The sequence below is a fragment of the Streptomyces sp. NPDC048639 genome (genome assembly GCF_043199075.1).
GTDB lineage: Bacteria > Actinomycetota > Actinomycetes > Streptomycetales > Streptomycetaceae > Streptomyces.
In genome coordinates, this window is the sequence record NZ_JBICVP010000003.1 from 408,675 (window position 1) to 466,345 (window position 57,671).

Below are 57,671 nucleotides of genomic sequence, written 5' to 3' on the forward strand. Positions count from 1 at the left end.
CCGGGGGGGGGGGGTCGCCCCTGGGGGCGCGCGCGCGGCGCCCCGGGGGGCCCCCCCCCCCGGCGGGGGCGGCGGGCGCCCCCCCCCCCCCGCGACGAGGACTTCGGCCAGCCGTCTTCCCAGCGTCTCGGACGCCGGGTGGCCGAGCAGCGTCTCCGCACCCTCGGTCCAGCCGCGCACCACGGAATCGTCGTCGATCAGGAGCACGGCGGTCCGGGCGAACTCGAAGGGCCCGGCACCTTCCAGAGAAGGGGATCGTTCAGGTGTGTCCATAGCGGCCGTCCCGGTCGGCGCCATGCCCGCGAGGACGCCTTTCCGCGACCCGCTTCAACTGGACGCCGTCCTCTTTCCACCGTAACGCCGCCCTCTGTTCGGCGCGGACGGGAGAAAGCGGAGCGCACCGACAGCAGTCCGGGCGAATGCCGGGTACGCCCGCCGCGCCAACCACCCCACCGGTGTTGATACCGGAGCAATACGCGGCGTGAAGTGGACGTCACACGGGGGTACAGGAGAGACTGCACCGTCGCGCCGCCCCCGGAGGGAATCGGCGCGCAGCATGGGATTGAGAAGAAAAAGGCGGTATTGGCAGTGCAGCGGCGGTACTTGGGAATGGTGACGGCCGGTGTCGCGGCCATGCTGGCCTCCACCCTCTCGGCCTGTGGGCAGAGCGAGGCCGCCGGTTCCGGCGGGGTCACCATCAAGCTGGTGGCGGCCGAATACGGGGACCGGTCGGCCAACAGCTCCAAGCGGTACTGGGACCAGCTCGCCGGGGAATTCGAATTCCAGCATCCCGGCATATCCGTGGACGTCGACGTCTACACATGGAGCGAGGTCGACAAGAAGGTCGCCGCGATGGTGAAGGCGGGCCACGCCCCCGACATCGCGCAGATCGGCTCGTATGCCGACTACGCCGCTCAGAACAAGCTGTACCGCGCCGACGAATTGCTCTCGATCCCCACCCAGGCCTCGTTCGTGCCCGCGCTCGCCGACGCCGGGAAGGTGCGGCGCATCCAGTACGGGCTGCCGTTCATCGCGAGCACACGGGTCCTCTTCTACAACAAGGACCTGCTGGCCGAGGCCGGCCTGTCGGGCCCGCCGAAGACCTGGGACGAGCTGGCCTCGGACGCCGAGGCCCTCAAGCGCGCCGGGGTGAAGACCCCGTACGCCCTGCCGCTCGGCCCGGAGGAGCCGCAGGCCGAGACGCTGAACTGGATGCTCAGCGGCGGCGGCGCCTACCACGACGACATCGGCAGCTACACCATCGACTCACCCGAGAACGTCAGGACGTTCACCTGGCTCCGGGACGAATTGGTGGGCAAGGGCCTCACCAATCGCGACCCCGGTTCCCTGAACCGGCAGGAGGCCTTCAGCGCCTTCACACGCGGCGATGTCGCGATGCTCAACGGCCATCCGACACTGATGCAGTTGGCTCAGGAGAACGGCATCGACTTCGGTATGGCACCGCTGCCGGGGCGGAACGGCCAGTCCGAGGCGACCACGGGCGTGGCCGACTGGATGACGGCTTTCCGGCAGAACGGCCACCGCGAGGAGGTCGGCAAGTTCCTCGACTTCGCCTACAGCAACAAGAACGTTCTGAAATTCGCCGACCAGTACGACCTCCTGCCGGTGACCACCGCCGCCTCGGAGGCAATGCGCGCGGACGAGAACAACAAGGCCGTTTGGAAGTTCCTCGACGAGCTGCCCACGGCCAAGAGCTACCCGGTGGGCAAGAAGTCGTGGGGCGGTGTCGTCACCCGGCTGAAATCGGAGATCGGGGACGCGGTGTCGAAGAACGGCGATCCGGCGAGCGTGCTGGGGTCGCTGCAGCGCGAGGCGGAGACGACGGAGAACGCGGCGTCGTCCTCGTAAGGCGCGCGGGGTGGTGGGCGCACCGGGCGGGCGGCGGGCGGTCGGCGCACCAGGCGGGTTTGGACGCACCGGGCGGGCGGCGGGCGGTCGGCGCACCAGGCGGGTTTGGACGCACCGGGCGGGCGGCGGGCGGTCGGCGCACAGGAGGCTGCACCGCAGCGCGTACGACTCCCAACTGCGCCCGCGCTCAAGGCTGTTCGGCAGGCCGCCCCGCAGGGCCGCCCTGCCGGACCTTCCTGCCGGACCGCCCGTGGAGCGGTAGCTCCGGCCCGCTCCGCTACCGCACCCGGTCGGCCAGGCGGAACGCCACTTCGGTCTCCCAGGCGTTCATGTCGGGCTGCACCCGCGGATCCGTACGGTAGATCTCCAGGCGGCAGCCCCACTCCTCGCCCGCGCCCGTCTCCGACATGTCCCACGTCAGCTCGTGCCGAGCCGCCCAGTCCAGCAGGGACGCATGGACGTCCCGGAGCCGGTCGGGGTGGCCGATATGGGTCACGGTCACGTACCGGCCCGCAGGCAGGCTGCCCGCGAAGATCTCGCCCTCGGCCCCGGGGGCGGTGGCGGTGGCGGTGGCGACCGGAAAGCCCGCCTCGATGTCCAGCTTCCGGTCCATGTCGATGACCCGGTAGCGGAAGAAGGGCGGCCCTGCCGGCTCGACGCCCCGGGCGGCGAGCCAGCCGAAGATCTCGGGGAGGCGGTCGGCGATCTCGGCGATCGTGGTCATGGTGACCGTCTTCCGCACCGCCACGTAACTCTGCTCGGGACGTTCTACGATCATGGGCTCCGCCTGCGTGTTCGCGTTCATGCCGTAGGAGACCGGGCGGGCCGCCCTAACTCATCGCCCCCCCGGCGGCGAATACGGACAGTAACGAGTTGCGCGCAATGGGCGACACCCGTAGCGTGATCTGTGCGAGTCGGATAAGGGTTCATTTCACCGCAACTCGCCGCCGGGAAGGCCACGATGCCGCCCCTTCCGGGTGCAGGGCCTGGCCGACGTCGAACCGACGCCCGGCGCCCCGAGTCCCCCATGGGCTCTCCATGGGTTCTCACCTCCCCAGGAGGACAAAGATGCTGCAGTCCAAGTTCAGCAAGCTCGCCGTCTTCGCTGCTTCCGGCATCCTCGCCACCATGACCGCCGCCGGGCCCGCGCTCGCGGCCTCGGACAACGACCGCGACGACCGGGCCCCGTACAAGGGCCGTGTGATCGCCCGGACCGGCCTGCTCCTGCGGGACGCCCCCAACACGAACTCGCGGGTCGTCGGCAGCGTCGCCTACGGCAGCGTCGTCGGCATCCACTGCAAGGTGAACAGCCAGAACGTCGACGGCAACCCGCGCTGGTACCTGCTCGCCAGCGGCCACTGGGCCTGGGCCTCCGCCCGCTACATCGAGAACATCGGCGCCGCGCCGCACTGGTGCTGACGCCCGTACCGAACACCGGCTGACCGTGCTCCCCGTGCGCGCCGCGCGTACGGGGAGCACGCCTGTGCCGTCACCGATCACGCCTCACCGCGCGGATCTGCTCCCTACGTACCGGCTCCGGGCCCGGAGCCGCCCTCCGTGGCACCGGCGCCCGCGCCCGCCGCGATGGCCTCGGACACCTCCGCCGTACGGGCCGACTCCTCCTCCGCGAACCGTTCCGCGTCCAGCTTCTCCGCCAGCTCCTCGTCCTGGGCCATGAGCAGGTCGAGGCTGGAGTCGCCGAGTTCGAAGACACCCATGTCGACGTACGCGCGCTGCAGGCGTTCGCCCCACAGGCCGATGTCCTTGACACACGGGACGATCCGGCTGAACAGCAACTTCCGGAAGAGGTGCAGGAATTCGGACTGCTCGGTGTACTCGGCGGCCTCCGCGGCCGGGATGCCGAAGTTCTCCAGGACCTCGGTGCCGCGCAGCCGGTCGCGCATCAGATAGCAGCCCTCGATCACGAACTCCTCGCGCTCGCGGAGTTCTGCGTCGCCGAGCTGCTGGTAGTAGTCGCGCAGCGCCATGCGCCCGAAGGCCACGTGCCGGGCCTCGTCCTGCATCACGTAGGCGAGGATCTGCTTCGGCAGCGGCTTGGTGGTGGTGTCGCGGATCATGCCGAACGCGGCGAGCGCGAGGCCCTCGATGAGCACCTGCATGCCCAGGTACGGCATGTCCCAGCGGGAGTCGCGGAGGGTGTCGCCCAGCAGGGCCTGGAGGTTGTCGTTGATCGGGTAGAGCATCCCGACCTTCTCGTGGAGGAAGCGGCCGTAGATCTCGGCATGCCGGGCCTCGTCCATGGTCTGGGTCGCGGAGTAGAACTTCGCGTCGAGATCGGGGACGGACTCCACGATCCGCGCGGCGCACACCATCGCGCCCTGCTCACCGTGCAGGAACTGGCTGAACTGCCAGGCGGTGTAGTGCCGTCGCAGCTCGGCCTTGTCCTTCTCGGTCATCTTCGCCCAGTACGGGGTCCCGTGGAGGGCGAGGGACTCGTCGGGTGTGCCGAGCGGGTCGTACGGGTCGACCTCCAGGTCCCAGTCGATCCGCTTCGCGCCGTCCCACTGCTTGTCCTTGCCCTTCTGGTAGAGGGCGAGGAGGCGGTCGCGGCCGTCGTCGTAGTCCCAGTTGAAGCGGGCCGAGCCGGACGCCGGCACCTGCCACAACCCTTCCCCAGGATCTTGCGCGTAGAGCTCGTGCGTCGACACTGACGCCTCCTTCGCTTCGCGGACCAGACCGGAAACTCCCATGGGGGGCGGATAGTTGGCAGGCTCACACGTCTGTTACCGCCCAGTCAACAAGTCGTGCGAGAACTCGTGCACAGGGGATTGACGAGCTTGCTGACAAGTAGTCTCATAAGACGTGACCGGTGGTAACTCGTGGGCACCGGTGGCACTCAGCAGCGAGGAGCGCTCAGCCATGACGTCGTCCGTGACCGGAACCCGCCCGCCGCTTCGCGACGCGCTCGGGCTGCTCAAGGACCGCGAACAGGTCGCCCAGCGGCTGCTCGAGTCCTCCGCGAAGCACTCGTTCGACCCGGACACCGAGCTCGACTGGGACGCACCGCTCGAAGAGGGCAAATGGTTCTGGCCGCCGGAGCTGGTGTCGCTCTACGACACCCCGCTGTGGCGCCGGATGTCCGAGGAGCAGCGCATGGAGCTGTCCCGGCACGAGGCCGCCGCGCTCCTCTCCCTCGGCATCTGGTTCGAGGTCATCCTGATGCAGCTGCTGGTGCGGCACATCTACGACAAGAGCCTGGTCAGTTCGCATGTGCGGTATGCCCTCACCGAGATCGCCGACGAGTGCCGCCACTCCAAGATGTTCGCCCGGCTGATCGACAAGGCCGGCACCCCGGAGTACCGGGTCAAGCCCGCTCACCACACCCTCGGCCGCGTCCTGAAGACCGTCTCCACGACGCCCAGTTCCTTCGCCTGCACACTGCTCGGCGAGGAGATCCTGGACTGGATGCAGCGGCTGACCTTCCCGGACGAGCGGGTCCAGACCCTGGCGCGCGGCGCGAGCCGCATCCACGTGGTGGAGGAGGCGCGGCACGTCCGGTACGCCCGCGAGGAACTGCGCCGGCAGATGGCGACCTGCCCGCGCTGGGAGCGCGAGGTCACCCGCATCACGTGCGGCGAGGCCGCCCGGGCCTTCTCGGTCGCCTTCGTCAATCCGCAGGTCTACACGAACGTCGGACTCGACCGACGCGAGGCCGTCGCTCAGGTGCGGGCGAGCGGACACCGGCGCGAGGTGATGCAGACCGGGGCCAAGCGGCTGACCGACTTCTTCGACGACATCGGCATGCTGCGGGGGGTGGGCCGCCGCATGTGGCGCAGCTCCGGCCTCCTCGCGTAACACGGCCCCCGACCCCTGACACGGCACGCGCTTCGCGGCTTCGCCGATACGGCACGCCTCTTGGCCTGCTCCGGCACGGTGCGGCGGAAGCGACCGCGCCGCCCGGCCGGTCACCGGAACTGTCGCACCTGACGTGGACCGATACGCTTTTGGATATGAGAGGCAGTGATGTCGCGTACCGCAGAATGTCCGTCGAGCAGCGGCGGGCGCAGCTGATCAGCGCCGCCCTGGAGCTGTTCGCGCACTCCGCCCCCGAGGACATCTCGCTGGACGACGTCGCACACGCCGCAGAGGTCTCCCGTCCGCTCGTCTACCGCTACTTCCCCGGCGGCAAGCAGCAGCTCTACGAAGCCGCGCTGCGCACCGCCGCCGACGAACTCGAGCAGTGCTTCGCCGAACCGCAGTCCGGCCCGCTCACCCTGCGCCTCTCCCGCGCCCTGGACCGCTACCTCGCCTTCGTCGACGAGCACGCCCCCGGATTCACCGCCCTGCTGCAGGGCGGCAGCGTCGCCGAGACGTCCCGGACGAGCGCCATCGTCGACGAGGTCCGGCGCACGGGCGCCGAGCAGATCCTGCTGCACATGGAGGTGCCCGAGCCCGGCCCCCGGCTGCGGATGATGGTGCGCATGTGGATCACGACGGTCGAGGCGGCTTCGCTCATCTGGCTCGACGAGGACAAGCAGCCGCCCGTCGAGGAATTGCGCGACTGGCTCGTCGACCACTTCATCGCCCTCTTCACCGTGACCGCCTCGAGCGATCCGCAGACGGCGGAGGTCGCACGAGCCGCCCTGGCGATCGAGACCTCGGAGGGCGCGGCCGGTTCACTGGCCCGCCGCGTCCTGCCCGTGGTCAGCGACGCCGCGCACCTGCTGTGAGGCGACTGGCGTGAGAAGCGAAGAGACGCCCTTCGTGGGCGGCCCCCTGGACGGCCGGGTGCTCCCGGTCCTGGTGGGCGCGACCGGTCACCCGCCGAAGGTCTACGAGATCCCGGTGCCGGACCCGGACGGCGGCGAAGCTACGGTCCACATCTACCGCCGTGCACCGGCCGGGTATTCGAAGCGGCTGGGGCTGCAGCAGGGCTGGAAGTACGAGTACGACCCGGAGGGGAGGCCGAAGGGCGGCCTCAAGTGGCCCTGGTCCAAACCGGACTGAGCGGGACCGGCCGAGGGGTAGCGAGGCGGCGGGGCTGACTGCGGGACCGCGGAGCCGGCGGACGACCGGACGGCCGGACCGCCGGACCGCGTATGAGCGAGGCCGCGGACCCTAGGAGCGGGGGAGCATTTGGGCGCGCAGTCGGGACAGCGTACGAGCGAGCAGCCGCGACACCTGCATCTGGGAGATGCCCAGTTCAGCCCCGATCTGCGCCTGGCTGAGCTCTTCGCCGAAGCGCAGCCGCAGAATCAGCCGCTCGCGCTCACCCAGCCGGGCGACGAGCGGGCGGAGCGCCTCCATGTCCTCCACGGTCTCCAGTGCTTGATCCACATCGCCGATGCGGTCGGCGACCCCCTCCCCCGCCTCGCCCGGTGAGTCGTCGGAGGGCGCGTCGAGCGAGGTCGCGGTGAAGCCGTTGGCCGCCACGATTCCCTCCTCGATCTCCTCTCTGCTCATCCCGAGGTGCTCGGCGAGTTCGGCCGTCGTGGGCGCGCGGTCGAGTCGCTGCGAGAGTTCGTCGGTGGACTTGGCGATGTCGACGCGCAGTTCCTGAAGCCGGCGCGGGACGTGCACGGCCCAGCCGGTGTTGCGGAAGTGGCGTTTGATCTCGCCGGTGATGTGGGGGACGGCGAAGGTGGCGAACCCCACCTGCCGCGCGAGGTCGAACCGGTCGATGGCCTTGATCAGTCCGATGGTGCCGACCTGGACGATGTCGTCCATCTGGTCGGCCCGCCTGCGGAAGCGCGCGGCGATGTACCTGACCAGGGACAGGTTCATCTCGATGAGGGTGTTGCGCACGTACTGGTGCTCGGCGGTGCCTTCCTGGACCACGGCGAGGCGGTCGAGGAACACCTTCGAGAGTTCCCGGGCGTCTCTGGGGGCGACATGGAGCGGATCCTCGATGTACGGCAGTTCCGGGGCAGCATCGGAATTCGCCCGCACCGGCCCGTGCTCCGGCGAAGTGACGGGAACCACGGTTTCCGTTCTGCTCATGTCGCTCTCCTCTGGGCCTTGTTGACGCCTACGGCTCCTTCAGGAATTTTCGCGGCCTCTGCTCGGAACCCACGAAAACGCCGAACCTCTGGACGAGATGAGGACCGAATGTCCGCCGGGGGGGGGCGGGAAGAAGCCATTGCACGACTTCTTCCCGCCCAGTCCCCGAGATGGCGTTCTCCCCGGCTTTCATGGTCTCATCGCTGACATTCCCCCTTTCTTTTTCTCCGCGACCAGGAGGACGTGACCTGGCCTGTTGCGAGTGGCACCAACTCGTTGGGTGTCTCCGGCCGGTCATGGCCGGCGGTGTGCAGCAATCTCGGCTATCGCCTCTTCCGTTGCTGTTTCCGGGCTTCCTTCATGGCCACGCCACGGAACTCCCTTCATGATCGGAGCCTGATAGTGAGTCGAATGCCCGGGGCCTCCAGCCATAAACGTGCGCCATTCGAGGGACATATGGCGCCGCGCACCGCGTTCGCACGCACCGAGAAAAGCGGAAGTTCCGGGCAGGGCGGCGCCGGAGAGGAGGCGTGGGAGAACCATCCGGGCACTGCTGGGAAAAGCGTGGCGGCGCTCGGACGCACCGGCCGGAGGAAGGGGCTCGGCGACTCAGCGGGCCATGAGCACGCGGATGGTCTTGCCCCGCGTGCCGGCGTCCACCGAGACCGAGTGGGCGAGACGGCAGACCATGCGCCACCCGAACCCTCCGTTGGCGCCCGAGAAGTCGGGAACGCGCTCGCTGGGCGGGACGGGGCTGTCGTCGGTGACGGCGACCTCAATGCCCTCGGGCCGCACGGACAGCGTTATCGAACACGACGTACCGCCGGCGTGACGGACGGCGTTGGTGATCAGTTCGGAGATGACCAGTTCGACCGCGGCCGCGGTCTCGCGAGCCGGCGGCGGAATGAGGCCGCGCATGAAGCGATCGGCAATTCGGCGGGCTCGCGCGGGCGTTTCGGAGCTGATGTCCAGGACGGCAAGGGTGGACGGCACGGTGGTGCGCACCCCGATGTCATCCATGCAGTCACCCTCCGTCCCTATGTCGACGCACGCCATCGAAGGAGAAGCGTGCCCAGAAAGGCGGACCCCATTACACAAACAAGACCCCAATTGGAAGCGTTCGGCAAGTGGGACTGTTCGGGCTCGAGTTGAGCGGGAAGTTCCGGGCCGCCTCCGACCGGCCCGGGGCCGTCCGTGGGTGCGGCGTCACGCAGAGTCCGGATCGCGCCCCGCGCCGCCGGGCACACATGGGCCCCATACGGTTGAATTGGTGTGGACCACTGGTATACCGGCCGAGTTCTGACATCCGGCCGCGCACCGCGGCGCCATGGCCGGCACAGGACCGCCACGCCTCACCGCCACCCGGAAGCGCGCCGCCGGTCGGGTGGCCATAGCACGTCCGGACCCGGGCGCGCGGGAGCATCGCCGCAGCCCCACCGGTCCGGCACCCTGCGAGTGACTTCCTTGGTCGGTTCCGCGCAGTCCGGTTTGCCGACAATACGACCAACTCCGAAGATCGTCACGCGCGTGAAGGCGAGTGCTCACGCGCACCCCCATCAACGGAGGTAAGTCGGTGTCAAGACGGTTCGTAGTGTCGGTCCGCACGGCGGCGGTGGCCGCGGGTACGGCGCTCGCGGTGGCCGTACCCCCCTCGCCCGCCGTTCTCGCGGACCCCGCCGACCGGTCGGTGCAAAATCTGCTGACGCAGCTTCAGACGTTGTACCAGCGCGCGGAGGAGGCGGGCGAAGCCTACAAAACGGCCGATGAGGACCTCAGACGCCAGCACCAGCAGGTCCGGCGGCTCGGCACAGAGCTCGCGCAGGCGCGGGTGCAGCTCACCGCGGGCCGCAACGACGCCGGCCGGCTGGCCCGGGAGCAGTACCAGAATTCCGCCGGTGCGGTCTCCGCGTATCTGCAGCTCCTGATGAGCCGAAGCCTGCGGGGCGCCCTCGACCAGAGCCATGTGCTCCAGCGCGCCGCGAACAAGCGGAACCACACCGTGATCCGGCTGGCCGGGAACGAACGCCGCCTCGACGGCGTGACCACCCGGGCCCGTACCGCCCTCGACAAGCAGCAGACACTCGCCGAGAAGCGGCTGACCCTGCGCACGACCGCGGAGCGGCGCCTCGGTGAGGTGGAGAGCGCGCTCGCGTCGCTGTCCCCGCAGGAGCTCTCGCAGGTGGGCCGGCTCGAGCGGTCCCTCGTCGCCACCGCCCAGCGCTCCTTCATGGGATCGACCGGACTCAGCGCCGTACGGCAGACGCGCAAGCCCTCACGCGCGGGCGCGCAGGCGATCGAGTACGCCTTCGCGCAACTCGGCAAGCCCTACGAGTGGGGCGCGGAGGGGCCCGCCTCCTTCGACTGCTCGGGACTCACCTCCCAGGCGTGGGCACACGCCGGGAAGAGAATCCCGCGGACGAGCCAGCTCCAGTGGCGGAACCTGCCGCGGGTGCCGGTGAAGGAGCTGCGCCCCGGCGACCTGGTCATCTACTACCGCGGTGCCACCCATGTCGCGCTCTACGTCGGCAACGGCATGGTGGTGCAGGCACCGCGCCCCGGAGCCGTGGTCAAGGTCTCGCCGATCGCGGCGAACCCGCTCCTGGGGGCCGTACGCCCCGACGAGGGTGCGAGACCCCTGCAGCGGTACGCGCGTCCGGGACTCCCGAAGGGTTCCAAGCCCGGCGGCGACACCGGCTATGCCTCCCCCACCGCACCGGCGTAGCCACTCGACTCCGGAGAGGCGACCGGCGACACACGGACCCCCAACGCGCCGCCGCCCGCCCCCGCGCACGACGCGGCGGGCGGGCGGAGGGTCCCGGAGGTGATCAGGCGCCGGAGCTCTGCGCGGCGGTGACCTCGCCGAGGTACGCCTCGGCCTTGTCCGGCTCGAAGAAGAAGTTCTCGAAGTCCGCCGGGTCGTTGAAGCCGTTGGCGAAGCGGTCGGCGACCGGCTGCAACTGCCCCGCGGCACCGATGAGGTTCAGTACGTGCTCCGGCGGGGGCGCCAGCATCGCGTTCGTCCACTTGGTGACGTGCTGCGCGGTCTCCCAGTAGCGGTCGAACGCGGACTGCATCCACTCCTCGTCGAACGGCTGGTCGCCCTGCTCGACGATCGACGCGAGGTACGAGGCGGCGCACTTGGACGCGGAGTTCGAGCCCTGGCCGGTGATCGGGTCGTTGGCCACCACCACGTCGGCGACGCCCAGCACCAGCCCGCCGCCCGGCAGCTTCCCGATCGGGTTGCGGACGGTCGGCGCGTAGCGCCCGGCCAGCGTGCCGCCTGCGTCGGTGAGTTCGACCTTGGTGGCGCGCGCGTACTCCCAGGGCGTGAAGCGCTCCATCAGCTCCAGGGTCAGCGCGAGGTGCTCGTTGGGGTCCTTGACGCCCTGGAAGGCGTCCAGCGGACCGCCGGGGATGCCTTCCCAGAAGAGGATGTCCGCGCGCCCGGAGTTGGTAAGCGTCGGCATGATGAACAACTCGCCCACGCCCGGGACGAGGTTGCAGCGGACCGCGTCGAAGTCGGGGTGCTCGGGGCGCGGGCCGAGGCCGTGCACATAGGCGACGGCGAGTGCGCGCTGCGGAGTGTCGTACGGCGAACGGGAGGCGTCCCGGCCGAACATCGACACCAGCTCGCCCTTGCCCGCGGAGACCAGCACCAGGTCGTACCGCCGGGCGAAGAAGTCCAGGTCGGAGACTGCCGCGCCGTGGATGACGACCTGACCGCCGCGCTGCGCGAACGTCTCCATCCAGCCGGCCATCTTCAGGCGCTGGTCGACGGACTGCGCGTATCCGTCGAGCTTGCCGACCCAATCGATCGCCCTCCCCCCGGATTCCGGCGGTCCGGCGACGGAGACGCCGAGGCCCTCGATGTTCGGCGCCTGGCTCTCCCAGAAGTTGATCTGCAGATCGCGCTCGTGCTGGAGCGCGGTGTGGAACATGCACTGGGTGGACATGACCCGTCCCGCACGGATCTCGTCGGCCGTCCGGTTCGACATCAGGGTGACCTCGTAGCCGTGGGACTGCAGGCCGAGGGCGAGCTGGAGACCGGACTGGCCGGCCCCCACGACGAGTATCTTCCGCATGACAGGGGTCTTCTCTCTCGGTTGGTGCAGGGCGGTCGGGGGCGGCAGCGGCTGAGGCTACGTCACTCGGGCGACACGTCAAGGGCGTGGCCCACCAGGGCCAGCAGCGACTCGACGACGCTGATCCGCTTGCGCGCGTCCATGACGACGACGGGGACCTGCGCGGGGACCGAGAGGGCGTCCCGTACGTCCTCGGCCGCGTACTCCGGGGTCCCCTCGAAGTGGTTGACCGCCACGACGTACGGCAGTCCGCAGCTCTCGAAGTAGTCCAGGGCGGGGAAGCAGTCGGGCAGCCGGCGCGTGTCGGCCATGACGACCGCGCCTATCGCGCCGCGCACCAGGTCGTCCCACATGAACCAGAAGCGCTGCTGGCCGGGCGTACCGAAGAGATAGAGGACCAGGTCGGAGTCGAGCGTGATCCGGCCGAAGTCCATGGCGACGGTGGTCGTGGTCTTGTCCGGGGTCGCCTCGATGTCGTCGACGTCCTCGGAGGCCTGGGTCATCAGTGCCTCGGTCTTCAAAGGCACGATCTCCGAAACGGAGCCCACGAACGTCGTCTTGCCGACGCCGAAGCCGCCCGCGACGACGATCTTCGTGGCTATCGGTGCGCGGCTGCGGTCGGTCTGCCAGCCCTGCAGACCGTCCTCGGCCGCGACGGCGCCGTCCTCCTCGCCCCGGCCGACCGTACGTCCGGTGGCCGTGGATGTACGTGCGGTGGCCGCAGCCGTACGTCCGGTGGCCGTGCCGGAGTCTGCGACGTCAGAGCCTGCGAAGTCCACTCAGCACCCTCTCCAGCAGCGCGCGTTCGGGGCGGCCGGTGCCGTGCCCGGTGCCGTAGACGCGGATCATTCCCTGGTCGGCCAAGTCGCTGAGCAGGACGCGGACCACGCCCAGCGGCATGCTCAGCAGCGCCGAGATCTCCGCCACCGTCCGCATCCTGCGGCAGAGTTCGACGATGGCGAGCATCTCGGGCATGACCCGCTCGGCCCATGCGCCGGCGGTCAGTTCGCGCCGCTCCTCGGGGCCGTCGAGTGCGGCGACGAAGGTCTCGACGAGCAGGACATGGCCGAAACGGGTGCGGCCGCCGGTGAGCGAGTACGGGCGGACGCGCGCCGGCCGTGTGCCGGACGCCGGATCCGCCCCGCGCCGCGGCAGCTTGGGCGAGGAGGTCACTGGTGCCTCTCCATGGACGTGCGCAGTTCACTGCGGAGCTCGGGGGTGAGAACGTGGCCGGCCCGTCCGACGAACAGGGCCATGTGGTACGCCACGACGTTCATGTCGCAGTCCGGGGTGGCGTGCACACCGAGCAGCGAGCCGTCGCTGATGGACATGACGAAGACGCTGCCCTCGTTCATGGTCACCATCGTCTGCTTGACGGACCCGCCGTCCATCAGTTTGGCGGCGCCGATGGTGAGGGCGGCGAGCCCGGAGACGATGGTGGCGAGATCGGCGGACGATCCCCTGGGCCCGCGGGCGGCTCCCGGGGCGGCGCCGGACTGCTCGCGGCTCCCGTCCCCGCCCGCGCTCTGCCCGGCGTTCCGCCCCGGGACCGTGGGGGTCTCCGAGTCCGAGGAGAGCAGGAGCAGACCGTCAGAGGAGACGACGGCGACCGAACGGACGCCGGGCACCTCGTCGACCAGGTTGCTCAGCAGCCAGGCCAGATTACTGGCCTGGCTGCTCACTCCGAACGGCGGTGCGGTCCTGCTGCCCGGGTCCGTGCTCGGCTTGGTATACGCGTTCAACCGCGTGCCTCCTCGACTGTGCCACCCTCGTTCGCCGCCCCCGTCCGTCGCTCTCCGGCGCCCTCTCCTGGTGTTTCCTGTGCCCCGGTCGCGTGGGGGGTGGCGCCCTGGGCGGGTGTGCCGTGCGCGGGCGTGCCGTGCTCAGGCGGGCCGGGCTCCGGCGGGCCGGGCTCCGGCGTCGTGCCGACCGGTGGGTCCTGTGCGGCGATTTCCTGCGCGGCGACCCGCTGGCCGTCACGCGCCCCACGCTGGAAGCCGCCGAGCCTGCGCCGCAGTTCCTCGGCGTTGACGGGCCCCGTCCGCTTCTGCGCCGCAGGAGCGGTGGGTGCCACGGTCTTCGGTGTCCGCTTGGGCAGGCCCTTGTCGGTGACGCGCTCCCACTGCGGCGCGTCGCCGCGCCCCGCCGACTCGTCGGTCCCGTCCGGCAGTCCGGGGGTGGTGAACGCGCCGGTGCCGTGGGCCGTCGGGCCGTGCGGGTGGCCGGACGACGGGGGCTGACGCAGATCTCGCGTCTCCTGGTCGGCGACGGCGGCACCGCCTTCGTCCTCGGCGTGCGCGTGCTGGTCGGGCCCGATGGCGTACGGTCCCGCATCGGCCGCTGCGGCGGCCGGCGCTGCCGATGCTGCGAGCGATGCGGACGGAGTGGCAGGCAGTGCGGGGGGCGTGGCAGACGGGGACACCCCGTCGGCGAAGGGCTCCCCTGCCGGCGCGGCCGGCCCGTCGGCCGACAGCTCGGCCGGGGGCGTGGGCAGCGGGAACGTCCCCGTCACCTCCGACGGCGGTGTGACGGGCGGCTGTGGGGAGACATGGGGCTGCGGGGCGGTGGGGTCGGCGTTCGCAGGCGGAGCGCCCGTTGCCGTCGTCGCCGACTCGTCCGCCGCGATGGCCCGTTCGGCGGCAGCCACCACCGGGTCCTCGGCAGGAGCGGCGTCCGGCTGCGGGCTCCGCGGAGCCGGTGTACGCACCGGCAGGGTGTTGGAGTTGGCCTCGGCGACCGAGCCGGGCAGGCTCACCGCCGGCCGCTCCGGCGCACCCGCCCCGCCCGAGCCCGCCGGGGCCGGGCGCGTCGGCAGGATCGACTTGGGCAGGACGGCCACGGCCGCGGTGCCGCCGGACTTCTGCGCGCGGAGTTGCACACGTACGCCGTGCCGGGACGCCAGCCGGGCCACGACGTAGAGACCCAGTCCGAGCGTGCCGTCGTCCTCCTCGCCGGAGGCCGGATCCGGCTCCGCCAGGCGGGCGTTGACCGCCTCGATCCGCTCCTCGGGGAGACCGATGCCCTCGTCCTGGACGGAGAGCATGATCTCGCCGTTCTGCATCAGCCACCCGGACAGCTCCACCTGGGCGTCCGGTGGGGAGAACGCGGCGGCGTTCTCCAGCAGTTCGGCGACCAGATGGCTGATCGCGTCCGCCGCGAACCCTGCGACCTGTGCGTGCGGCGGCAGGGAGTGGATGGCCACACGGTCGTAGCGCTCGATCTCGCTGACCGCGGCGCGCAGCACGTCCAGCAGGGGGACGGGGGCGCCGACCTGCCCGCCGCTGTGGTCGGCGCCGGCGAGGACGAGGAGGTTCTCGCTGTTGCGCCGCATACGGGTGGCGAGATGGTCGAGTTTGAAGAGCGTGTCGAGGCGCTCGGGGTCCGCCTCGCGGTCCTCCAGGCCCTCGATGATGCCGAGTTGCCGCTCGACGAGAGCGAGCGTGCGCAGCCCCAGGCTGACGTAGCTGGCATGGGCGTGTTCGTGGATACCGTCGAGGCGTTCGGTCAACTCCCCGTGCAGGCACCGCAGTTCGTCACGCTGCTCGGCCAGGCGCTGCCTCTCGCCGACGAGCCGGGTCCGGTCCTCGCCGAGCTGCCCCACGCGGGCGTGCGCCCGTACGGCGTTCTGGTGCAGTTCGTTGACCGCCGCGACGACGTCGGCGAACTCGTCGTTGCGACCGTTCCAGCGGACCGGCTCCTGTTCGGCCGGGTCGTCCGCGACACGACGCGCGCCACGCCGCAGCACGGCCAGCGGGTGGGTCATGGACCGGGCGGCCGAGATGCTGATGCCGACGGCCAGCAGCAGGCAGACCACGGCGAGCCCGATCTCCAGCTCCAGCACGGTGACATCGTCGTCACGAAGGGCGGCGAAGCGCTCGGCCTCGGCCCGGGTGAGCGCGGATTCGGCGGCACGCATGCGGTCGATGCGGCCCGACAGCGCGGCGTCCACGCGCCCCCGGTCGAGCCGGAGGTCGGAGGCGGAGAGCTGCGGCTGGTCGGTGAGCCGGGCGAGGTAACGGTCGGCGCTGCTGACCTCGGTGCCGTTGACCGTGTTCGCGTAGCGGTCGACCGCTGTCTCGGGTGCCGTCTGGCCGAAGTCGGCGAGCGCCGCCTCGGACTGGACATGCGTACGCTGCGCGGCGGCGGTGAGCTGCGCCTGGCCGCGGCCGCCGGAGAGCGCGGCGAGCAGAAGACCGCGGGTGCCGGAGGCATGGTCGACGGCGCGGCCGAGCACGGGCAGTGCTTCGGCGGGCCCCGAGGCGCGCGGCGGGACGCGCCGGGCGAGGTCGGCGACGAGCGTACGGACCGCGTCGACGGCTTCGGTGTACGCCTCGAAGGTGTCCGAGGCACTGCCCCGTCCGGACTTCGCCTCCTGACGGATCTTCGGCAACCCGGCGAGGACGCGGCGCAGTTCGGCGGACGCGTCGGGGCGGATCTCGGAGACCTGGCGGTCGACGCGGGCGCGGCGGCTCTCGGAGGCGCCGTCGGCACCGGATGCGGTGGTGCGCCCCCCGGCAACGAACTCGGTCATGGAGTCGCGTTCATCGGCCAGCGAGTGAACGAGAACGACGGCCTGGGAGTTCACATCCGAAAGGGACACCAGCCGCTGCGACTCGGTCAGATCACCGGAAGCGGCGGCGATGCCCGGGGCTCCCGCGGCCAGTACGGCGACGCCCACCACGGCCACGGCGCCGACGAGCCGGTTGCGGACCAGGGCCTTGCGTCGCTGTGGCGCCGACGCGCCGTCCGAGGCGCCGCCCGTGGGCTTCGCCGAACCACGCTTGATGCCCCGAGGCAACATTTTCTGCACCGGTGCTCGCAATCTGTTTCTCGTCTGCCATGGCCGAGGTGTCAACAGTTCACTCGTGCCGGCCGCGCGTCGCGGAGCGCCGACGAGCCCCCGCCCTCACCCTTTGGTACGAAACTGACCATTCCAGTACCGCTTTGGGCGAGGCGGCCCTCACCCGCTTGGCCACCTGAACGAGTGAACATCACTCCGGAGTTGGCAAACAACTCTTGCCTTCGGGGTGCCACTGTGTTCCCCACCAAGACGGTTGGAAAACCTCACAGGGACTGGCAGGATGCTCCCCCACAGCGGACCGGAGTCGGCAATTCCGGGTAATTCCGGCATGGTTGACGCCCCCTCATTTTCACTCGACCGCAGGTCAGGGACGTTCCGGTGGGTCACCCGGAGGCCATCCGCCGGACACCCGGCAACCGCCCCTCCGTCCGGCAGACTGACGGCATGCGCGTCGACCTCAGCACCGAACCCGGTGACCCCCAACGCCCCAACGAGGACTACGTATCCATTGCCCTACCAGCGTCGGGGCAGGGCGGGACGCTTGTCCTCCTCGACGGCGTGACGCCGCCGGAGGGCGGCGGAGGATGCGTCCACGGGGTGCCGTGGTTCACGGCGCGGCTGGGCGGCACGATGCTCGAACTGTCCGGATCTCGACGGGATATGACCCTGGCACGCTGCCTCGCCGAGTCGATCCGGCTCACCGCGGAGGTTCACCAGGCCTCCTGTGAGCTTTCTCACCTACTGACACCGCAGTCAACAGTGGTCGCCGCACGGTGGGACGCGGACCGCGTCGAGCACCTCGTCCTCTCCGACTCCACCCTGCTCATCGAGGGCACGGACGGCAATGTCACAGCCGTCCTCGACGATCGCATCGACCGCCTGCGCGCCACGGGCCGGCGCGTCGCGCCCCTGCGGAACACCGAGGGCGGCTTCTTCACCGCCGCGGCCGACCCGGACGTGGTGCGGCGTGCCGTCACGGGGACATCGCCCCGCGCGAACGTACGGGCGCTGGCCGCGCTGACCGACGGCGCCGCGCGGTGGGTGGAGGTCTTCCACGAGGGCGACTGGACGGACTGCCTCGCGCTGCTGCGCGCGGAAGGCGCCCGGTCGCTCCTGGGTCGCGTACGGGCGGCGGAAGCGGCCGACCCCGACGGCACGGCCGCACCTCGCGGCAAGCCCCGCGACGACAAGGCGGCGGTCTTCGTCGAGCTCTGACCCAGGGCGGGTCCCGGGCCGGCCGGTGCCCTTGGGGCGTCGGAAACCCAGGGGACCGACGGGCGTCATCACCCGCCTCACCGGACGCGGACGTTCCGAAAACCGTCCGGCACCGGATACAACGTGGACCACGAGCCGTGCGTCCTGGAAGGTGCACCAGTAGCGGGAACCCGGCACACGGGCTCCGAGGAGGCGAACTCCTCGCGGCCCAGGCCGCCGTACGGAGCAACGGGGGACGTCATCACATCCCTGGATGGACCCACACCCTCGCGCGTCGCGCCGGCCCAGGGCCGGGGCATGACGCCCGGCTCCCCGGCTCCCGACCGACGGGCGCAGGGACGGCGGACGCACGTCGCCGTTCTGCCCGTGTTCGCGGCGCTGACGCTGGGGCTGTGGGGCATCCGGCGCGACGGCACGATGTGGCGGGACGAGTCCGTCACCTACCAGGTGGCCCACCGCAGCCTGCCCGAGCTGTGGGCGACGCTGGGGAACGTCGACGCCGTGCACGGCCTGTACTACCTGCTCATGCACGCCTGGTTCGCCGTGTGGGAAGGCGGGCTGCTCGCGCTCCGGCTGCCCTCCGTCCTGGCAGTGGCCGCGTCGGCCGGCGCGGTGGCGTGGCTGGGCAAGCGCCTGGTGGGCCCGCGAGCGGGACTGATCGCCGGGCTCGTCCTCGCCGTGCTGCCCCCGGTGCAGATGTACGCCCAGGAGGGCCGGTCCTACGCACTCGTCTGTGCCGCCGTCACAGCCTCGACGTGCCTGCTCGTACGGGCGGCCGCCGGGCGCGGCGGCGGATGGCGCGGCATCGCCGGGTGGACCGCCTACTCCGCGGTGACATGGGTGGCGTGCCTGCTGCACGAGTTCGCGATCCTGGCGCTGCTCGCGCACGGCACCACGCTGTACCTCTCCCGTCGGCGCGTGGCGAAGAAGACCCGGAGGGGATGGATCGTCTCGGCGAGCGCGGTGACCGCGGGCGTCCTCCCGGTCGTGGTGCTCAGCATGCGGCAGCGGGAGCAGCTCTCGTGGCTGGGGCGGCCGGGATGGGAGGAGTGGGCCGGATTCGTGGCGCTGGTCCTCGTCGGGGCGGCGCTGTCCCGGGTGCCCGTGAGCCACCGTGGCCCCGTCCGCCCGGCGGCGCTGGCGCTGCCCCTGCTGGCCCTCCCCGGTGCCGCGCTCATGACGGTCTCGCTGGCCGAGCCGCTCTTCATCGACCGGTACGTGCTGTACTCGGCGGCCGGTATCGCACTGCTCGTGGGTGCGGCGCTGGACTGGGTGCTGCAGCCCGGGAGGCTTGTGAGCCTCGTACCGGCCGCGGGTCCGCGGTACGCACAGGTCGCCGTGGTCGCCGTGGCGGCCGCGGCCGTGCTGGTGCCCTCGCACCTCGAACTGCGCAGCCCCGAAAGCCGCAAGGACGATGTCGCGGGCATCGCCCTTGCCGTCGAGAAGGCGGCCCGACCCGGGGACGCGATCCTGTTCATGCCGTCCCGGCGACGCGAGTGGCGCATGTCCTACGCGCCGCAGTACCGGGAGGTCCGGGACATCGCGCTGAAGCGGGACCCGGTCGCGTCGGACACCCTCCAGGGCTCGGAGCTGCCGGCGCGGGAGATCCGGGCGCGCATGCTGAGCGAGGACCGGATCATCACGACGAGTGACCCTGCGGGGCAGCTCCTGGACACGGTGGAGGCGGAAGTCGTCAAACGGGCCGTCCTCCGGGAGCACTTCGAGATGTGCTCCCGGACCGAGGTGAAGGGCGGCAGCATCACTCTCTGGGCACGGGAGGGCCGGTGCGGGGACGGCGGTGCCCGCTGAGGGACGGACGTCGGCGGGTCCGGCCGTTCCGGCGCACACCGGTCAGTCCTCCGCCGCGCCTCAGTCCTCCGCGCCTCAGTCCTCCGCGCCGGTCATCCTTCGCGCCGGTCAGTCCTCCGCGCCGCCCTGGAGGCTGTTCAACCGGTGCAGCAGGCGCGCCAGTTCGGCGATCTCCGCGCTGTCCCAGCCCTCCAGCTTCTTCACATAGCTCTCGCGACGGGCGTTGCGCACCGCCGAGAAACGGGTCCGTCCCTCGTCGGTGAGGGCGACGAGGGAGGCGCGGCCGTCGTCCGGGTCGGGGCGGCGGGCGATGAGGCCGAGGGTTTCGAGTGCCCTGAGCTGGCGGCTCATCGTCGCCTTGCCGACGCCGAAGTACGCGGCGAGGGCGGTGGCGCGCTGTTCGTCGGTCTCCTCCATGCGGACGAGGAGTCCGTACGCGGCGGGTTCGAGGTCCGGGTGGATCTCGCGGGCCATCTCGCCGGAGGACGCGCGGGCGCGGCGCAGGAAGACGGCCAATTCCCGTTCGAGTGCCAGAAACTCCCGGTCCACGCCTGTCACGGTCTTTGCACCTTTCCCCGTGGCCGATTTCTTTCAGCAGCTGCCGTTGCCGCAGCTCGTCCAGTATTTCGCAGGAGTAGACCAACGGCAGCACGCCGGGCCCCTTTGGCCGCGGCGGAGGCCGGGTACTTCATTTCTGGCATGGCCACACCAACCCTCCCCCGCATCGAGGCCACCGGAGGCACGCATGTCCGTGCACCCTTCCCTACGCCGCCTGTTCGCCGCTCTGCTCGCCGTTCTCCCCGTCCTGCTGATCGCCCTGTCCGCCACGGCGCCCACCGCAAGCGCCGCGGACCGCCCGGGCCGGCCCGACCGTCACCCGGAACGCAACTGGATGGGCTCGACCGTCCGGATACACGAGCCGGGTATCCCCGACCCCGTCCCCGCGCCGTGGCTCACCGCCGCGAGCGTCGAGGGCGTGGACGTCAGCGGCCACCAGGGCGCCGTCGACTGGGCGGCACTGTGGGACAGCGGAGTCCGCTTCGCCTACGTCAAGGCGACCGAGGGCAATTACTACCAGAACCCCTCCTTCGGTCAGCAGTACAACGGCTCGTACGGGATCGGGATGATCCGCGGCGCCTACCACTTCGCGACGCCGAACGACTCCGGCGGAGCCGAACAGGCCCACTACTTCGCCGATCGCGGCGGCGGCTGGTCCGCCGACGGCAGGACCCTGCCGGGGGTGCTCGACATCGAGTACAACCCGTACGGCGACACCTGCTACGGGCTGAGCCAGGCCGCGATGGTGAGCTGGATCCGCGACTTCACCGATACCTACCGCGCGCGGACCGGGCGCGACGCGGTCATCTACACGACCACCGACTGGTGGACGCAGTGCACGGGCAACAACGGCTCCTTCGGCGCCACCGACCCGCTGTGGATCGCCCGCTACAACACGACGCCGGGCACGCTGCCGAACGGCTGGGCCTACCAGACCTTCTGGCAGTACACCTCGACCGGGCCGATCGTCGGTGACCACAACCGGTTCAACGGCACATTTGAGCAGTTGCAGACTCTGGCCAACGGTTAGCGGCGCCCCTACCGTCGGACCGTTCGAACGAACCACGCGTGCAATGTCCCCTCCTGCGAGGGCACTTCGCTTCGCCGGAGGGGAGCCCCCCACCCACCGGGCCTCCCCACGGGCCCCGACACCCGGAGGCATCCCCCACATGCCCGTGTCCCGGCTTCGCCGACCCCCGTGCACCCTGCGCGCCGCCCTCCTCACCGCCGCCACCGCGCTGGTGTGCATCCTCACCCCGATCGCCGTACCCGCCTCGGCCACGGCCACCACCCCCGCCCCTGGCGGCGCGAGCGCCGACCAGGTGCCCGGCATGGACGTGAGCCGCCATCAGGGCACCGTCGACTGGCAGGGCGCCTGGGACAACGGCGCCCGCTGGGCCTACGTCAAGGCCACGGAGGGCACGGACTTCCAGAGCCCCACGTTCGCCGAGCAGTTCCAGGGCGCGTACGACGTGGGCATGATTCGCGGCGCGTACCACTTCGCCCGCCCCGACACCTCCGGCGGTGCCGAGCAGGCGCAGAACCTGGTCGACCACGGAGGCAAGTGGACCGACGACGGGCGGACGCTGCCGCCCGCCCTGGACATCGAGTACAACCCGAACGGCGACGACGTCTGTTACGGGCGGAGCCAGAGCGACATGGTCGCGTGGATACGGGAGTTCAGCGACACCGTCAACGAACTCACCGGCCGCCACCCGGCGATCTACACCACCGCCGACTGGTGGACGCAGTGCACGGGCAACGACGCGAGCTTCGGGTCCACCAACCCCCTGTGGATCGCGCGCTACGCGGCCTCGCCCGGCACGCTGCCGGCGGGCTGGTCCGACCACACCTTCTGGCAGTACGCCGACTCGGGCACCTTCCCCGGCGACCAGAACTGGTTCAACGGAACGCAGGAGGAGCTGGAGGCCCTCGCCAAGGGCTGATCCGGCCGGCCGGCTCCCCGCGGGGACCGGGCGCCGCGCGCCGTGCCCCGGCGCACGGGCCGCGCCCCGCGGGGAGGCTCCCCCTCAGCCGCCGAGACGTTCCTCGATCCGGTCCTTGATCTCCTGCGGAACGCCGTCGGGGTACCTCTGCCGGAGGAGCTTGAGGGCCTGGTCCGGGAGTCCTTCGGGCAGGCCCTGCTCCTTGGCCCAGTCGCGCAGGCCGCCGTCGTCCGTGCCGGGCGCCGACGGGCCCGAACCCGACGCCCCCGGAGAGGAGCCCCCGGGCAGGCCGCCTCCCCCGGCCAGGACGGACTGCATCGTCGACTTCATCTGGCCGACGAGCACGATGCCCGCGGTGCCGACGCCGGCCAGAAAGATCACGACAGCGGCCAGCACACCGGCGAGTACGCGCAGCAGCCTGCGATGACGCCGGGCGAAACCGGGAGAACCGGGCTCCGTACGGGGGCGGTCGGAGCGGACCGCGGTCCGGGTGGCGGGGGACGAAACCATGGAAGACCTTCCGTCGAGTGGTTGCGGTGGTTGGCGTACGAGCCGGGGCGGGCGGGTTACGAGCGGCCGCCCGCCCCGGCTCCCGAAGGCATCAGTGCACGGCGACCGGCTCCTCACCGGCCTCCGCCCGGCCGGGCGCATCGGACCCGCCGGGCTCGGCGGGCTCGCCGGACGCCGGGCGGCGGCGCGAGCGGTTCCGTACGGCGTCGGCCAGGGAGTACAGGACCGGGACGAGGATCAGCGTCAGCAGCGTGGAGCTGACCAGGCCGCCTATGACGACGATCGCCAGGGGCTGGGAGATGAACGCCCCGCCGCCGGTGAGCCCGAAGGCCATCGGCAGCAGCGCGCAGATGGTGGCCAGGGCCGTCATGAGGATCGGCCGCAGGCGCAGCCCCGCCCCTTCGACGATGGCGCTGTGGGCGGACAGGCCGGCCCTGCGCCTCTGGTTGACCAGGTCGATGAGGACGATCGCGTTGGTGACGACGATGCCGACGAGCATCAACAGGCCGATCAGCGCGGGCAGTCCGAGCGGAGTGCCGGTCGCCACCAGCAGCCCGAGCGCACCGGTGGCCGCGAACGGGACGGACACCATGAGGATCAGCGGCTGGAGGAGGCTGCGGAACGTGGCCACCATGATCACGAAAACCAGGAGGACGGCGACTCCCAGCGCCAGGCCCATGTCGCCGAACGCCTCGTCCTGCTGGCTGGTGGTGCCCCCGAGCGCGTAGCTCGCGCCGTCCGGGAGCCGGAGCTTGTCGAGGCTCTGCTTGAGATCCTTGCTGACGGCTCCGGTGTCCTCGGTCGTCGCCCGGGCGGTGACAGTGGCGGCGCGGGCGCCGTCGATGCGCTTGACGCTCGCGGGGGCGTGCGTCACCTCCACGTCCGCGACCTTGTCGAGGCGCACTCGGCCCTGCGGGGTGAACACGGTCGTGTCCTCCAGCGCATCGACGGCCTCGGTGGGATCGCCGGTGCGCACGACGAGTTCGGAGCTCTCGCCGCCGAGGCTGACCTCCCCGAGGCGTGTGCCGTCGAGGGCCTGGGTGACGGCCTGGTTGATCCGGTCCTCGCCGATCTCCTTCTCGGCGGCGGCTCGCTTGTCCGGCACCACCGTCACCTGCGGCATGTCCTCCGTCAGGTCCGTGGTGACGTCCTCGGTGCGCGGGGTGTCCCGCACCGTACGGCGTACCTGCTCGGTGGCCTTCTCCAAGGTGGCGTCGTCGGGGGCCTGGACGAGAACCTCCAGGCTCGAACCGCCCAGACCGCCCGCCTCCGTGGCCTCGACGGCGATCTCGCCCGCGCCCTTCACCGACGCGACGGCGTCGCGCAACTCGCGCTCGACGGCGGCCTGGTCGGCGTCGGGGCTCGCGGTGATGCTGTACGTGGCTGTGCCGGAGTCGGACGCCGTTCCTCCGCCCCGGAGCTGAACGCCCGCCTGGCCGCCGACGGTGAGCTGATAGGTGTCGATGTCGTCCACGTCGGCCAGCGCCGCCTCGACCTTCTTCGCGGCGTCGCCGGTGTGCCGCAGGCTGCTGCCCGGGGGCATCGTCTGGCGGATCGTGAAGGTGTTCTGGCCGGAGTTCCCGAGGAAGTTGGTGCTCAGCAGCGGCACCAGGGCGACCGTGGCGCCGAGGATCGCGAGGGCGGCGAGGAGGGTGAGGCCGCGGAAGCGCAGGGCGGTGGTCAGGAAGGGGAGATAGGCGCGCTGGAGCAGCGTACGGCCGGTGCCTTCGCCGGCGTCCTTCTTCTTCCGCTCGGCGGCGTCACCCTTCTTCTCGCCGGCTGCCCCCTTCTTCTCCTCCTCGCTCGTCCCGTTCTCCGTGTGGGCCTTCTCCTTCCGGCTCGTCTCCTCGTCCCTCTCCCCCGCGGGTGCCGCCTTGAGGAACCAGTACGCGAGGACGGGCACCACCGTCAGCGACACGAGCAGCGAGGCGAGCAGAGCGACCGTCACCGTGATCGCGAACGGCCCGAAGAGCTGGCCGACGATGCCACCGACGAACGCGATGGGCAGGAACACCGCGACCGTCGTCACGGTGGACGAGGTGACGGCGCCCGCCACTTCGCGTACGGCGTCGGTGACGGCCCTGCCCTTGTCCCGGGTGAGGCCGAGGTGCCGCTTGATGTTCTCCAGGACGACGATCGAGTCGTCGACCACCCGGCCGACGGCGACCGTCAGGGCGCCCAGGGTGAGGAGGTTGAGGGTGTAGTCCCACGCCCACAGCGCGATCAGGGCGATCAGCACGGACAGCGGTATGGACACCGCCGTGACGAGCGTGGACCGCACGGACACCAGGAAGAGCAGGATCACCACGACGGCGAAGGCCAGGCCGAGCCCGCCCTCGGTGGTCAGGTCGTCGATGGACTTCTCCACCGCCGGGGCCTGGTCGAAGACCACGGTCAGATCGGCGCCGTCACCGAGCTTCTTCTCCAGTCCGGGCAGGGCGTCGCGTACGGCGTGGGAGATGCCGACGGTGTCGGCGTCCGGCTGTGGGGTCACGGCGACGCCGAGGGTGGGTTCGCCGTTGGTGCGGGTGAGGGTGGTGGAGGGCGCGAGAGCCTGCCGGACGGTGGCGACGTCCTCCAGGCGCACCGGTTCGGCGGACTTGCCCGCTCCGGCCGCCGGCGCGTCGCCGCTCTGCGCGCCGGACGGTGCGCCGGACTGCCCGCCGTTCGGTCCGCCGGACTGCGCGCCCGACCGGGGCGCATCGCCCGTACGACCCGTGGCACCGGCCCCGGCACCGGTCGCCGCTCCGCTGCCGGACGGGGTCACATACAGCTCGCGCAGGTCCTTGACCGAGCCCAGTTCGCCGTCGACGGAGACCGCGTAGCTCGTGTCGTCCTCGGTGAGAGCGCCTGAGGGCAGGACGGCGCCGGCGTTCTGCAGGGACTGGGTGACGTCGGCCGGGGTGAGCCCGGCGTCCGCGAGGGCGTCGCTGTCGAGCGTCACCGTCACACGCTCGTCCCGGACACCGGTGACCTTCACCTCGCGTACGCCGTCGATGGCTTCGAGCTCGGGTACGACCGCGGAGTCGAGGCGGTCGGCGAACGCCTTCTCGCCGTCCGCGTCCTCCGCCTCGTCCCTGCCGCCCTCGCCGTCCTCGCTGTCCTTTCCGGCCTTGCCGTCGGCTTCCCCGGCCCCGTCCTGGGCGTCGTCGTCCGCGGTGTCCTCGCCCTCGGCACCCCGGTCCTCCGCGCCCCCGTCCCCGGCGTCCGTGTCCTTCCCGCCGTCCCCCGTGCCCCGGGCGGCCGCGAGCTGGACCGCGGGCAGATCCTCCGTGGACCCGGCCACGACCTCGGTCTCCACCCCGTCGGGGAGCCGCGGCTCCACCTCGTTGACCGCGTCCCGCAGTGTCGCGGTGCTGTCGTCCGCCGAGACCCCGAAGTCGAACTCGGCGACGACGGAAGCGGATCCGGACCGCGAGGTGGTGGTGACGGACAGCACGCCGTCCGCGTCCCGTACGGCCTGTTCCAGCGCCACGGCGACCTGGTCCTCGACGACCTGCGGCGAAGCTCCCGGATAGGAGGCCGTGACCGAGACCTTGGGGAAGGAGACGTCCGGCATCATCTGCTGCCGCAATGAGGGGAGGGCCAGCAGCCCCACCCCGGTGATCGCCAGCATGACGAACGCGACCAGGGCGCGGTTTCGCATGCTGAACGAGGTCAGCTTGATCATCGATGAGTTCTCTTCCTGTGCGTCACGCGATGGCGTCCGACGCGAGGGATCCCAGCAAGCCGATGCGCAGGCAGGGTGCAAGCAACCTGAAAGAACCCTGAAAATCCGGGCTCCCCCTTTGCCCGACCGGTGCCGCACCGCGTAGGAAGAAGCCCTCCCCCGAACGAGGAAGACCGCGTGCCCGCATCGACCGCCCACTCCCAGGAGAGCCCGACCCGGTTGCTCGTCGTCGACGACGAGGCGACCATCGCCGGGCTGCTCGCCGCGAGCCTGCGCCATGTGGGCTTCGACGTCACCACGGCCGGCACCGGGAAGGAGGCACTGGAGGAGGCGCAGCGGCGGCGGCCGCATCTGATCGTGCTGGATGTGATGCTGCCCGACCTCAACGGCTTCGAGCTCACCCGCACGCTGCGCGCCCGCGGGCTCCACATGCCCGTCGTCTTCCTGACCGCGCGCGACACGACGCACGACAAGATCGTCGGCCTGGGTGCGGGCGGGGACGACTACGTGACCAAGCCGTTCAGTCTGGACGAGGTCGTCGCCCGTATCCGCGCGGTCCTGCGGCGCACCCGCGGCCCGCAGCCGCAGGAAGCGGCCGACCCGGTGCTGCGCTTCGCCGATCTCGCACTCGACGAGGAGACCTGTGACGTACGGCGGTCGGGACGGCCCGTACGGCTGTCGCCCACCGAGTACAAGCTGCTGCGGTATCTGCTGCTCAACGCCGGGCGCGTGGTCAGCAAGGCGCAGATCCTGGACGAGGTGTGGGCGTACGACTTCGCGGGTGACACCCGGATCGTGGAGTCGTACATCAGCCTGCTGCGACGCAAGATCGACACCGTGGAGCCGCAGTTGATCCACACGCTGCGGGGCTTCGGCTACAGCCTGCGGCTTCCGGCATGACGTCCGCCGTGGACGGAACGACGGAGCCGGGGGCCCGCGGGTCGCGCCTCGCGCGGGGAGTGCGCCGCGTCCGCGCGTGGCTCGCCGCCCGTTCCATCCGTGCCCGGCTGCTCGTCGGGGCGCTGCTGCTGTGCGCCGTCGGGCTGGTCTCGGCCGAAGTCGTGTGCACCCAGCTCTTCCGCGGCTATCTGATGGACCGCACGGACGACCAGGCGCGCGTCCTGCAGAACCGGCTGGGGCTGCTGGAGGTCCTCGCGCCCCAGGTGAACCGGATCCCGAACAATCTGCGCAGCGTGCTGGTGCGGACCGGGGCCGTCGGCACCCACGCGGTCGTGGAGTTCCGCGACCCGTCGGGGAAGACCGAGCTCCGCTTCAGTACGGCGGAGGACTCCGCGCCCCGGCTCGCGCTGCCCCCCGTCGAATCCACGCCTGTGGGCGAGCCGTTCACCACCGGCACGGCGGACGACGACGGCCGGCGCTACCGGGTGCTCGTACGGGAGCGGCCCGGCGGCGGAACCGTGGCCGCCGCCATCGATCTGACGCCGCTCAACGACACCACCCGGCGTCTGATCCGCATCGAACTCATCGTCACCGCCGTCGTCCTGACCGGACTCGCGCTGCTCGGCTCCGCGGTGGTGCGGATCGGGCTGAAGCCGCTGGCGGATGTGGAGGCGACCGCCGAATCGATCATCGACGGCGACGATCTGTCCCGCAGAGTCCCCGAGCGCGCACCGCCCTCCACCGAGATCGGGCGCCTCTCGACGACGCTCAACACCATGCTGGCCCGCATCGACCAGTCGTTCGCGGAGAGTTCGGCCGCCCAGGAAAGGCTGCGCCGCTTCGTGGCCGACGCGGGCCACGAGCTGCGGACGCCGCTGGCCGCCGTGCTCGGTCTCGTCGAACTGCAGCGCAGCGGAGCGGCCGGATCGCGGCAGGACATCACCGGACTCCTCGACGGGATCGAGACCGAGGGGCGGCGGATGCGGCTGCTGGTGGAGGATCTGCTGCTGCTCGCCCGGCTCGACCAGGAACGCCCGCAGGCGAGCGAACCGGTCGACCTCGTACCGCTGGCCGTCGACGCGCTCGCCACCGCCCGCGCCACCGAACCCGACCGCCCCCTGCGGCTCGACCTGCCGCCCGACGGCAACAGCGACAGCGACAGCGAGGGCGAGAACGGCGAGGGCAGCGAAGGTGAGGACGGGCCACAGCCCACGGTCGTCGGGGACGACGTACGCCTCGCCCGCGTCCTGACCAATCTGGTGTCCAACGCCCTGCGGCACACCCCCGTGGGCACACCGGTGACCGTCCGCATCGGGACGGACGAGGAGGCGGGGCAGGCCGTCGTCGAGGTCGCCGACAGCGGCCCCGGCGTTCCGGAGGAGGAGGCCGGGCGCATCTTCGACCGTTTCCACCGCGTCGGCGACGGGCGGGACCGCGCCAGCGGCGGCAGCGGTCTGGGCCTGTCGATCGTCGCCGCGATCGTCACGGCACACGGGGGGACGGTCCGCTGTCTGCCCACGCCGGGCGGGGGCGCGACGTTCGAAGTCCGGCTGCCCCTGCGGGAGTCGGCGGGGCGGGAGGGCTAGGGGCCGGGAGCCGACGGGGACGGAAGGCTGGGGGCCGGACACGGATGCGGCCCCTCCCCCCGAAGGGAAGGGGCCGCATCGCCCCGGCCGGCGTCCGTCACGCCGCGACCGGAACCTCCGACTCCGGCTCGCTGTGCGCGGGCTCCAGAGCCAGCTTCAGCACCTGCCGGACGTCGCTCACGGTGTGCACGTCGAGCCGCTCCAGCACCTCGGCTGGCACGTCGTCCAGATCCGCCTCGTTCCGCTTGGGGATCACCACGGTCGTGATCCCGGCGCGGTGCGCGGCGAGCAGCTTCTGCTTCACCCCGCCGATCGGCAGCACCCGCCCGGTCAGCGACACCTCGCCCGTCATCGCCACATCGGTACGGGCCTTGCGCCCGGACAGCAGCGACGCCAGAGCGGTGGTCATCGTGATGCCCGCGCTCGGCCCGTCCTTCGGGACCGCTCCGGCCGGCACGTGCAGGTGCACGCCCCGCTCCTTCAGGTCACCGACGGGGAGTTCGAACTCCGCCCCGCGCGAGCGCAGGAAGGAGAGCGCGATCTGCGCGGACTCCTTCATGACCTCGCCGAGCTGGCCGGTCAGCTGCAGTCCGCTGCCGCCGGTCTCCGGGTCGGCCAGCGACGCCTCGATGTAGAGGACGTCGCCGCCCGCGCCCGTCACCGCGAGGCCGGTCGCCACACCCGGTACGGCGGTGCGCCGCTCCTCCGGGTCCTGCGCCGCCTCCGGTACGTGGTGCGGACGCCCGATCCACTGCCGCAGGTCCTCCGGGCCCACGGTCACCGGCAGCTCCTGCTCGCCGAGTTCGTGCCGGGCCGCGACCTTGCGGAGCAGCCGGGCAACGGCCCGCTCCAGATTCCGTACGCCCGCCTCACGGGTGTACTCCCCCGCGAGCCGGCGCAGCGCGCCGTCCTCCAGGACGACCTCGCCGGGCTCCAGGCCCGCCCGATCGAGCTGGCGCGCGAGCAGGTGGTCGCGGGCGATGACGACCTTCTCGTCCTCGGTGTAGCCATCGAGCCTGACCAGCTCCATACGGTCGAGCAGCGCCTCCGGGATGGCCTCCAGGACGTTCGCCGTGGCGAGGAACACCACGTCGGACAGGTCCAGTTCGACCTCCAGGTAGTGGTCCCGGAAGGTGTGGTTCTGCGCCGGGTCGAGGACTTCGAGGAGGGCCGCGGCCGGGTCGCCGCGGAAGTCGGAGCCCACCTTGTCGATCTCGTCGAGCAGCACGACCGGGTTCATGGACCCGGCCTCCTTGATGGCGCGGACGATCCGGCCGGGCAGCGCGCCGACGTACGTACGCCGGTGACCGCGGATCTCCGCCTCGTCCCGGACACCGCCGAGCGCGACGCGGACGAACTTCCGCCCCATGGCGCGGGCGACACTCTCGCCGAGCGAGGTCTTGCCGACGCCCGGAGGGCCGACGAGGGCCAGCACCGCACCGCCGCGGCGGCCGCCGACGATGCCCAGACCGCGGTCCGTACGCCGCTTGCGCACGGCCAGGTACTCGGTGATCCGCTCCTTCACGTCCTCCAGGCCCGCGTGGTCCGCGTCGAGCACGGACTTGGCGCCGGGGATGTCGTACGCGTCCTCGGTGCGCTCGCTCCAGGGCATCTCCAGGACGGTGTCGAGCCAGGTGCGGATCCAGCCGCCCTCGGGGCTCTGGTCGGAGGCACGCTCCAGCTTGTCGACCTCCTTGAGGGCGGCCTCGCGCACGTGATCGGGGAGATCGGCGGCCTCGACACGGGTCCGGTAGTCGTCGGACTCGTCCTCGGGGTCGCCGTTCAGCTCTGCCAGCTCCTTGCGGACGGCTTCGAGCTGGCGGCGGAGCAGGAACTCGCGCTGCTGCTTGTCCACCCCCTCCTGGACGTCCTTGGCGATGGACTCGGCCACGTCCTGCTCGGCCATGTGCTCGCCGAGCCAGGAGGTGGCGAGCTTCAGCCGGGCGACGGGGTCGGTGGTCTCCAGGAGCTGGACGCGCTGCTCGGGGGTGAGGAACGGCGAGTAGCCGGAGTTGTCGGCGAGCTGGCCCGGGTCGTCGATCTGCTGGACGCGGTCCACGACCTGCCAGGCGCCTCGCTTGCGCAGCCAGCTCGTGGCCAGGGCCTTGTACTCCTTCATCAGCTCGGTGACCGAGCCGGGCAGCGGATCGGGGACGACCTCCTCGATCCGGGTGCCCTCGATCCAGAGGGCCGCCCCGGGTCCGGTGGTCCCGGCCCCGACCCGGACCCGGCTCACGCCGCGGATCAGCGCGCCGGGGTCGCCGTCGGACAGCCGGCCGACCTGTTCGATCGTGCCGAGCGTGCCGACCGCCGCGTACGTGCCGTCGGTCCGTGGGACCAGCAGCACCCGTGGCTTGCCGCCGGATGAACGAGCCGCGGCCTGTGCGGCCTCGACGGCGGCCCGGACCTCGGCGTCGGACAGGTCGAGGGGCACCACCATGCCGGGCAGGACGACCTCGTCATCGAGCGGCAGCACGGGCAGGGTGAGCGGTGTGGACGTCGAAGCCATGATCTCCCTTTCGGCATTCAAGTTGAGCGTTATTGACTCAATGCACGGAGGTCTTCGACTGTTCCCCGGCGGTGTTCGCTGTGAGCGATCATCTCCCTACGCGGGATCGCACGCGGGGCGCGGAGGAAAGGGGAGGCCGTCGGTGCAGGTCGGAGCCGGTGCAGCCGGACGGGCCACGACCGATCGCCGCGATCGCGCCGACCGCTCCCGCGGCCGCACGGCCGCCCTGGACGCCGGACCGCTGCCCTGCCGCGACCGGCCGACCCCGTCCCGGCGATCGGCCGACCCCTGGACCCCTCAGCGCAGAGCGGCACCGACCCACCGGAGCGTGATGCCGCACTCACCGCAGCGTGATGCCGCACCCACCGCAGCGTGACGCGGGAGGCTCCCCGCCCCCGGCACCCCCTGCGAACCCCCTCAACGCGGACAGGATTCCCCTATGACTTCCGTCACGTCGGTCGTCCCGGGCACCGCAACCCCCGCCGCCCCTTCCCCCGCCCCCACCGCTCCGGTCAACAGCCGCGCCCCGCAGCCCCGTTGAGCCCGCGGAGGCTCGGACACGGACCGCTGCGGGACCGTCTCGTTACCCTGGGTGGCACCGGCGCCCGAACGCCCCCCGCCCCGATCCCAGGAAGACGGCGCACCATGCCCCTGCCCCCCGTCCCCGCCGCACCGGTCACCGTCGACCGCCGGGAGGGCCCGTACGGCGAGGTGGTGCTGCGTCAGCGCGGCGAGCACTTCGAAATCATCGCCAACGGCTGCTTCCTGATGGACACCTCCGACGGGCGCTCGGAGCGGCTGCTGATCGACGCGGCACTCGCCGCCCTCCCCGCCGACCGCACACAGCCGTCCCTGCTCATCGGCGGTCTGGGCGTCGGCTTCTCCCTCGCACACGCCGCCGCGGAGCCCCGCTGGGGCCGCATCGCCGTCGCCGAACGCGAGCCGGCCGTCATCGACTGGCACCGCTCGGGACCGCTGGCACGGATCACCGCGGACGCCCTCTCCGACAAGCGGAGCGCGATCCTCCACACCGATCTGGTCGCCCACCTGCGCGGCGGGACCGGTGGCGGCACCTCCCCCGCCCTTGAGGCTGCGGAGAACTACGACGCCCTGTGCCTGGACATCGACAACGGACCCGACTGGACCGTGACCGAGGACAACGACAGCCTCTACGGGCCTTCGGGACTTGCCAGTTGCCGGGAGCGCCTCTCGCCGGGCGGCGTCCTCGCGGTGTGGTCCGCGAGACCGTCCGCCGCATTCGAGGAAGCGCTGCGAAATGCCGGTTTCGTAGGTGTGCGTACGGAAGAGATCCCAGTTGCCCGGGGTGTCCCGGATGCCGTCCACCTCGCCGTACGGCCCCGGCCGCCTGCGTAGCCGAGGTGCGCACCGTGCCCGTACCCTGCTCCGTGCAGTGACGGAAAGCAGGCAAGGCTCGGCAGGTACACGGGGAAAATGCAGGGGCGGGCGATGGAGCAGACTCACAACGGCGTGGCGGGCAACACGGCCACTCCCGGCGCCCAGCGCCGCGTCCTGGTCGTCGAGGACGACCAGACGATCGTCGACGCCATTGCGGTGCGGCTGCGCGCCGAGGGCTTCCAGGTGCAGACCGCACAGGACGGCCCCGCCGCCGTGGACACCGCCGAGGCATGGCAGCCCGATCTGCTGGTCCTCGATGTGATGCTGCCGGGCTTCGACGGGCTCGAGGTGTGCCGGCGCGTCCAGGCCTCGCGGCCGGTTCCGGTCCTCATGCTCACCGCCCGGGACGACGAGACGGACATGCTGGTCGGCCTCGGCGTCGGCGCCGACGACTACATGACCAAGCCGTTCTCCATGCGCGAGCTCGCCGCCCGCGTGCACGTACTGCTGCGCCGCGTCGAGCGGGCCACCCAGGCCGCCAGCACCCCGCGCACCGGGATACTCCGCCTGGGCGAGCTGGAGATCGACCACGCCCAGCGCCGCGTACGGGTGCGCAGCGAAGACGTGCACCTGACCCCCACCGAGTTCGACCTGCTGGTCTGCCTGGCCAACACCCCGCGCGCCGTCCTCTCCCGCGAGCAGCTCCTCGCCGAGGTCTGGGACTGGGCCGATGCCTCCGGCACCCGGACCGTCGACAGCCACATCAAGGCGCTGCGCCGCAAGATCGGCGCCGAGCGGATCCGTACGGTCCACGGGGTCGGCTACGCGCTGGAGACCCCGGCGACCCCGACGTCCTGACCGGCGACCCGCGTATGAACAACCGGCCGCCCGAGCCCGTGTACCCCGGCCTGCTCTCCCGGATCTGGGCGCGGATCTGGGACGCCCTGCGGCCTTTCGACCCGTACCGGTCGGTCAAGGCCGCCCTCGGCGCCCTGGTCATCGTCTCGGTGACCATCACCACGCTGCTGGTCTTCGTCGCCATCCGCACCTCCACGGAGCTGCGGATCGTCACCATCTTCTCGATCATCGCCACGATGCTGATCACGCAGTTCGTCGCGCACGGGCTGACCTCGCCGCTGGACGAGATGAAGACCGTCGCCCGTGCGATGGCGAACGGTGACTACAGCCGGCGGGTCCAGGCCGTACGGCGGGACGAACTCGGCGATCTGGCGGAGACCTTCAACCACATGGCCGCCGATCTCGAGGCCGTCGACCGGCACCGCAAGGAGCTGGTGGCGAACGTCTCGCACGAGCTGCGCACCCCCATCGCGGGGCTGCGGGCGGTGCTGGAGAACGTCGTCGACGGCGTCTCCGAGGCCGATCCGGAGACCATGCGGACGGCGCTGCGGCAGACCGAGCGGCTGGGACGGCTGGTGGAGACCCTGCTCGACCTCTCCCGGCTCGACAACGGGGTCGTACCGCTGCGGTCCCGGCGCTTCGAGGTGTGGCCGTATCTGTCCGGGGTGCTGAAGGAGGCCAACATGGCCGCCGCCGCCCGGGCCCACATCGGCGGGCCCGGTGCCCGCGCCGACGTCCATCTGCACCTCGATGTCTCGCCGCCGGAGCTGACCGCGCACGCCGACGCCGAGCGGCTCCACCAGGTCGTGGCCAACCTGATCGACAACGCGGTCAAGCACAGCCCGCCGCACGGCCGCGTCACCCTGCGCGCCCGGCGGGGCACCGGCGGGCCCGACAGCCTGAACCTGGAGGTCCTCGACGAGGGCCCCGGCATCCCGGAGTCCGAGCGGCACCGCATCTTCGAGCGCTTCAACCGCGGCGGCGTCTCCACCCCGCACGGCCCGGGAAGCGACGGCGGTACGGGGCTCGGCCTGGCCATCGCCCGCTGGGCGGTGGATCTCCACGGCGGCAGCATCGGGGTGGCCGAATCGCCTCGCGGCTGCCGGATCCGCGTCACACTCCCGGGCACCCCCAAGGCGCACGGTTGACGTAGGGTCGAACACAAGGTTCCAAAACGGTTGCGGCGCAGTGTGCCGCACCCGCGAGCGGATCATCCCCCGGTCGGGCGCAACCTGACGTGTTTCCCGCCACATCACGCGCCGAAACCAGTCGATCAATGTGACTTGCACGACGACTGGCCCGCCCGGCCTGCAACCAGTGCGGTAGGAGGCGTAGCCTTTATTTCCGCTGTCCACCATCTAAGGAAGCGGAAGAGGGCGGTTGCCGCCGTGTCGCCACAGTCCCCCAATACCTCGAGCCTCTCGACCGACGCAGACGGACAGGGGAAGTCCTCCCCTGCGGAAGCGTTCGGCCCCAATGAGTGGCTCGTCGACGAGATCTACCAGCAGTACCTCCAGGACCCGAACTCGGTAGACCGAGCCTGGTGGGACTTCTTCGCCGACTACAAGCCGGGGCATGACACCGGTTCCGCGGTCGCCTCGCCGCCACAGGCGTCGGCCGGGACGGAGGCCCCCGCGGGCGAGCAGGCCGCGCCCGCCCCGAAGGCGGCGGCCGAGCCCGCCGCCCCGAGCGCCCCCGCCGGTGCGAACGGCGCTGCCGCCCAGGCCGCGCCCGCAGCCCCCGCGCCCGCCCCGGCGAAGCCGTCCGGGCCGAAGCACGCCGCCCCGGCCAAGACGGAGGCCGCGCCCGCGAAGCCGGCCGCCAAGGCCGCCGCGCCCGCCGCGCCGGCCGACACCGAGTTCGTCACGCTGCGCGGCCCCTCCGCCGCCGTCGCGAAGAACATGAACGCCAGCCTCGAGCTGCCGACCGCGACGAGCGTCCGGGCCGTGCCCGTGAAGCTGCTGTTCGACAACCGCATCGTCATCAACAACCACCTCAAGCGCGCCCGCGGCGGCAAGGTGTCCTTCACGCACCTGATCGGCTACGCCATGGTGCAGGCGCTGAAGGCGATGCCGTCGATGAACCACGCCTTCACGGAGAAGGACGGCAAGCCCACCCTGGTCAAGCCCGAGCACGTCAACCTGGGCCTGGCCATCGACCTGGTGAAGTCCAACGGTGACCGCCAGCTCGTCGTCGCGGCCATCAAGAAGGCCGAGACGCTCAACTTCTTCGAGTTCTGGCAGGCGTACGAGGACATCGTCCGCCGCGCCCGCGCGAACAAGCTGACCATGGAGGACTTCACCGGCGTCACCGCCTCCCTGACCAACCCCGGCGGCATCGGCACCGTGCACTCCGTGCCGCGCCTCATGCCGGGCCAGGGCGTCATCATCGGCGTCGGCGCGATGGACTACCCGGCAGAGTTCCAGGGCACCTCGCAGGACACCCTGAACCGTCTGGGCGTCTCCAAGGTCATGACGCTGACCAGCACGTACGACCACCGCGTGATCCAGGGCGCCGCCTCCGGCGAGTTCCTGCGGATCATGCACCAACTGCTGCTCGGCGAGAGCGACTTCTACGACGAGATCTTCCAGGCCCTGCGCATCCCGTACGAGCCGGTCCGCTGGCTCCGGGACATCGACGCCTCGCACGACGACGACGTCACCAAGGCCGCCCGCGTCTTCGAGCTGATCCACTCCTACCGGGTCCGCGGCCACGTCATGGCCGACACCGACCCGCTGGAGTACAAGCAGCGCAAGCACCCCGACCTCGACATCACCGAGCACGGGCTGACGCTGTGGGACCTCGAGCGCGAGTTCGCGGTCGGCGGCTTCGCCGGCAAGTCGATGATGAAGCTGCGCGACATCCTGGGCGTGCTGCGCGACTCGTACTGCCGCACCACCGGCATCGAGTTCATGCACATCCAGGACCCCAAGCAGCGCAAGTGGATCCAGGACCGCGTCGAGCGCCCGCACACCAAGCCGGAGCGCGAGGAGCAGCTGCGGATCCTGCGCCGGCTGAACGCGGCGGAGGCCTTCGAGACCTTCCTGCAGACCAAGTACGTGGGCCAGAAGCGGTTCTCGCTGGAGGGCGGCGAGTCCGTCATCCCGATGCTCGACGCCGTGCTCGACTCGGCCGCCGAGTCGCGCCTGGACGAGGTGGTCGTCGGCATGGCCCACCGCGGCCGTCTCAACGTCCTGGCGAACATCGTCGGCAAGTCGTACGCCCAGATCTTCCGCGAGTTCGAGGGCAACCTCGACCCGAAGTCGATGCACGGCTCCGGCGACGTGAAGTACCACCTGGGCGCCGAGGGCACCTTCACCGGTCTGGACGGCGAGCAGATCAAGGTCTCGCTCACCGCCAACCCCTCCCACCTGGAGGCCGTCGACCCGGTCGTCGAGGGTGTCGCCCGCGCCAAGCAGGACATCATCGGCAAGGCCGGCACGGACTTCACGGTCCTGCCGATCCAGCTCCACGGCGACGCGGCCTTCGCGGGCCAGGGCGTGGTGGCCGAGACGCTCAACATGTCGCAGCTGCGCGGCTACCGCACCGGCGGCACCGTGCACATCGTGATCAACAACCAGGTCGGCTTCACCGCCGCCCCGGCCGCGTCCCGTTCGTCGATGTACTGCACCGACGTGGCGCGGATGATCGAGGCCCCGATCTTCCACGTCAACGGCGACGACCCGGAGGCCGTCGTCCGCGTGGCGCGGCTGGCGTTCGAGTTCCGCCAGGCGTTCAACAAGGACGTGGTCATCGACCTCATCTGCTACCGCCGCCGCGGTCACAACGAGACCGACAACCCCGGCTTCACCCAGCCGCTGATGTACGACCTGATCGACAAGAAGCGCTCGGTGCGCAAGCTCTACACCGAGTCCCTGATCGGTCGCGGCGACATCACGCTGGAGGAGGCCGAGCAGGCGCTGCAGGACTTCCAGGGTCAGTTGGAGAAGGTCTTCACCGAGGTCCGCGACGCCGTCTCGAACCCGGGCCCGGCCCATGTGCCGGAGCCGCAGGCCGAGTTCCCGGTCTCCGTGGAGACCGGTATCTCCCGCGAGGTCGTCAAGCGGATCGCCGAGTCGCAGGTCAACATCCCCGACCGGATCACCGTCCACCCCCGCCTGCTGCCGCAGCTCCAGCGCCGCGTGAGCATGGTGGAGGACGGCACGATCGACTGGGGCATGGGCGAGACCCTGGCCATCGGCTCGCTGCTGGTGGAGGGCACCCCGGTCCGGCTCGCCGGCCAGGACTCCCGCCGCGGCACCTTCGGCCAGCGCCACGCGGTGCTGGTGGACCGCGAGACCGGCCAGGACTACACGCCGCTGCTCTACCTCTCCGAGGACCAGGCCCGGTACAACATCTACGACTCGCTCCTCAGCGAGTACGCGGCGATGGGCTTCGAGTACGGCTACTCCCTGGCCCGCCCGAACGCACTGGTGATGTGGGAGGCGCAGTTCGGTGACTTCGTCAACGGCGCTCAGACCGTCGTCGACGAGTTCATCTCCTCCGCCGAGCAGAAGTGGGGCCAGACCTCCGGCGTCACGCTGCTCCTGCCGCACGGCTACGAGGGCCAGGGCCCGGACCACTCCTCGGCCCGCATCGAGCGCTTCCTCCAGGTCTGCGCGCAGAACAACATGACGGTCGCCGCGCCCACCCTGCCGTCGAACTACTTCCACCTGCTGCGCTGGCAGGTCCACAACCCGCACCACAAGCCGCTGGTCGTCTTCACCCCGAAGTCGATGCTCCGGCTCAAGGCCGCGGCGTCGAAGGCGGAAGAGTTCATCGAGGGCGGCTTCCGCCCGGTCATCGGCGACGACTCGGTCGAGGCGAGCGCGGTCCGCAAGGTCGTCTTCTGCTCCGGCAAGGTCTACTACGACCTCCTGGCGGAGCAGCAGAAGCGCGGCACGAACGACACCGCGGTCGTCCGCGTCGAGCGGCTGTACCCGCTGCCGGGCAAGGAGCTCCAGGCCGAGCTGGCCAAGTTCCCGAACGCGGAGAAGTTCGTCTGGGCCCAGGAGGAGCCGGCGAACCAGGGTGCGTGGCCGTTCATCGCCATCAACCTGATCGACTACCTGGACCTGGCGGTCGGTGCCGACGTCCCGCACAAGGAGCGGCTGCGCCGGGTCTCCCGGCCGCACTCCTCCTCGCCGGCGGTCGGCTCGGCCAAGCGTCACCAGGCCGAACAGCAGGCTCTGGTCAGCGAGGTCTTCGACATCTGACCGGCACCCGCCGTCTCGTCACCCGAGGCCCGGTCCCGCATCCCGCGGGGCCGGGCCTCCGGCGTGTCTGCGTCCGGTGCTCCGCACCCGGCCGGTGCCGGACCCGCCGACCCGCCGGACCCGCCGACCGGAGGACCGGGCGACAGGGCGACCGGTCCTCCGGTCCTTGCGCTGCCGGCCGTCCTGCCGCCCGGCGTCCGGCCCGTGCCGTGCCGTGCCGTGCGCTAGATGGGCTGGGGCTCGAAGTCCCAGTACGGACGTACGCCCTCACGCATCGCCCGGGTGTGGGCGTGGTCCTCCCCCAGCAGTGTGGTGAGCGTGTCCATCGCCTCGGACCGGAGCGCGTCCGCCTCCTCGGTCTCGCCGGCGGCACGCAGGTCCTGGGCGAGGCTCATCCTGCAGTTGATGGTCAGGGGGTGCTGGTCGCCGACCGCCCTCGGCGCCCGTTCCAGGGCCTCGCGCCCCATCCGGACGGCGCCCGGGGTGTCCCCGGCCCGGTGACGTGCGGCGGCGGCGTTGAGCGCGCAGCCGACCGTCCAGGGGTGGTCGGCCCCCACGGCGCCGCCCATGCCGTCCAGCGCCTGCTCCGCCGTGCGGAGCGCGGCCCTGTGCTCGCCGGCCTCGCCCTGGACGAACGCGAGATTGGCGTGGGAACCGATGGCGTACGGATGATCCCTGCCGAGCTGGGCGCCGTACAACCTCGCGGTGGACTCGGCCAGTTCACGGGCGGCGTCGAGCTCGCCCGCCTGCCGCAGCAGCATGGCGAAGTCGGCCGAGGCGATCAGCGTTTCGGGGTGCTGCTGTCCGCGGCGGCTCACCAGACGGTCGCGCACCTTGCGCATCAGCGCCTGCGCGAACTGCAGGTTCCCGTTGCGCCGGGAGCAGAGGGCGAGGTTGTGCTCGGCGAGCAGGGTCTGGGTGTGGTTCTTGTCCAGGATCTGGCGGTGCAGACGGCAGTTGTGATCCTGAATGGCGAGCGCCTCGTCGTAGCGGCCGAGCAGGCGCAGCATCCAGGCCGTGTGCAGCGCGGAGTTGAGGGTGAGCGGGTCGTGCACGCCGAGGAGGACGGACCGGGAGTCCAGCAGTGAACGATGGAGGGCGAGGGAGTCCTCGTACCGGCCCTGGAGACCCAGCGAGACGGCGAGATTGCTGCGGATGGCCAGGGTGCGGGGGACGCCTTCGCCGAGCGCCTCGGTGGCGTCCCGGGCCGCCTCCTCGAAGAGGGCGGTCGCCTCACCGTGCTTCGCGAGCGCCATCAGCGTCCCGGCGAGGCCGTCCTTGGCGCGCAGCACCTCGATGGTGCGGGCGGAGGCGTCCGCCACCAGGGTGCGCAGCACCTCCCGGCCCACGGTCTCCGCCTCCGCGTAACGTCCCAGCCGGCGGAGCATGTTGGCCTGCTGGTGGACGGCGACGAGCACCCGGCGGTCGGTGAGGGCGGATGCCGCCCGCCAGCGCTCCACGGCCAGCCGGCTGAGCCACCACCCGTCGTGGTATTCGCCGCGCATGCGCAGGTACTCGACGCAGTTGAGCACCAGGTCGCGGACGTCGTCCTCGGCCGAGTCCAGGGCGCCCGACGGCTCCAGGTGCGGGATCAGCTCCGCGTAGCGCGCCCAGTTCCGCGGCGATGCCGGGGACCGGGGGTCTGCGGCGACCAGGACGCGGCAGGCGATGGCGGAGGCCCTCAGGCGCTCCTTGTGCGCCATGCTGCCGCGCACGAAGCGGTGGAAGAGCCGGTGCATACGCAGCGTGCCCACGGTCAGGATGTCCAGGCGCGGCCCCGTCTCGTACTCCAGACGCATCGAGGTCGCCTCGGAGAGCGTGCGCAGCGCGGTGTTCCAGCTGCTGGGTTCGGCAACCAACTCGGCCAGGTGGGGCGGCAGATCGGCCGCGCGCGCCGACTGCAGCAGGCGTACGGGGACCACGTCCGGGGAGAAGAAGGCGAGGAGCCCGAGGAGTTCGTCGACCTCGGGGGACCGTTCGCGGAGGGTGTTGAGCGTGATGGCCCAGGCGACCTGGAACCCGCGGGGGTACTCCTGGGACGGCAGGACGCCGAAGTCGTGCGGATCGCCGGAGCGGATGTCCGCGACGTAGCCGCTCACCGAGGCGGTGGGGTTGGTGTCGAGCCAGGCCGCCATCTGATCGAGCAGCAGCGGAAGATCCTCGAGAGCGTCGGCCAGCGTGTCCGCCTCGTCCTCCGACAGCCGGGAGGCCCGCCTGCACACGAACGCGACGCTCTCGGCCCGCCGGAACGGCTCCAGCGCGACCAGCTCCGCGCCCTGCTGGCCCCAGGTGGCCCGGCGCGTGGTGATCAGGACATGGCCGCGGCCGTCCGGTACGAGAGCCTCCAGCTCCTCGGGCTCCTCGGCGCCGTCCAGAACGATCAGCCAGCGGCGCGTGGTGGAGCTCAGCCGCTCCCTGACGGCCTCGATGAGCCGCCCCACCTCGTCGCCCGGCTTGAGGTCCAGCTTCTCCGCCAGCGCCGCGTAGCTCTCGCGGGCCGTGGCCCGGACGGCGGCGCTGATGTACCAGACGATGTCGTACTCGCCGGCGAAGCGGTGCACGAACTCGGTGGCCACCTGCGTCTTGCCGACGCCGCTCGGACCGTGCAGGGCCACGCACGTCGTCGCGTCGCCGCCCGCGGCGAACGCGTCGTGGAGCTTCTCGAGAACCTTCTCGCGGCCGGTGAACCGGCGGTTGCGCCGCGGGGCGTTCCAGACCTCCGGGAGGTCGTCGGGGAAGCGCCGGCTGCGCGCCAGTTCCACCGGCGCCGCTGTCGTCGCCGGGAGGTCCACGGCGGTCAGCAGGCGCCGCCGGGCCTGGTCCGGGCCGAGGCCGCGCAGATCCACCGGGGCCACGATCGCCGCCGCCGCCGGGAGCGGCTGCGGGGTGACACTGACGGCCGCGATCCGGCCCTGTCCCAGCTGAACGGCCCGGCGCAGCGCGGTGCTCCACTCCTCGTTGCGCCACGAGTCGAACCGGAGGTACCAGTCGTCGAGGACCAGCAGCACCCGCCCGCGATCCGCGAGCAGGTCCGTGATGGCGGCGGAGGCCGGAGCCCGTCGCACGGGATCCCAGCGGACCATGGCGGTGGTGCAGCCGGCCGAGGCGAGCGTCGCCGCGATCCACTCGGCCCAGGCATGGCTGAGGCCGGCGAAGACGACCGTGACGTGCTCGGGCTTGTCGGTCATGCAACCCCCGTATCCCTCGGATCCGGCCGGTTCGGCCGCGCCGGGGCGGGCCTCCCCACGGCAGGGAATGGCTCTTCGATTGTCCGTCAAAACCCTGTCACTCCGGGCGACTTGGCGCCACCGGAACGCGGTGCGGCGAGGACGGCCTCCAGGCGGCCCGCGATGTGCCGGATGAGCCGCTCCAGGTCCGCGCAGTACACGCTGGGGTGCAGGAACCCGCTGACCGGCACATAGCGATGGGCGTAGTTGCCGCCGCCGCAGACCCGCAGCACGGGGCAGGCGGCGCAGTCGGCGGCCAGACCTTCCGTGCCGAGCTGCCGCGCCGCGATGCCGGGGTGCTCCAGGGCCTCGTCGAAGCTGTGGGCGAACACGTCCAGGCCGGTGGCGGGGGCGCCCGCGTAGGCGGTCTTCAGCGAGTCGACCTGCTCGACGGCCCCGTCCGTATCGACGACGACGGCGGCCATCGGGGACAGTCCGACGGACTCGGCGGTGCTGGGCGCCCCGAGGAGCAGCGCCACGACGGCGCTGAAGAGCCGTACGCCGGTCCGCATCCGGTCGGCGTTCCACCACAGGTCGAAGGCCCGGGCCAGCCAGTCGCCGTACGGGGTCGGGCGGGGGTGGCGGCCGGGTTCCGGGAGGGCCGCGAGTCCGGGCGGCGGCGCGGCCCAATGGGCGTGCGGGAGAAGGAAGTCGATGTGGGGAGGGCCGAGCGCGGTGAGCGAGTGGTAGACCTCGTCGGGGTCCGTGGTCAGGTCCAGCGTGCACAGGATCCCGGCGTACTGGTCGGGGCGTGCCGCCAGCAGCCGGGCGGCACGCGAGGCCGCGGGCCAGGAGGGGCGCCCGGCATGGTCGAGGCGGCGGTGGGCCAGGCGGGCGCTGCCTCCGTCGAGACTCAGGCCCACGCGGATGCCGGCGGCGGCCAGCCGGTCGAGCGTGCGCTCGGTGAGGAGCGTGCCGTTGGTCTGCACGGAGGCGGTGACCTCGCAGTGTGCGGGTACCGCGGCGCGCACGGCACGCGCGTAGGCGACCACGGGTCCGGGACCGGCCAGAAGCGGTTCGCCACCGTGGAGTTCGATACGGATCCGGCGCAGCCGGTGCGTGGCGACGTGCTCGGCGATTCTGCGGGCCGTGTGGCGCACGGTGCGGGCGGGGACGCGGACGGGACGGTCGCGCCAGCTCTCGTCGGGGCCGGTGTAGATGTAGCAGTAGCTGCAGGCGAGGTTGCAGCGGCTGTGAACCTTGAGGACGAACTGCCGGAAGGGGACGGGACGTACGCCCCTGCGGCGCAGCGCGGCCAGGTCGAGGCTCCGGTGCGGCCAGAGCGGTTCCGCGGGGTCGGCGGGGTCGGCGGGGTTCGCGGGCGCCGGCCTCATGGCGCGTCTTCGTAGTAGGCGACGACATCGTCGTCGGGGCCCCGGTCCCCGAGCCCCGCGAGGATCGCGGAGAGGACCGGATGCGCGGGAGGGCGGGCCAGGTCGAGGTCGGTGAATTCGGGCAGCGGTGTGCCGCGTTCGTCGGCGGGGTACGTCACGCGTCGCCCGCCTCGAGCGCCGCGATACGGGTGCGGACGCTGTCCGCGGACGGCGTTGCGGGGTGCCCGCCGGATTCTCCGCGACCCGCTCTGTCGAGCAGGTCCAGCGCCCTGCGGTACTCCTGGAGGGCGTGGGACGCACCGGCCGTCGACTCCAGGATCAACGCGCGCTGCGCCCGTGCGTCGGCCGCGACGGCGAACCGGCCCAGCTCCTCGGCCGCTTCGGCGGCGCGGCGGAAGTCGTCGGCCGCCCGCTGCCGGCGCTCGCGCGAGCCCGTGTGCCGGGCGAGATCGAGCCCCACCTGTCCCCGCACCAGCGACGCGCGGGCTTCGACGGCGAGGTCGTCCGACTCGCGGGCAGCGGCTCCGAGTATCCAGTCGGCCTCGTGCAGATCGGCGAGGGAACCCCCGTAGCGATGGCGTACACGCAGGGCCTCCCCGAAGAGCAGCCGCCGCCGGGCGAGTTCGGGGTGCCGGCCGGGGGTCTCGGTGAGCGCCTCGCGGAGGGACCGTACGGCTTCGTCCGCATCGACCGCCGCGTCAGGGCGGTCCGTCGCGCAAGCGGTGAGCACCTCGCCGCGGAAGGCGAGGAGTTCGCCGCGCCGGGGGTGGTCGCGTCCGGCGAGCCCGACGGCGGTCTCCAACGTCACGGCCACGAAGCCGAGTTCACTTCTGTCGCCGGTGCGCTGGTGGTGGTCCCAGGTGACATCCGCCGTGCGGCTGAGACAGGTGATCCACAGCTCCGGCTCGGGGACGCGGGCGGCCGGCACCAGGGCCCGGCCCAGCGCCTCGCGCACCGCGAGGTACGCCTCGTGGTCCGACAGCCCGCCTGCGGCCGTCTCCACCGCTTCGGCCAGATCCAGCCACCCCTGGGCGAGGTCGTCGTCGGGCCACTGCACCTCGGACAGGACCGCGAGTCCGTCCCGGAGCGTCCGGACGGCGTGACCGGCGATCTCCCTCAGCCGCTCGGGATCGCCGGGGAGGGGGTGTCGTGTCGCAGGGCCGCGACCCGCGTAGTGGCGTGCGAGGTCCAGGCCGAGCCGGCCGGCGGTGACGGCGAGGGCTCCCCACACGCTGTCGACCGTGCCGCCGGGTTCCAGCGTCGCGTCGGCGAGGCCGACCGCCTGGAGCATCAGCGTGACGAACCAGCTCTCGTCCACGCTCGTACCGTCGGCCTCGGGCCACGAATCCAGCTCGTGCCGCACCAGGGCGAGTTTGCGCAGGACGCCGATGCGCTGATCGACCGCGCGGAACAGCGCGCCGCGGTCCCCCGGGGCCCCGGGCCCGCGGATGAACCGGTCGAGACGTTCGTCCGCATCCACCAGCAACTCGCGGACGACCCATACCCCTTGCAGCTCCTCGGGGATCCCCCGCGCTTCCGCCTCCCGGCCCAGCGCGTACGGCGCGACGCGTGAGGTGATCCCGCCGGCCAGCACCTCGTCGGCCATGATCTCCAGGACCCGCGCCAGCATCGGCGCCGCCGACGGTCTGCGACCTGCCGCATGGAGGGCGGCCTGACGGGCGATCTCCAGATCCTCGGCCAGATGCCGGGTCCGCCAGCGGAGCAACAACGCGTCGGCCAGGGCCTCATGTGCCGCCGCCCGGTCGTGGTCCCGCTCCGCCGCCGCGGCGCCCTGGAGAAGCCGGATCGCCTCGTCGAGGTCGCGCGCCGTCCCGTCCGCCCTGAAGCGGTTCAGCAGACTGCGGGCCCGCGCGCTCAGGGTGCCGGGGTGGGCGGGTCCGGGCGCCGGCACGGGCATCGTGCTCTGTGGGAGGAACCTGCGCAGGACGTGCTCGGAGACCCGGGCGAACGTCCGCAGACCCGGAAGGTCCCCGTCGCCGGGCTCCGGATCGGCTCGCCCCACCGAGCCGGACAGATAGGCCGCCGCCATGGCGGGGAAGTTCCGGGCACGGCGCCCGAAGTGCCGTTCCACGTACTGGGAACAGTGCTTGAGGACCAGCTGCGCGTCGCCGAGCGGAAGCTGCCGGAGCAGTTCGTCGCGTACGCCGTCGAGGAAGTCGTACTCCAGCCCGCCCCTGCCGTCGGCGGGCGCGCCCTCGGCCTCGGGGTTCCGCCGCAGCAGTCCGCTGAGCAGGACCTCCGCCAGCACCGAGGGGCCGGTCCCGGCGAGCATCGCCCGCTGGACGAGCTGCATCACCGGCAGGACCAGGGGCACGGCCGACAGATGCACGATGAGCTGCGCGGCCTCCGGGGAGGCGGCGCGCCGGAAGGCACGGACGCGGGCGGGGGCGTCGACCGGCTCGGACGCGGGCGGCGCGGCCGGGGACGGACCGTGGTCGGCGCCGACCAGTCCGGCGGCCGCGTAGAGGGAGATGCCCGCCGAGCCCGAGACGAGGCGCGCCCAGGCGCCCAGTGCGGCCGCTGCGGGCGCGAGTACGGGTACGGGCGTCAGCCCGGGGCCGCCTCCCGGTCCGCGGGCCGGGTCGAACATCAGCCGTCCCACGGGCCCCTCCGCCCGGTGGAGCACCCCGGGCACGGCGGGTAAGTGGGTGCGCCGCCACATGCGTTGGGGCAGCGGCTGGACGACGGCGACCGGGGACGTGGCGGCCCAGCGGTGCACCAGCCGCTGCATCCGCCCGCTGCGCCACATCGGCCCGGCGCAGTCGCTCAGCACCAGGGTGAGCTGCCGGCCCGTGGGGTCGGCGAGCTGCGCGGGGGCGCGCAGGACGGATCCGGGGGTCAGGGTCGTGCCGATCCCGGGGCTTCCGTCCGCGGCCGGGTGCACGTAGTGCACGCGCACTTCCCTGAACGCTCCCGCCCGTTCGCAGACCTGGCGCAGCTCGTCGAGGGTCTGCTCCCACACGGCCATGGAGGTGGAGACGTCCATCAGCAGCCTGATGCGGGCCTCGCGCCGCCGGATGCCCGTGAACACGGGCACGACGAGGCCGGTGTCCGCGGCCCGGTCGGCCGTCGCCTCCTCGTCGACACGGGTGCGCGAGGGGCAGACGGGGGCGCGGAAGCGTTGCAGCGGGCGCAGGGACCGCTGCAGGGCTTCCGCATCGGGCAGCGCCGAGGCCACCGGCACCCGTACGGGCAGGGTGCCGTTGGCGGCGCGGTCTCCGCGGGGTGCGGCGGCGAACAGATCGGCGCGACCGTCCGTCGCCGCGTACGGCACTCCCTCCGGCTCCCGGCGCGAGGACGCGGCGTGATCGCCGGCGGGGCGCACCCGCTCCGGGGACGGCTCGGCCCGCTCGCCGGGGAGAGAACCCACCGGGACGGGAAAGCCGCCGGGACGCGTACGGGGCACGCCCGGTCCCGCCCAGCGGGCCAGCCACAGGGTGTCCGCCAGCTCCTCGGCCGTGGGCTCGATCCCCGCCTCCCGCAGCCGCGCCACCAGCGCCATGAGCACGTCGCTCACGGCGTCGGCGGAGCCGGTGCCGGCGGCGGTGGCCACGGCTACCTCTGCCGCTGGTCGAGCGGTCGCATGAGCAGGTCCGCGATGTCCTCACGGCTGTCGCGCTCCTCGCGCGCCGCGTACTGGGTCAGGAAGATGGCGTTGAGGAGCTGGTCGGTGGGGCGCAGCTCGCCGCTTCCGGCCCCTTGGGTGAAGAGCGAGATGAGGTCGAGGTTCCGCTCGTCCGAGCCGGCCCCGAAATGCGCCTGCACCATGGCGGCCAGGCGTTCGTCGCGGGGTGGGTCGAGTTCGAGATGGATGCAGCGGCGGAGCAGCGGTGCGGGGAAGTCCCGTTCACCGTTGCTGGTCATGACGACGAACGGAAAGGCGCGGCACCGGACCCGGCCGCCGTGCACCGGCACCCGCCGGCCGTCGTCGTCGAGGACCTCCACCGCGCCCTTCCCGGGGCGGTCGGCGATGCGCTCCAGCTCCGGGAGGCCGAACTCGCCCTCCTCCAGGGCGTTCAGCAGGTCGTTCGGCAGATCGAGATCGCTCTTGTCGAGCTCGTCGATGAGCAGGACGCGGGGCAGCTCACTGGGCAGCAGGGCCGTACCGAGGGGGCCGAGCCGGATGTAGCGGCCGATGTCGTCCTCGGGACCTTCGCTCCGGGAGCCGTCGTTCTCGCGGGAGAGCTGGACGTCCTGGAGGCGTCCGACGGCGTCGTAGGTGTACAGCCCGTCCTTCAGCTCGGTGCGGCTGACGACGGGCCATTGCAGGACGCGCCCGAGTCCCAGCTCATGGGCCACCGCGTGGGCGAGCGTGCTCTTGCCGGAGCCGGGCTCGCCGGTCACCAGGAGAGGGCGCCGCAGATACAGCGCGGCGTTGATGAGGTGGAGCGCCTCTTCGTCCTGCGTGGGCAGCGGGGCGTGCGTCTGACCGAGCCGCCGCTTGGAGACCGCGTCGATGGGCGGAGCGGCGGGGACGACGGGGCCGCCCTCGAAGGTCCGCCAGGGCGGGGGCGGCGGGAGCGTGCGGATACGGTCGTGATCGGCGTCGCCTGTGCCGCGGTAGATCAGCCAGTCGCTCAACTCTCGCTCCTCGTCGGCGGTCGGTGGGGCGCCGCGTCCGGGCCGACGGGGGCAGGCTGTGCCCACAACGGGCCCCTGAGAATGTACCCGCGCAGCGCGGCGGTATCGGCGTTTTCCGGACAGCCACCAGGACACCACGTGCCCGTGGCTCGGCCCACGGGGCCGGTGGTCCTCACGGCGAGTCCAGCGTTCCGGGCGCGCCGGCGGCCACCGGCCTCCTCGGGTCGTCGTACAGCACGGCCACGGCCTCCGCCCAGTGGCCGGCGTCCCGCTCCCGGTGGATCTCCTCCCTGATACGGCGCAACCGGTCGGGCAGTTCGGCGGCGGACCCCAGCCTCCCCAGCACCTCGGCCGCGCCCGCATGGAAGGTGTCGCAGTCGTCCAGGCATCTGCTCGCGGTGTGCCCGTCGGTGTGCCAGAGCGCGATGCCGTGCCCGGCCTCCAGCGCCAGGTCGATGGCCTTGCGCCCCAGGCCCGTGCTCGCGGGGCGGCACAGGACCGGGATGGCCGCGGGGGGCATGTCCTGGAACTGGCGGGACCGCGGCGGGCGGCCCGGCGGCGGGGTGCGCGAGGCGGCGAACTCCACTGACTCGGCGGTGAGTTCCCAGCGGGCGAGCCACACATTGGCCGGTTCTCCACGGCGCGCGATGTCGCGCAGCACCACGCGGCGGTGCGCGCCGAGCGGCAGATGCGCCGTGTCGTACAGCTTGGCCATCTCGCTGAGCTGCCAGCGGTGGACCGCGGTGTCGAAGTGGTCGACGGGCAGGACCACTTCGAGCGGGGCGGGGCAACCTGCCGTGTCGACGCCCTCGAAGACCTCGGCGAGCGGCTGCCGCAGACGCCGGATCAGATCCTCGGGAAGGACCCCCCGCCCCGTCTCCTCGGCCTCGAAGGGCTCTTCGCTGTCGTCACCGTCGTCGACCCGGATACGCCAGTAGAAGCGCTCGGGCTCCTCGTAGTGCACCGGCTCCAACTCGACGACGACGGTGGGGCCTTCGCCCGGACCCGGGTACGGGATGACGTCCCGGCCCGATTCCGGTTCCGCGGGCGCGGTCAGCGCCTCCGGAAGTCGCGTGAGGGTGACGATCGCGCGGACCGGAGGCCGTACGTTCCTCAGACGGCGGTCGACCCAGTCCGCCAGCGCCTTGGCGTCGCCGTCCCGGTGCTCGACGAGCAGTGCCACCAGGCGCAGGTAGTGCAGGAAGGCGATGGCCTCCAGCGGGCCGTCGTTGCCGTAGAGCCTGCCGTGGCCGTCGCGCCAGGTGTGCAGCAGCGGGGGGCGGCCGGGCGGCGGCGGCTCGCCCCGCGCCTGGCGCACCAGCGCGGCCAGGTCGGACGAACCGGCCGGGGCGGCCAGTTCGGCGAGCAGCCCGAGCGCCTCGACGCGGTCGAGCGGGGTCCAGCGGTCGCCGTCGGCGGTCGGGCTGCTGCCCGGCAGCTTCGCCTGCTCGGCGGCCCAGTGGTACGGCGTGAGCGCGGAACGGACTCCGTGCCAGCGGTCGTGGGCCGCCAGCACCTCCCCGTACAGGCCGCCGAACTGCCGCAGCGCGGAGGCCGCGATGGCCATGCCGCCGTCCCGGTCCGCCCTGCGCGACTTGATGATCCCGACGACGGCACCGGTGGACGGGTCGAGAACGGGCCCGCCCGACGTGCCCTTGGGGAACTCGGCCTGCGGCGCGAACCGCATCCCATACGGCCCGTCGCGCTGGTTGATCTCGACATCCGCGCTCCAGGGGACGGCGGGGTCGTCACCGGGGCCGCCCGGCCGGTACCCGTAGGCCGTCTTGCGGTCGCCGCCCGGCTGGTCCGCGCGGTCGGTGAACCAGACGCATTCGTGCTCGACGTCCTCGTCCAGCAGCCGGACCAGCGCCAGGTCCTCGGCCACCGGCACCCTGTCCTTGGCGGCGTCCGTCACGAGCCAGTGCGCGAGGCGCGCCTCCACGGGCGTGCCGCCGTTCAGCACGTCGTTGCGGACGCGGAAGACCCGTTCCCGCCCCGGCCTCACATACGGCCTCAGCACATGGGCGCAGGTCAGCACCCAGCCCGGGGCGACGAAGAAGCCGCTTCCCCACATCGCGGGACGGCCGTCGCCGGTGGAGCGGTCGTCGCCGGAGCCGTCACCGGCGGGCAGGATGTGGACGGTGGCGGCCCGGGCCAGTGCGTCGAGATGCCCGGCCTCACCCATCCGCGCGTGCCGGGTCGTTCGCGGAATCCGGGCCGGGCCGCCAGGTCAGGGTCACCTGGATCGAGGCCTTCGCCTCGCCGTCCGCGAGCACGGCCAGGGCCTTGCCGGACTTGGCGGCCAGCTCGATGCCGAAGGAGACGCTCGCCTCGTCGGGTTTCGCCGCGGCGGCGGCGGCGAGCACGGCCGCACCCACTTCGCCGATGACCTCTTTGAGCTGTTCGACCTTGGCCGCGGCGGCGTCGAGGACACCGATGTCCTCGTCGTCCTCCGCGTAGCCTCCTGCCGTGCCGACACGGGCCAGCACCTCGGCTCCCCCGGGCAGTTCGATCCTCTGGATGCGTGCCACGGCTCCCCCCGCTCCTGACAGCAACTCGCCTTCCCAGGCTCCCACTTGAGCAAGCAAGGGTACTGGCCTGCGCCGACGGCGGGCGAGACCCCGGCGGCCGGCATCGGCACCGGACGCGGCCCGCATACCCTGGGAGGCGAACATCTCCGGAGGATCAGGAGCGTCCCGTGTACTTCACCGACCGCGGTATCGAGGAACTGGAGCGGCGGCGCGGCCAGGAAGAGGTCACCCTCGAGTGGCTGGCCGAGCAGCTCCGTACGTTCGTCGATCTCAACCCGGACTTCGAGGTCCCGGTCGAGCGGCTCGCGACATGGCTGGCGCGCCTCGACGACGAGGACGACGAGTAGCGGCCGGGCGCCGGACGAGTAGTACGCGTCCGGCCTCCGCACTCCGACCGCGGCCGGCTTCCGGTTTCGTGCGGCCCCGCGTAGGGCCTCAAGAGGCCGGTGCAGCCGCCTCTTGACTTCCGACGTCCGCGATATATCGTGTTGTCGAATGGCAACGCGATATGTCGTCGTACGCCCATCCCCAGGGAGGCCGCAGCAGTGAAAGCCGGCAATGAGTGGTCGCTCTCCGAGCCACGCACACTCGACCTGGAAGGACCCCTCGACCGGGTCAGCGTCCGCATCGTCGGCGGCACGGTCAACGTCGTCGGCACCGACGCCGCCGCGGCGCGGCTGGAGGTCAGCGCGATCGAGGGACCACCGCTGACCGTCACGCACGAGGACGGCGCACTGACGGTCACCTACGACGACCTGCCCTGGAAGGGCTTCCTGAAATGGCTCGACCCCAAGGGCCGCCGCCGCAGCGCCGCCGTCTCACTCGCCGTCCCGGCCGGGACGCGGGTCGAGGTGGGTGTGGTGGGGGCCGGCGCCGTGGTCTCCGGCATCGAGGGGCCCACGCACGTATGCGGCGTCACCGGTGACACCACGCTCGTCGGGCTCACCGGCGAGGTCCGCGCCGAGACGGTCTCCGGCGGGGTCGACGCCCAAGGGCTCACCGGGCGGCTCCGGTTCAGCTCCGTCTCCGGCGATCTCACCGTGATCGAGGGGTACGGCTCGGCGGTGCAGGCGGAGTCGGTCAGCGGCAACATGATCGTCGACATGGACAGCCGGACCGCCGATCTCACCCTCGCCACCGTCTCCGGCGAGATCGCGATCCGCATCCCGCACCCGGCGGACACCCGGGTCGAGGCCAGCACGGCGAGCGGCGCCGTCTCCAACGCCTTCGAGGAGCTCAAGGTCACCGGCCACTGGGGCACCAAGCAGCTCACCGGCACCCTCGGCGCGGGCAGCGGCCGGCTCAAGGCGAGCACGGTCTCCGGCGCCATCGCCCTGCTGCGCCGCCCGCAGACGGAGGACGAACCCCCGTACGGCGAGGGCGAAGGGCCGCACGCCGACTCCCCCGCCAGCTCCGGAAAGGTCCTCTGATGCCTCCCGTCTTCGCCCACGGCCGGCTGCGCCTCTACCTCCTCAAGCTGCTGGACGAGGCCCCGCGCCACGGTTACGAGGTGATCCGCCTCCTGGAGGAGCGCTTCCAGGGGCTGTACGCGCCGTCCGCCGGCACCGTCTACCCGCGGCTGGCCAAGCTCGAGGCCGAGGGGCTGGTCACCCACGCCTCCGAGGGCGGCCGCAAGGTCTACTCGATCACCGACGCCGGACGGGCCGAACTCGCCGGTCGGCAGGGCGAACTCGCCGATCTGGAGCTGGAGATCCGCGAGTCCGTCTCCGAACTGGCCGCGGAGATCCGCGAGGACGTCCGCGATGTGGCGGGCGACCTCCGCCGCGAGATGCGTGCGGCCGCGCGCCAGGCCCGTGCCGAGCGCCCCGCGGCCGAGGGCTGGGAGGGCGCCCTGGGAGACCGCGACGCCTGGCGCCAGGCCAAGGAGGAGATGCGCCGCGCCAAGGAGGAGTGGAAGGAGCAGGCCCGCAGGGCGAAGGAGGAGAGCCGGCGGGCCAAGGAGGACGCGCAGCGAGCACGTCAGCAGGCGCGGGACGCGCAGACGTTCGCGCGCGAGGAGATCCAGAGGATCGTCAAGCGGGTCCAGGAGCAGACGCAGGGGCAGATGCGCAGCGGCGACTGGCAGGGCGCCGTACGCGATGCGCTCACCGAGGTCACCCGCGAGATGCGCCGGATGACGCAGCCGACGGGGCCGGGCCCCGAGGCGGATGTGACGGTCGAGCAGGTGGACCTCGGCAAACACCAGGCAGGGCCCGAGCCGGCGGCGGGGCGCGCCGCGAGCGGGGCGCCCGAGGGCACCGAGCCCGAGTGGGCCCGGGAACCCGGCGCCGCCTCCACCGATCCCGCCCGCGATCTGGAGCGCCTGCTCGACCGCTTCCGCGACGACATCCGCGACGCGGCCCGCGACCACGGTGTGGGCGCGGAGCAGTTGAAGGAGGCCCGCCGCCATCTCTCGACGGCGGCGGCCCATATCGGTGCCGTCCTGCGCGCACCGCGCCCCTGAGGCGTCGGTGCCGTCGCCTGGCGCATCGCTCCCGGCGCCCGAGGCGTCAGTCCCAGCGGTAGCCGTCCCCGAGCAGGAGGGTGTGCTCCAGCACATCCTCCATCGGGTCGTCGATCTGGCCCGTGGAGACCAGCGCCATATGGGGTGCGTTGTGCGAGTTCCGGTGCGTCTCGTCGGCGTGAGCGGCTCCGGCCGGAAGGCCCGCCACGACCACCGCCGCTCCGGCAACGCCCGCCCAGCGGGCCCAAGTCCTCGCGCTCTTCCGCTTGTTGTCCATCGGTATCCGTCCTCGCTCGGTCGTCCGTGACCCGGAGCACCGGGGTGCGGCGGGTCACCGGCGGCCCGGGCGGGACGCCGGTGACCTGCTCATCCGATGGACGGACCGGGAGGTTACGGGTGATCGCTCAGACGGTCAGGACGATCTTGCCGAAGAGATCGCCGCCGGCCATCTTCTCGAAGCCCTCGCGCGCCCGGTCCAGCGGCAGCACGGAGTCGATGACGGGCCGGACGCCGGTGGTCGCACAGAAGTTGAGCAGGTCCTCCAGCTCGTCCTTGGTGCCCATGGTCGAGCCGACGACCTTCAGCTCCAGGAAGAAGATGCGGTTCAGTTCGGTGGCCTGGGGGTTGGGGCCGGAGGTGGCACCCGAGATGACCAGAGTGCCGCCGGGCTTCAGCGACTTGACCGAGTGCGACCAGGTGGCCGCGCCCACCGTCTCGATGACCGCGTCCACGCGCTCCGGCAGCCGCGCCCCCGGCTCGTACGCGCCGAGGGCGCCGAGGTCCACCGCCCGCTTGCGCTTGGCCTCGTCCCGGCTGGTGGCGTACACCCGCAGTCCGGCAGCCTTGGCGAGGACGATCGCGGCGGTCGCCACTCCACCGCCCGCGCCCTGGACGAGGACGCTGTCGCCCGGCCGTACGCCCGCGTTGGTGAACAGCATCCGGTACGCCGTCAGCCAGGCGGTCGGCAGACAGGCGGCCTGCTCGAAGGACAGGTCCTTGGGCTTGGGGAGGAGGTTCCAGGTGGGGACGGTGACCTGCTCGGCGAACGTTCCCTGGTAGCGCTCGGTCAGGATGGAGCGGGGCTCCTTCGGGCCGACGCCGTGGCCGCTCTGGCCGATGACGGAGTGGATGACGACCTCGTTGCCGTCCTGGTCCGTCCCGGCCGCGTCGCAGCCGAGGATCATCGGGAGCGCCTCCTCGCCGAGGCCGACGCCGCGCAGCGACCACAGGTCGTGGTGGTTGAGCGAGGCGGCCCTGACGTTGACGGTCGTCCAGCCGGGCCGCGCCTCCGGCGCGGGGCGCTCCCCCAGCTCGAGGCCGCTCAGCGGCTGGTCACGGTCGATTCGGGCGGCATAGGCAGCGAACATGATCCCGAGACTAGGACTCTCGCGGGACGCGGCGGAACCTCACACGGGTGTGAATCGCGCCGCGCCGTCCCCCGGCCTCCCGCGACATGACGTCGGGGCAAGCGGCAACGCGGGGTGCCGTTGGTGGCGCGGGCGGCCTGCCCGTCGCGTCCTGTGCGTGGAGTGGCTGACGCACCAGAAGTTCTCGCGCGCCGCGTTGCACGACATGTGCGTGGGTGGCTTGCGGGGCACCCTGGACGCGATCGAGGGTGCCGGCCTGCCCCGCGCCTCCTCGGGCTGCTGACGCGGGACGAGCCCGATGGCGGGCGGGCCCGGACGAACACCTACGGGCCGTCACCCGCCCCGAGGGCGGGCCACGGCCCGTAGGTATCGATCACTCGCGGGCGGCTAGCGCCGCGCCACGCCCTCCGCGCGAGCGGCAGCGGCCACGGCCGCGGTGACCGCGGGTGCCACGCGCTCGTCGAACGGCGAGGGGATGACCTTGTCCGCGCTCAGCTCGTCCGCCACCACGGCCGCCAGGGCCTCGGCCGCGGCCAGCTTCATCCCCTCGGTGATCCGCGATGCGCGCACCTGCAGGGCGCCCGCGAAGATCCCGGGAAAGGCCAGCACGTTGTTGATCTGGTTCGGGAAGTCGCTGCGGCCGGTGGCGACCACGGCCGCGTACTTGTGCGCGACGTCGGGGTGGATCTCCGGATTCGGGTTGGCCATGGCGAAGATGAGCGAGTCCTTCGCCATCGAGGCCACCGCCGACTCCGCGACCGTCCCGCCGGAGACACCGATGAACACGTCGGCGCCTTCGAGCGCCGACTCCAGCGAACCGCTGATTCCCGCCTTGTTGGTGAAGCCGGCCAGATCCCGCTTCACATCCGTCAGGTCCTCGCGGTCCGCGCTGACGACGCCCTTGCGGTCGCAGACCACGACGTCGCCGATGCCCGCCTCGATCAGGATCCGGGCGATCGCGACGCCCGCGGCACCGGCGCCGGAGATCACGGCGCGGAGCTGCCCGAGCGTACGGCCGGTGATCTGGGCCGCGTTGCGCAGTGCGGCGAGGGTGACCACGGCGGTGCCGTGCTGGTCGTCGTGGAAGACGGGGATGTCCAGGCGCTCCTGGAGCTTGCGCTCGATCTCGAAGCAGCGCGGTGCGGAGATGTCCTCGAGGTTCACCCCACCGAAGGAGGGTGCCATGCGGACGACCGTCTCCACGATGTCGTCGGCGTCCCGGCAGTCCAGGGCGACCGGAACCGCGTCCACGCCGCCGAACTGCTTGAAGAGGATCGCCTTGCCCTCCATCACCGGAAGCGAGGCCTCCGGTCCGATGTCGCCGAGCCCGAGCACCGCGCTACCGTCCGTCACGACGGCCACGACCTGAGACTTCCAGGTGTAGTCGTGGACCAGTTCCGGCTTTTCCGCGATGGCGCTGCACACCTTGGCCACACCGGGCGTGTAGGCGAGGGACAGATCGTCCCTGTCGCGGACCGGGACGGTCGCCTGGATGGCCATCTTGCCGCCGCGGTGGAGTGCGAATGCCGGATCGAATGACTCGCCGTCATCCGCCGTTTCGCTATCGCTGCGAGGATTCACGATCTCCGCTGCCACTTTTTTGACCCCTTATGTCTGAATTTCTATCGAGGGTAGCCGCCCCAGGTTGAGGAGCGGGCGGGCACGCGTCCGGAAGTCCTGCGCGGCGGATGAGCCGCTGCGCGGAATCGATACGGACGCCGGGCGCGCCGCACACGCGCCCTGAGCCCCGGGTGAGGGGTGTAACCACCGTTTCTACCGCACGAGCGCTGACATGGACGAGTCGCTTTCGTCACGCGGTCGCACGACGCGAACTCTTTTGGCCCGCCATCCGGCCGGGAGACATATCACGCAATGGAGTCGCCCTGCGGGCCGCGCACTCCGGACAGTCGCGAGCCGCGCACGAATTGCGCTTACGTGGAGCTGGTGACGGGAACGCCCGTTATCCGATTTTGACATGGCTGGCCCCCTGTTCGGAGCCGTCCGGATGGCAAGATGCCTCAATCACACGAGGTCGCGACACTCGATGATGTGTGCCCCGACCCATCGGCTACTCCCTCACTCGCAGGAGGAACCAGCAATGACCGCAAGCAACACTGGTCGCACGGCCGCTGCCAGGTCCCGGATGGCCGCCGCCGGCGCGATCGCGGTCGCGGGCGCCCTGCTGCTCACCGCATGCGGCGACCAGACGGAAAAGGGCGGCAACGGCGACTCGACCGCCGCGGGCTCCGAGGCGCCCCTGTTCTCCAAGCTGCCCAAGGACATCCAGGAGTCCAAGGTCATCAAGGTCGGATCGGACATCGCGTACCCGCCCGTGGAGTTCAAGGAGGGTGGCAAGACGGTCGGTCTGGACCCCGATCTGGCCGACGCCATGGGCAAGGAACTCGGCGTGAAGTTCGAGTTCCAGAACGGCACCTTCGACACACTGCTCACCGGTATGCGTTCCGGCCGGTACCAGGTCGCCATGTCCGCGATGACGGACACCAAGGACCGGCAGAACGGTATTGACCCGGAGTCCGGAAAGAAGATCTTCGAGGGCGTCGACTTCGTCGACTACTTCTCCGCCGGTGTTTCGATCTACACCAAAAAGGGCCAGACCAAGGGAATCGAGACCTGGGAGAACCTCTGCGGGAAGAAGGTCGTCGTCCAGCGCGGCACCGTCTCGCACGACCTGGCCAAGGGCCAGTCGGAGAAGTGCACCAAGGGCGGTGACAAGGCGATCTCCATCGAGGCCTTCGACACCGACGTCGAGGCCCAGACCCGCCTGCGCGCGGGCGGCGCCGACGCGGGCGCGAGCGACTTCCCCGTCGCGGCGTACGCGGTGAAGACCTCCGGCGGCGGCAAGGACTTCGAGATCGTCGGCGAGCAGGTCGAGGCCGCCCCGTACGGCATCGCGGTCGGCAAGAAGAACACCCAGCTCCGCGACGCCCTCAAGGCCGCCCTCGAGGCGACCGTCAAGAGCGGCGAGTACGACAAGATCATGAAGAAGTGGCTGGTCCAGGACGGCGCAATCAAGGAGATCAAGATCAACGGTGGCTCCTGACCGCACGTACGACCTCCCGAAGGATTCGTACGGCCCGAAGGAACGCTGAAAGGCATTACCCGTGACTGTTCCCCTCGACAAAACGGGCCCGGAGGACACCCCGCCGCCGGGCCCGCAGCCTGAAACCATCAAGGCGATCCCCGTCCGTCACTACGGCCGGTGGATCTCGGGCATCATCGTCCTCGGCCTGCTGGCGCTGCTGGTCAACGCCTTCGCCGGCGCCGACATCAACTGGGACG

At 71.7% G+C, this 57,671-nt stretch carries 45 protein-coding genes (1 of these 45 only partly in view); 22 read left to right on the top strand and 23 right to left on the bottom strand.

The window, feature by feature from the left end; genetic code table 11:
* Window positions 1-588 precede the first annotated feature (588 nt).
* Window positions 589-1,869: an ABC transporter substrate-binding protein gene (locus ACGFNH_RS10120; RefSeq protein ID WP_393652919.1), complete on the top strand. Its 1,281-nt coding sequence runs from the start codon at window positions 589-591 to the stop codon at window positions 1,867-1,869.
* A gap of 277 nt (window positions 1,870-2,146) precedes the next feature.
* On the opposite strand, the gene ACGFNH_RS10125 is transcribed toward ACGFNH_RS10120, so the two are convergent.
* Window positions 2,147-2,647 carry a GyrI-like domain-containing protein gene (locus ACGFNH_RS10125; protein WP_393652582.1) on the bottom strand — a complete coding sequence of 167 codons (501 nt, stop codon included), beginning with the start codon at window positions 2,645-2,647 and terminating at the stop codon, window positions 2,147-2,149.
* A gap of 290 nt (window positions 2,648-2,937) precedes the next feature.
* Between ACGFNH_RS10125 and ACGFNH_RS10130 the strand changes: the two genes are divergently transcribed.
* A complete protein-coding gene (locus tag ACGFNH_RS10130; protein ID WP_393652583.1) occupies window positions 2,938-3,288 on the top strand; it encodes an SH3 domain-containing protein in 351 nt (116 codons plus the stop codon).
* Window positions 3,289-3,392: 104 nt separating this feature from the next.
* On the opposite strand, the gene ACGFNH_RS10135 is transcribed toward ACGFNH_RS10130, so the two are convergent.
* The gene (locus ACGFNH_RS10135; RefSeq protein WP_393652584.1) at window positions 3,393-4,538 is read right to left on the bottom strand and encodes a ferritin-like domain-containing protein; all 1,146 of its coding nucleotides are present in this window, start codon (window positions 4,536-4,538) and stop codon (window positions 3,393-3,395) included.
* A gap of 211 nt (window positions 4,539-4,749) precedes the next feature.
* Here ACGFNH_RS10135 and ACGFNH_RS10140 point away from each other — a divergent pair, with 211 nt between their 5' ends.
* From ACGFNH_RS10140 to ACGFNH_RS10150, 3 genes are all read left to right on the top strand, one after another.
* A complete protein-coding gene (locus ACGFNH_RS10140; RefSeq protein WP_393652585.1) occupies window positions 4,750-5,685 on the top strand; it encodes a diiron oxygenase in 936 nt (311 codons plus the stop codon).
* A gap of 155 nt (window positions 5,686-5,840) precedes the next feature.
* Window positions 5,841-6,560: a TetR/AcrR family transcriptional regulator gene (locus tag ACGFNH_RS10145; RefSeq protein WP_393652586.1), complete on the top strand. Its 720-nt coding sequence runs from the start codon at window positions 5,841-5,843 to the stop codon at window positions 6,558-6,560.
* 10 nt (window positions 6,561-6,570) lie between these two features.
* Entirely contained in the window at window positions 6,571-6,837 is a 267-nt protein-coding gene (locus ACGFNH_RS10150) for a hypothetical protein (RefSeq protein ID WP_393652587.1), read from the top strand.
* A gap of 111 nt (window positions 6,838-6,948) precedes the next feature.
* Here the strand turns inward: ACGFNH_RS10150 and ACGFNH_RS10155 are convergent, their stop codons facing one another.
* Together ACGFNH_RS10155 and ACGFNH_RS10160 are read right to left on the bottom strand one after the other, a co-directional pair.
* The gene (locus tag ACGFNH_RS10155) at window positions 6,949-7,830 is read right to left on the bottom strand and encodes an RNA polymerase sigma factor SigF (RefSeq protein WP_393652588.1); all 882 of its coding nucleotides are present in this window, start codon (window positions 7,828-7,830) and stop codon (window positions 6,949-6,951) included.
* A 609-nt stretch (window positions 7,831-8,439) separates the two neighbouring features.
* Window positions 8,440-8,850: an ATP-binding protein gene (locus ACGFNH_RS10160; protein WP_393652589.1), complete on the bottom strand. Its 411-nt coding sequence runs from the start codon at window positions 8,848-8,850 to the stop codon at window positions 8,440-8,442.
* A gap of 571 nt (window positions 8,851-9,421) precedes the next feature.
* On the opposite strand from ACGFNH_RS10160, the gene ACGFNH_RS10165 reads away from it, so the two are divergent.
* Complete coding sequence (locus tag ACGFNH_RS10165; protein WP_393652590.1) at window positions 9,422-10,552, top strand: NlpC/P60 family protein; 1,131 nt, start codon at window positions 9,422-9,424, stop codon at window positions 10,550-10,552.
* A gap of 103 nt (window positions 10,553-10,655) precedes the next feature.
* Here ACGFNH_RS10165 and ACGFNH_RS10170 read toward each other — a convergent pair whose 3' ends face one another.
* The 5 genes from ACGFNH_RS10170 to ACGFNH_RS10190 form a co-directional block, all read right to left on the bottom strand.
* A complete protein-coding gene (locus tag ACGFNH_RS10170; RefSeq protein ID WP_393652591.1) occupies window positions 10,656-11,912 on the bottom strand; it encodes a styrene monooxygenase/indole monooxygenase family protein in 1,257 nt (418 codons plus the stop codon).
* Between the two features lie 62 nt (window positions 11,913-11,974).
* Window positions 11,975-12,550, bottom strand: a complete 576-nt coding sequence (locus tag ACGFNH_RS10175; RefSeq protein WP_393652920.1) for an ATP/GTP-binding protein — start codon at window positions 12,548-12,550, stop codon at window positions 11,975-11,977.
* Between the two features lie 121 nt (window positions 12,551-12,671).
* Window positions 12,672-13,085, bottom strand: coding sequence for a DUF742 domain-containing protein (locus tag ACGFNH_RS10180; RefSeq protein ID WP_393652592.1), 414 nt, complete (start codon window positions 13,083-13,085; stop codon window positions 12,672-12,674).
* The gene (locus ACGFNH_RS10185) at window positions 13,082-13,654 is read right to left on the bottom strand and encodes a roadblock/LC7 domain-containing protein (protein ID WP_393652593.1); all 573 of its coding nucleotides are present in this window, start codon (window positions 13,652-13,654) and stop codon (window positions 13,082-13,084) included. The genes ACGFNH_RS10180 and ACGFNH_RS10185 overlap by 4 nt, the downstream gene beginning before the upstream one ends.
* The gene (locus ACGFNH_RS10190; RefSeq protein WP_393652594.1) at window positions 13,651-16,713 is read right to left on the bottom strand and encodes a nitrate- and nitrite sensing domain-containing protein; all 3,063 of its coding nucleotides are present in this window, start codon (window positions 16,711-16,713) and stop codon (window positions 13,651-13,653) included. Before ACGFNH_RS10190 ends, ACGFNH_RS10185 begins: the two co-directional genes overlap by 4 nt.
* A gap of 444 nt (window positions 16,714-17,157) precedes the next feature.
* Here ACGFNH_RS10190 and ACGFNH_RS10195 point away from each other — a divergent pair, with 444 nt between their 5' ends.
* Both ACGFNH_RS10195 and ACGFNH_RS10200 read left to right on the top strand, forming a co-directional pair.
* On the top strand, window positions 17,158-17,928 hold the full coding sequence (locus ACGFNH_RS10195; protein WP_393652595.1) for a hypothetical protein: 771 nt from the start codon (window positions 17,158-17,160) through the stop codon (window positions 17,926-17,928).
* 297 nt (window positions 17,929-18,225) lie between these two features.
* Complete coding sequence (locus tag ACGFNH_RS10200; RefSeq protein WP_393652596.1) at window positions 18,226-19,737, top strand: hypothetical protein; 1,512 nt, start codon at window positions 18,226-18,228, stop codon at window positions 19,735-19,737.
* 108 nt (window positions 19,738-19,845) lie between these two features.
* Here the strand turns inward: ACGFNH_RS10200 and ACGFNH_RS10205 are convergent, their stop codons facing one another.
* Complete coding sequence (locus ACGFNH_RS10205; protein ID WP_393652921.1) at window positions 19,846-20,286, bottom strand: MarR family winged helix-turn-helix transcriptional regulator; 441 nt, start codon at window positions 20,284-20,286, stop codon at window positions 19,846-19,848.
* A gap of 196 nt (window positions 20,287-20,482) precedes the next feature.
* On the opposite strand from ACGFNH_RS10205, the gene ACGFNH_RS10210 reads away from it, so the two are divergent.
* Window positions 20,483-21,325 carry a lysozyme gene (locus ACGFNH_RS10210; protein WP_393652597.1) on the top strand — a complete coding sequence of 281 codons (843 nt, stop codon included), beginning with the start codon at window positions 20,483-20,485 and terminating at the stop codon, window positions 21,323-21,325.
* Window positions 21,326-21,464: 139 nt separating this feature from the next.
* On the top strand, window positions 21,465-22,241 hold the full coding sequence (locus ACGFNH_RS10215) for a lysozyme (RefSeq protein WP_393652598.1): 777 nt from the start codon (window positions 21,465-21,467) through the stop codon (window positions 22,239-22,241).
* 84 nt (window positions 22,242-22,325) lie between these two features.
* Here ACGFNH_RS10215 and ACGFNH_RS10220 read toward each other — a convergent pair whose 3' ends face one another.
* Window positions 22,326-22,751 carry a hypothetical protein gene (locus ACGFNH_RS10220; protein WP_393652599.1) on the bottom strand — a complete coding sequence of 142 codons (426 nt, stop codon included), beginning with the start codon at window positions 22,749-22,751 and terminating at the stop codon, window positions 22,326-22,328.
* 91 nt (window positions 22,752-22,842) lie between these two features.
* Complete coding sequence (locus tag ACGFNH_RS10225) at window positions 22,843-26,421, bottom strand: efflux RND transporter permease subunit (RefSeq protein ID WP_393652600.1); 3,579 nt, start codon at window positions 26,419-26,421, stop codon at window positions 22,843-22,845.
* A gap of 177 nt (window positions 26,422-26,598) precedes the next feature.
* On the opposite strand from ACGFNH_RS10225, the gene ACGFNH_RS10230 reads away from it, so the two are divergent.
* The gene (locus tag ACGFNH_RS10230) at window positions 26,599-27,321 is read left to right on the top strand and encodes a response regulator transcription factor (RefSeq protein WP_393652601.1); all 723 of its coding nucleotides are present in this window, start codon (window positions 26,599-26,601) and stop codon (window positions 27,319-27,321) included.
* Window positions 27,322-27,329: 8 nt separating this feature from the next.
* Complete coding sequence (locus ACGFNH_RS10235) at window positions 27,330-28,907, top strand: sensor histidine kinase (RefSeq protein WP_393652602.1); 1,578 nt, start codon at window positions 27,330-27,332, stop codon at window positions 28,905-28,907.
* A 97-nt stretch (window positions 28,908-29,004) separates the two neighbouring features.
* Here ACGFNH_RS10235 and lon read toward each other — a convergent pair whose 3' ends face one another.
* The gene (lon, locus tag ACGFNH_RS10240; protein ID WP_393652603.1) at window positions 29,005-31,416 is read right to left on the bottom strand and encodes an endopeptidase La; all 2,412 of its coding nucleotides are present in this window, start codon (window positions 31,414-31,416) and stop codon (window positions 29,005-29,007) included.
* Between the two features lie 645 nt (window positions 31,417-32,061).
* Between lon and ACGFNH_RS10245 the strand changes: the two genes are divergently transcribed.
* The 4 genes from ACGFNH_RS10245 (at window position 32,062) to ACGFNH_RS10260 (ending at window position 38,846) form a co-directional block, all read left to right on the top strand.
* On the top strand, window positions 32,062-32,790 hold the full coding sequence (locus tag ACGFNH_RS10245; RefSeq protein WP_393652604.1) for a spermidine synthase: 729 nt from the start codon (window positions 32,062-32,064) through the stop codon (window positions 32,788-32,790).
* A 93-nt stretch (window positions 32,791-32,883) separates the two neighbouring features.
* Window positions 32,884-33,630, top strand: coding sequence for a response regulator transcription factor (locus tag ACGFNH_RS10250; RefSeq protein WP_393652605.1), 747 nt, complete (start codon window positions 32,884-32,886; stop codon window positions 33,628-33,630).
* Between the two features lie 14 nt (window positions 33,631-33,644).
* Window positions 33,645-34,778 carry an ATP-binding protein gene (locus tag ACGFNH_RS10255; protein ID WP_393652606.1) on the top strand — a complete coding sequence of 378 codons (1,134 nt, stop codon included), beginning with the start codon at window positions 33,645-33,647 and terminating at the stop codon, window positions 34,776-34,778.
* A 240-nt stretch (window positions 34,779-35,018) separates the two neighbouring features.
* Window positions 35,019-38,846, top strand: coding sequence for a multifunctional oxoglutarate decarboxylase/oxoglutarate dehydrogenase thiamine pyrophosphate-binding subunit/dihydrolipoyllysine-residue succinyltransferase subunit (locus ACGFNH_RS10260; protein ID WP_393652607.1), 3,828 nt, complete (start codon window positions 35,019-35,021; stop codon window positions 38,844-38,846).
* A 224-nt stretch (window positions 38,847-39,070) separates the two neighbouring features.
* Here ACGFNH_RS10260 and fxsT read toward each other — a convergent pair whose 3' ends face one another.
* The 7 genes from fxsT to ACGFNH_RS10295 form a co-directional block, all read right to left on the bottom strand.
* Window positions 39,071-42,034, bottom strand: a complete 2,964-nt coding sequence (gene fxsT / locus ACGFNH_RS10265) for an FxSxx-COOH system tetratricopeptide repeat protein (protein WP_393652608.1) — start codon at window positions 42,032-42,034, stop codon at window positions 39,071-39,073.
* An 86-nt stretch (window positions 42,035-42,120) separates the two neighbouring features.
* Window positions 42,121-43,407: an FxsB family cyclophane-forming radical SAM/SPASM peptide maturase gene (locus ACGFNH_RS10270; protein WP_393652609.1), complete on the bottom strand. Its 1,287-nt coding sequence runs from the start codon at window positions 43,405-43,407 to the stop codon at window positions 42,121-42,123.
* Window positions 43,404-43,565, bottom strand: coding sequence for a hypothetical protein (locus tag ACGFNH_RS10275; protein ID WP_393652610.1), 162 nt, complete (start codon window positions 43,563-43,565; stop codon window positions 43,404-43,406). Before ACGFNH_RS10275 ends, ACGFNH_RS10270 begins: the two co-directional genes overlap by 4 nt.
* The gene (locus ACGFNH_RS10280) at window positions 43,562-46,981 is read right to left on the bottom strand and encodes an SAV_2336 N-terminal domain-related protein (RefSeq protein ID WP_393652611.1); all 3,420 of its coding nucleotides are present in this window, start codon (window positions 46,979-46,981) and stop codon (window positions 43,562-43,564) included. Before ACGFNH_RS10280 ends, ACGFNH_RS10275 begins: the two co-directional genes overlap by 4 nt.
* A 2-nt stretch (window positions 46,982-46,983) precedes the next feature.
* Window positions 46,984-48,009, bottom strand: a complete 1,026-nt coding sequence (locus tag ACGFNH_RS10285) for an AAA family ATPase (RefSeq protein WP_393652612.1) — start codon at window positions 48,007-48,009, stop codon at window positions 46,984-46,986.
* Between the two features lie 172 nt (window positions 48,010-48,181).
* Entirely contained in the window at window positions 48,182-50,194 is a 2,013-nt protein-coding gene (locus ACGFNH_RS10290; protein ID WP_393652613.1) for a trypsin-like peptidase domain-containing protein, read from the bottom strand.
* Window positions 50,187-50,540, bottom strand: coding sequence for a CU044_2847 family protein (locus tag ACGFNH_RS10295; protein ID WP_393652614.1), 354 nt, complete (start codon window positions 50,538-50,540; stop codon window positions 50,187-50,189). Before ACGFNH_RS10295 ends, ACGFNH_RS10290 begins: the two co-directional genes overlap by 8 nt.
* 167 nt (window positions 50,541-50,707) lie before the next feature.
* Here ACGFNH_RS10295 and ACGFNH_RS10300 point away from each other — a divergent pair, with 167 nt between their 5' ends.
* From ACGFNH_RS10300 to ACGFNH_RS10310, 3 genes are all read left to right on the top strand, one after another.
* Window positions 50,708-50,887 carry a DUF6104 family protein gene (locus ACGFNH_RS10300; protein WP_365255179.1) on the top strand — a complete coding sequence of 60 codons (180 nt, stop codon included), beginning with the start codon at window positions 50,708-50,710 and terminating at the stop codon, window positions 50,885-50,887.
* Between the two features lie 198 nt (window positions 50,888-51,085).
* A complete protein-coding gene (locus tag ACGFNH_RS10305; protein WP_393652615.1) occupies window positions 51,086-51,970 on the top strand; it encodes a DUF4097 domain-containing protein in 885 nt (294 codons plus the stop codon).
* On the top strand, window positions 51,970-53,004 hold the full coding sequence (locus tag ACGFNH_RS10310; protein ID WP_393652616.1) for a helix-turn-helix transcriptional regulator: 1,035 nt from the start codon (window positions 51,970-51,972) through the stop codon (window positions 53,002-53,004). Before ACGFNH_RS10305 ends, ACGFNH_RS10310 begins: the two co-directional genes overlap by 1 nt.
* 46 nt (window positions 53,005-53,050) lie before the next feature.
* On the opposite strand, the gene ACGFNH_RS10315 is transcribed toward ACGFNH_RS10310, so the two are convergent.
* Both ACGFNH_RS10315 and ACGFNH_RS10320 read right to left on the bottom strand, forming a co-directional pair.
* Entirely contained in the window at window positions 53,051-53,281 is a 231-nt protein-coding gene (locus ACGFNH_RS10315) for a hypothetical protein (RefSeq protein WP_393652617.1), read from the bottom strand.
* Between the two features lie 127 nt (window positions 53,282-53,408).
* Window positions 53,409-54,371, bottom strand: a complete 963-nt coding sequence (locus ACGFNH_RS10320) for a zinc-binding dehydrogenase (RefSeq protein WP_393652618.1) — start codon at window positions 54,369-54,371, stop codon at window positions 53,409-53,411.
* A gap of 157 nt (window positions 54,372-54,528) precedes the next feature.
* Here ACGFNH_RS10320 and ACGFNH_RS10325 point away from each other — a divergent pair, with 157 nt between their 5' ends.
* A complete protein-coding gene (locus ACGFNH_RS10325; RefSeq protein WP_393652619.1) occupies window positions 54,529-54,654 on the top strand; it encodes a hypothetical protein in 126 nt (41 codons plus the stop codon).
* Window positions 54,655-54,758: 104 nt separating this feature from the next.
* On the opposite strand, the gene ACGFNH_RS10330 is transcribed toward ACGFNH_RS10325, so the two are convergent.
* Window positions 54,759-55,967: an NADP-dependent malic enzyme gene (locus ACGFNH_RS10330; protein ID WP_393652620.1), complete on the bottom strand. Its 1,209-nt coding sequence runs from the start codon at window positions 55,965-55,967 to the stop codon at window positions 54,759-54,761.
* Window positions 55,968-56,469: 502 nt separating this feature from the next.
* On the opposite strand from ACGFNH_RS10330, the gene ACGFNH_RS10335 reads away from it, so the two are divergent.
* Both ACGFNH_RS10335 and ACGFNH_RS10340 read left to right on the top strand, forming a co-directional pair.
* Window positions 56,470-57,432: an ABC transporter substrate-binding protein gene (locus tag ACGFNH_RS10335; protein WP_393652621.1), complete on the top strand. Its 963-nt coding sequence runs from the start codon at window positions 56,470-56,472 to the stop codon at window positions 57,430-57,432.
* Between the two features lie 61 nt (window positions 57,433-57,493).
* Window positions 57,494-57,671 carry the 5' end (the start) of an amino acid ABC transporter permease gene (locus tag ACGFNH_RS10340; protein WP_393652622.1) on the top strand. The gene runs 770 nt beyond the window's last position, so 178 of the gene's 948 nt are visible here — the first part of the coding sequence; the start codon lies at window positions 57,494-57,496; the stop codon falls past the right edge of the window.

Excerpts from the sequence above, each read along its gene's own strand:
- ACGFNH_RS10125 (WP_393652582.1), bottom strand. The coding sequence starts at position 2,647 with ATGATCGTAGAACGTCCCGAGCAGAGTTACGTGGCGGTGCGGAAGACG.
- ACGFNH_RS10130 (WP_393652583.1), top strand. The coding sequence starts at position 2,938 with ATGCTGCAGTCCAAGTTCAGCAAGCTCGCCGTCTTCGCTGCTTCCGGC.
- ACGFNH_RS10140 (WP_393652585.1), top strand. The coding sequence starts at position 4,750 with ATGACGTCGTCCGTGACCGGAACCCGCCCGCCGCTTCGCGACGCGCTC.
- ACGFNH_RS10145 (WP_393652586.1), top strand. The coding sequence starts at position 5,841 with ATGAGAGGCAGTGATGTCGCGTACCGCAGAATGTCCGTCGAGCAGCGG.
- ACGFNH_RS10155 (WP_393652588.1), bottom strand. The coding sequence starts at position 7,830 with ATGAGCAGAACGGAAACCGTGGTTCCCGTCACTTCGCCGGAGCACGGG.
- ACGFNH_RS10160 (WP_393652589.1), bottom strand. The coding sequence starts at position 8,850 with ATGGATGACATCGGGGTGCGCACCACCGTGCCGTCCACCCTTGCCGTC.
- ACGFNH_RS10170 (WP_393652591.1), bottom strand. The coding sequence starts at position 11,912 with ATGCGGAAGATACTCGTCGTGGGGGCCGGCCAGTCCGGTCTCCAGCTC.
- ACGFNH_RS10190 (WP_393652594.1), bottom strand. The coding sequence starts at position 16,713 with ATGTTGCCTCGGGGCATCAAGCGTGGTTCGGCGAAGCCCACGGGCGGC.
- ACGFNH_RS10195 (WP_393652595.1), top strand. The coding sequence starts at position 17,158 with ATGCGCGTCGACCTCAGCACCGAACCCGGTGACCCCCAACGCCCCAAC.
- ACGFNH_RS10200 (WP_393652596.1), top strand. The coding sequence starts at position 18,226 with ATGACGCCCGGCTCCCCGGCTCCCGACCGACGGGCGCAGGGACGGCGG.
- ACGFNH_RS10210 (WP_393652597.1), top strand. The coding sequence starts at position 20,483 with ATGTCCGTGCACCCTTCCCTACGCCGCCTGTTCGCCGCTCTGCTCGCC.
- ACGFNH_RS10215 (WP_393652598.1), top strand. The coding sequence starts at position 21,465 with ATGCCCGTGTCCCGGCTTCGCCGACCCCCGTGCACCCTGCGCGCCGCC.
- ACGFNH_RS10220 (WP_393652599.1), bottom strand. The coding sequence starts at position 22,751 with ATGGTTTCGTCCCCCGCCACCCGGACCGCGGTCCGCTCCGACCGCCCC.
- ACGFNH_RS10225 (WP_393652600.1), bottom strand. The coding sequence starts at position 26,421 with ATGATCAAGCTGACCTCGTTCAGCATGCGAAACCGCGCCCTGGTCGCG.
- lon (WP_393652603.1), bottom strand. The coding sequence starts at position 31,416 with ATGGCTTCGACGTCCACACCGCTCACCCTGCCCGTGCTGCCGCTCGAT.
- ACGFNH_RS10245 (WP_393652604.1), top strand. The coding sequence starts at position 32,062 with ATGCCCCTGCCCCCCGTCCCCGCCGCACCGGTCACCGTCGACCGCCGG.
- ACGFNH_RS10250 (WP_393652605.1), top strand. The coding sequence starts at position 32,884 with ATGGAGCAGACTCACAACGGCGTGGCGGGCAACACGGCCACTCCCGGC.
- ACGFNH_RS10255 (WP_393652606.1), top strand. The coding sequence starts at position 33,645 with ATGAACAACCGGCCGCCCGAGCCCGTGTACCCCGGCCTGCTCTCCCGG.
- fxsT (WP_393652608.1), bottom strand. The coding sequence starts at position 42,034 with ATGACCGACAAGCCCGAGCACGTCACGGTCGTCTTCGCCGGCCTCAGC.
- ACGFNH_RS10270 (WP_393652609.1), bottom strand. The coding sequence starts at position 43,407 with ATGAGGCCGGCGCCCGCGAACCCCGCCGACCCCGCCGACCCCGCGGAA.
- ACGFNH_RS10290 (WP_393652613.1), bottom strand. The coding sequence starts at position 50,194 with ATGGGTGAGGCCGGGCATCTCGACGCACTGGCCCGGGCCGCCACCGTC.
- ACGFNH_RS10310 (WP_393652616.1), top strand. The coding sequence starts at position 51,970 with ATGCCTCCCGTCTTCGCCCACGGCCGGCTGCGCCTCTACCTCCTCAAG.
- ACGFNH_RS10315 (WP_393652617.1), bottom strand. The coding sequence starts at position 53,281 with ATGGACAACAAGCGGAAGAGCGCGAGGACTTGGGCCCGCTGGGCGGGC.
- ACGFNH_RS10320 (WP_393652618.1), bottom strand. The coding sequence starts at position 54,371 with ATGTTCGCTGCCTATGCCGCCCGAATCGACCGTGACCAGCCGCTGAGC.
- ACGFNH_RS10335 (WP_393652621.1), top strand. The coding sequence starts at position 56,470 with ATGACCGCAAGCAACACTGGTCGCACGGCCGCTGCCAGGTCCCGGATG.